Annotated in this window: 48 protein-coding genes and 2 tRNA genes; 17 read left to right on the forward strand and 33 right to left on the reverse strand. The window is 68.9% G+C overall.

From position 1 onward, the window contains the following. The 3 genes from UYS_RS0213390 to UYS_RS0213400 form a co-directional block, all read left to right on the forward strand. The coding region (locus UYS_RS0213390; protein WP_016856024.1) for a TIGR01620 family protein at positions 1 to 634 on the forward strand (634 nt) is incomplete at its 5' end. A 74-nt stretch (positions 635 to 708) separates the two neighbouring features. Further along, positions 709 to 1149, forward strand: coding sequence for a universal stress protein (locus UYS_RS0213395; RefSeq protein WP_016856025.1), 441 nt, complete (start codon positions 709 to 711; stop codon positions 1147 to 1149). A 79-nt stretch (positions 1150 to 1228) separates the two neighbouring features. Further along, positions 1229 to 1672, forward strand: coding sequence for a universal stress protein (locus UYS_RS0213400; RefSeq protein WP_016856026.1), 444 nt, complete (start codon positions 1229 to 1231; stop codon positions 1670 to 1672). Positions 1673 to 1717: 45 nt separating this feature from the next. On the opposite strand, the gene UYS_RS0213405 is transcribed toward UYS_RS0213400, so the two are convergent. Then, on the reverse strand, positions 1718 to 2905 hold the full coding sequence (locus UYS_RS0213405; RefSeq protein ID WP_016856027.1) for an AGE family epimerase/isomerase: 1188 nt from the start codon (positions 2903 to 2905) through the stop codon (positions 1718 to 1720). A 93-nt stretch (positions 2906 to 2998) separates the two neighbouring features. Beyond that, the gene (locus UYS_RS0213410; protein WP_016856028.1) at positions 2999 to 3796 is read right to left on the reverse strand and encodes a Cof-type HAD-IIB family hydrolase; all 798 of its coding nucleotides are present in this window, start codon (positions 3794 to 3796) and stop codon (positions 2999 to 3001) included. A gap of 162 nt (positions 3797 to 3958) precedes the next feature. On the opposite strand from UYS_RS0213410, the gene UYS_RS0213415 reads away from it, so the two are divergent. From UYS_RS0213415 to UYS_RS17445, 3 genes are all read left to right on the forward strand, one after another. Then, positions 3959 to 5899 carry an exoribonuclease II gene (locus UYS_RS0213415; protein WP_016856029.1) on the forward strand — a complete coding sequence of 647 codons (1941 nt, stop codon included), beginning with the start codon at positions 3959 to 3961 and terminating at the stop codon, positions 5897 to 5899. A gap of 151 nt (positions 5900 to 6050) precedes the next feature. Then, entirely contained in the window at positions 6051 to 7163 is a 1113-nt protein-coding gene (locus tag UYS_RS17440) for an N-acetylglucosaminyl phosphatidylglycerol synthase (RefSeq protein WP_016856030.1), read from the forward strand. Further along, a complete protein-coding gene (locus UYS_RS17445; RefSeq protein ID WP_016856031.1) occupies positions 7156 to 8148 on the forward strand; it encodes a glucosaminyl phosphatidylglycerol flippase in 993 nt (330 codons plus the stop codon). Before UYS_RS17440 ends, UYS_RS17445 begins: the two co-directional genes overlap by 8 nt. A gap of 39 nt (positions 8149 to 8187) precedes the next feature. Here the strand turns inward: UYS_RS17445 and UYS_RS0213430 are convergent, their stop codons facing one another. Beyond that, positions 8188 to 9501 carry an HlyD family type I secretion periplasmic adaptor subunit gene (locus tag UYS_RS0213430; protein WP_016856032.1) on the reverse strand — a complete coding sequence of 438 codons (1314 nt, stop codon included), beginning with the start codon at positions 9499 to 9501 and terminating at the stop codon, positions 8188 to 8190. After that, positions 9485 to 11266, reverse strand: a complete 1782-nt coding sequence (locus tag UYS_RS0213435; protein ID WP_202802783.1) for a type I secretion system permease/ATPase — start codon at positions 11264 to 11266, stop codon at positions 9485 to 9487. Before UYS_RS0213435 ends, UYS_RS0213430 begins: the two co-directional genes overlap by 17 nt. Before the next feature lie 263 nt (positions 11267 to 11529). Here UYS_RS0213435 and UYS_RS19000 point away from each other — a divergent pair, with 263 nt between their 5' ends. Further along, on the forward strand, positions 11530 to 13398 hold the full coding sequence (locus UYS_RS19000) for a cellulose binding domain-containing protein (RefSeq protein WP_016856034.1): 1869 nt from the start codon (positions 11530 to 11532) through the stop codon (positions 13396 to 13398). A gap of 117 nt (positions 13399 to 13515) precedes the next feature. Here the strand turns inward: UYS_RS19000 and sucD are convergent, their stop codons facing one another. The 9 genes from sucD to sdhC form a co-directional block, all read right to left on the reverse strand. Further along, positions 13516 to 14388 (reverse strand): succinate--CoA ligase subunit alpha, encoded by an 873-nt coding sequence (sucD, locus tag UYS_RS0213445; protein WP_016856035.1) that lies wholly within the window; start codon positions 14386 to 14388, stop codon positions 13516 to 13518. After that, positions 14388 to 15554: an ADP-forming succinate--CoA ligase subunit beta gene (gene sucC / locus UYS_RS0213450; protein ID WP_016856036.1), complete on the reverse strand. Its 1167-nt coding sequence runs from the start codon at positions 15552 to 15554 to the stop codon at positions 14388 to 14390. The genes sucD and sucC overlap by 1 nt, the downstream gene beginning before the upstream one ends. Positions 15555 to 15693: 139 nt before the next feature. After that, positions 15694 to 17133, reverse strand: coding sequence for a dihydrolipoyl dehydrogenase (lpdA, locus tag UYS_RS0213455; protein WP_016856037.1), 1440 nt, complete (start codon positions 17131 to 17133; stop codon positions 15694 to 15696). Positions 17134 to 17180: 47 nt separating this feature from the next. Continuing rightward, entirely contained in the window at positions 17181 to 18734 is a 1554-nt protein-coding gene (gene odhB / locus UYS_RS0213460; RefSeq protein ID WP_016856038.1) for a 2-oxoglutarate dehydrogenase complex dihydrolipoyllysine-residue succinyltransferase, read from the reverse strand. A 42-nt stretch (positions 18735 to 18776) separates the two neighbouring features. Then, positions 18777 to 21614 (reverse strand): 2-oxoglutarate dehydrogenase E1 component, encoded by a 2838-nt coding sequence (locus tag UYS_RS0213465; protein WP_026068552.1) that lies wholly within the window; start codon positions 21612 to 21614, stop codon positions 18777 to 18779. A 211-nt stretch (positions 21615 to 21825) separates the two neighbouring features. Further along, positions 21826 to 22536 (reverse strand): succinate dehydrogenase iron-sulfur subunit, encoded by a 711-nt coding sequence (locus UYS_RS0213470; RefSeq protein ID WP_016856040.1) that lies wholly within the window; start codon positions 22534 to 22536, stop codon positions 21826 to 21828. An 11-nt stretch (positions 22537 to 22547) separates the two neighbouring features. Next, entirely contained in the window at positions 22548 to 24320 is a 1773-nt protein-coding gene (sdhA, locus tag UYS_RS0213475) for a succinate dehydrogenase flavoprotein subunit (protein WP_016856041.1), read from the reverse strand. Between the two features lie 3 nt (positions 24321 to 24323). Beyond that, positions 24324 to 24671: a succinate dehydrogenase, hydrophobic membrane anchor protein gene (sdhD, locus tag UYS_RS0213480; protein ID WP_016856042.1), complete on the reverse strand. Its 348-nt coding sequence runs from the start codon at positions 24669 to 24671 to the stop codon at positions 24324 to 24326. After that, positions 24665 to 25042, reverse strand: a complete 378-nt coding sequence (gene sdhC / locus UYS_RS0213485; protein WP_026068553.1) for a succinate dehydrogenase, cytochrome b556 subunit — start codon at positions 25040 to 25042, stop codon at positions 24665 to 24667. The genes sdhD and sdhC overlap by 7 nt, the downstream gene beginning before the upstream one ends. 457 nt (positions 25043 to 25499) lie before the next feature. On the opposite strand from sdhC, the gene gltA reads away from it, so the two are divergent. Next, on the forward strand, positions 25500 to 26786 hold the full coding sequence (gene gltA / locus UYS_RS0213490; protein WP_026068554.1) for a citrate synthase: 1287 nt from the start codon (positions 25500 to 25502) through the stop codon (positions 26784 to 26786). A gap of 751 nt (positions 26787 to 27537) precedes the next feature. Here gltA and UYS_RS0213495 read toward each other — a convergent pair. The 3 genes from UYS_RS0213495 to gltX all read right to left on the reverse strand — a co-directional run bounded on the left by UYS_RS0213495 (position 27538) and on the right by gltX (position 29339). After that, a tRNA-Glu gene (locus UYS_RS0213495) sits at positions 27538 to 27613 on the reverse strand. A 22-nt stretch (positions 27614 to 27635) separates the two neighbouring features. Then, positions 27636 to 27711, reverse strand: a tRNA-Ala gene (locus UYS_RS0213500). A gap of 149 nt (positions 27712 to 27860) precedes the next feature. Beyond that, positions 27861 to 29339, reverse strand: coding sequence for a glutamate--tRNA ligase (gltX, locus tag UYS_RS0213505; RefSeq protein ID WP_016856045.1), 1479 nt, complete (start codon positions 29337 to 29339; stop codon positions 27861 to 27863). A gap of 179 nt (positions 29340 to 29518) precedes the next feature. Between gltX and UYS_RS0213510 the strand changes: the two genes are divergently transcribed. Both UYS_RS0213510 and UYS_RS17450 read left to right on the forward strand, forming a co-directional pair. After that, positions 29519 to 30259 carry an SDR family NAD(P)-dependent oxidoreductase gene (locus UYS_RS0213510; RefSeq protein WP_016856046.1) on the forward strand — a complete coding sequence of 247 codons (741 nt, stop codon included), beginning with the start codon at positions 29519 to 29521 and terminating at the stop codon, positions 30257 to 30259. 112 nt (positions 30260 to 30371) lie between these two features. Beyond that, on the forward strand, positions 30372 to 30965 hold the full coding sequence (locus UYS_RS17450) for a helix-turn-helix domain-containing protein (RefSeq protein ID WP_016856047.1): 594 nt from the start codon (positions 30372 to 30374) through the stop codon (positions 30963 to 30965). 10 nt (positions 30966 to 30975) lie between these two features. On the opposite strand, the gene UYS_RS0213520 is transcribed toward UYS_RS17450, so the two are convergent. Then, positions 30976 to 31581 (reverse strand): hypothetical protein, encoded by a 606-nt coding sequence (locus UYS_RS0213520; RefSeq protein ID WP_026068555.1) that lies wholly within the window; start codon positions 31579 to 31581, stop codon positions 30976 to 30978. 37 nt (positions 31582 to 31618) lie between these two features. After that, positions 31619 to 31939, reverse strand: coding sequence for a TraR/DksA family transcriptional regulator (locus tag UYS_RS0213525; protein ID WP_016856049.1), 321 nt, complete (start codon positions 31937 to 31939; stop codon positions 31619 to 31621). A 239-nt stretch (positions 31940 to 32178) separates the two neighbouring features. On the opposite strand from UYS_RS0213525, the gene dusA reads away from it, so the two are divergent. Continuing rightward, a complete protein-coding gene (gene dusA / locus UYS_RS0213530; protein WP_016856050.1) occupies positions 32179 to 33177 on the forward strand; it encodes a tRNA dihydrouridine(20/20a) synthase DusA in 999 nt (332 codons plus the stop codon). Positions 33178 to 33199: 22 nt separating this feature from the next. Here dusA and UYS_RS0213535 read toward each other — a convergent pair whose 3' ends face one another. Then, complete coding sequence (locus tag UYS_RS0213535; protein WP_016856051.1) at positions 33200 to 34231, reverse strand: succinylglutamate desuccinylase/aspartoacylase family protein; 1032 nt, start codon at positions 34229 to 34231, stop codon at positions 33200 to 33202. Between the two features lie 154 nt (positions 34232 to 34385). Between UYS_RS0213535 and UYS_RS0213540 the strand changes: the two genes are divergently transcribed. Beyond that, positions 34386 to 35009: a TetR family transcriptional regulator gene (locus UYS_RS0213540; protein ID WP_016856052.1), complete on the forward strand. Its 624-nt coding sequence runs from the start codon at positions 34386 to 34388 to the stop codon at positions 35007 to 35009. Here the strand turns inward: UYS_RS0213540 and UYS_RS0213545 are convergent. The 4 genes from UYS_RS0213545 to UYS_RS0213560 all read right to left on the reverse strand — a co-directional run bounded on the left by UYS_RS0213545 (position 35001) and on the right by UYS_RS0213560 (position 41864). Next, positions 35001 to 35702 carry a hypothetical protein gene (locus tag UYS_RS0213545; protein ID WP_016856053.1) on the reverse strand — a complete coding sequence of 234 codons (702 nt, stop codon included), beginning with the start codon at positions 35700 to 35702 and terminating at the stop codon, positions 35001 to 35003. The genes UYS_RS0213540 and UYS_RS0213545 overlap by 9 nt on opposite strands. Before the next feature lie 176 nt (positions 35703 to 35878). Then, a complete protein-coding gene (locus UYS_RS0213550; RefSeq protein ID WP_016856054.1) occupies positions 35879 to 39061 on the reverse strand; it encodes an efflux RND transporter permease subunit in 3183 nt (1060 codons plus the stop codon). Continuing rightward, positions 39058 to 40326: an efflux RND transporter periplasmic adaptor subunit gene (locus UYS_RS0213555; protein ID WP_026068556.1), complete on the reverse strand. Its 1269-nt coding sequence runs from the start codon at positions 40324 to 40326 to the stop codon at positions 39058 to 39060. Before UYS_RS0213555 ends, UYS_RS0213550 begins: the two co-directional genes overlap by 4 nt. Positions 40327 to 40418: 92 nt before the next feature. Further along, positions 40419 to 41864 carry a TolC family outer membrane protein gene (locus tag UYS_RS0213560; RefSeq protein WP_016856056.1) on the reverse strand — a complete coding sequence of 482 codons (1446 nt, stop codon included), beginning with the start codon at positions 41862 to 41864 and terminating at the stop codon, positions 40419 to 40421. 170 nt (positions 41865 to 42034) lie between these two features. Between UYS_RS0213560 and UYS_RS0213565 the strand changes: the two genes are divergently transcribed. After that, positions 42035 to 42934 carry an alpha/beta fold hydrolase gene (locus UYS_RS0213565; RefSeq protein ID WP_016856057.1) on the forward strand — a complete coding sequence of 300 codons (900 nt, stop codon included), beginning with the start codon at positions 42035 to 42037 and terminating at the stop codon, positions 42932 to 42934. Positions 42935 to 42962: 28 nt separating this feature from the next. On the opposite strand, the gene UYS_RS0213570 is transcribed toward UYS_RS0213565, so the two are convergent. Both UYS_RS0213570 and UYS_RS0213575 read right to left on the reverse strand, forming a co-directional pair. After that, positions 42963 to 43817 carry a fructosamine kinase family protein gene (locus tag UYS_RS0213570; protein WP_016856058.1) on the reverse strand — a complete coding sequence of 285 codons (855 nt, stop codon included), beginning with the start codon at positions 43815 to 43817 and terminating at the stop codon, positions 42963 to 42965. 165 nt (positions 43818 to 43982) lie between these two features. Then, positions 43983 to 44501, reverse strand: coding sequence for a fasciclin domain-containing protein (locus UYS_RS0213575; protein ID WP_016856059.1), 519 nt, complete (start codon positions 44499 to 44501; stop codon positions 43983 to 43985). A 185-nt stretch (positions 44502 to 44686) separates the two neighbouring features. Between UYS_RS0213575 and UYS_RS0213580 the strand changes: the two genes are divergently transcribed. Beyond that, positions 44687 to 44998 (forward strand): YqfO family protein, encoded by a 312-nt coding sequence (locus tag UYS_RS0213580; RefSeq protein ID WP_016856060.1) that lies wholly within the window; start codon positions 44687 to 44689, stop codon positions 44996 to 44998. Between the two features lie 81 nt (positions 44999 to 45079). On the opposite strand, the gene UYS_RS0213585 is transcribed toward UYS_RS0213580, so the two are convergent. Continuing rightward, positions 45080 to 45637: an NUDIX hydrolase gene (locus tag UYS_RS0213585; protein ID WP_016856061.1), complete on the reverse strand. Its 558-nt coding sequence runs from the start codon at positions 45635 to 45637 to the stop codon at positions 45080 to 45082. 92 nt (positions 45638 to 45729) lie between these two features. Between UYS_RS0213585 and UYS_RS0213590 the strand changes: the two genes are divergently transcribed. Together UYS_RS0213590 and UYS_RS0213595 are read left to right on the forward strand one after the other, a co-directional pair. Beyond that, on the forward strand, positions 45730 to 46350 hold the full coding sequence (locus UYS_RS0213590) for a CoA pyrophosphatase (protein WP_016856062.1): 621 nt from the start codon (positions 45730 to 45732) through the stop codon (positions 46348 to 46350). Continuing rightward, positions 46347 to 46997 carry a 2OG-Fe(II) oxygenase gene (locus UYS_RS0213595; protein ID WP_016856063.1) on the forward strand — a complete coding sequence of 217 codons (651 nt, stop codon included), beginning with the start codon at positions 46347 to 46349 and terminating at the stop codon, positions 46995 to 46997. Before UYS_RS0213590 ends, UYS_RS0213595 begins: the two co-directional genes overlap by 4 nt. A 77-nt stretch (positions 46998 to 47074) precedes the next feature. Here the strand turns inward: UYS_RS0213595 and UYS_RS0213600 are convergent, their stop codons facing one another. Together UYS_RS0213600 and UYS_RS0213605 are read right to left on the reverse strand one after the other, a co-directional pair. Next, a complete protein-coding gene (locus tag UYS_RS0213600; RefSeq protein ID WP_016856064.1) occupies positions 47075 to 47917 on the reverse strand; it encodes an MOSC domain-containing protein in 843 nt (280 codons plus the stop codon). 34 nt (positions 47918 to 47951) lie between these two features. After that, a complete protein-coding gene (locus tag UYS_RS0213605) occupies positions 47952 to 48668 on the reverse strand; it encodes an aspartate/glutamate racemase family protein (protein WP_016856065.1) in 717 nt (238 codons plus the stop codon). Positions 48669 to 49000: 332 nt separating this feature from the next. Here UYS_RS0213605 and UYS_RS17455 point away from each other — a divergent pair, with 332 nt between their 5' ends. Continuing rightward, on the forward strand, positions 49001 to 49909 hold the full coding sequence (locus tag UYS_RS17455; RefSeq protein WP_016856066.1) for a DMT family transporter: 909 nt from the start codon (positions 49001 to 49003) through the stop codon (positions 49907 to 49909). Between the two features lie 69 nt (positions 49910 to 49978). On the opposite strand, the gene UYS_RS0213615 is transcribed toward UYS_RS17455, so the two are convergent. The 5 genes from UYS_RS0213615 to UYS_RS0213635 form a co-directional block, all read right to left on the reverse strand. After that, the gene (locus tag UYS_RS0213615; protein WP_016856067.1) at positions 49979 to 50752 is read right to left on the reverse strand and encodes an enoyl-CoA hydratase-related protein; all 774 of its coding nucleotides are present in this window, start codon (positions 50750 to 50752) and stop codon (positions 49979 to 49981) included. Positions 50753 to 50843: 91 nt separating this feature from the next. Next, a complete protein-coding gene (locus UYS_RS0213620; RefSeq protein WP_016856068.1) occupies positions 50844 to 51698 on the reverse strand; it encodes a 3-hydroxyacyl-CoA dehydrogenase NAD-binding domain-containing protein in 855 nt (284 codons plus the stop codon). 145 nt (positions 51699 to 51843) lie between these two features. Further along, complete coding sequence (locus UYS_RS0213625; protein ID WP_016856069.1) at positions 51844 to 53637, reverse strand: acyl-CoA dehydrogenase; 1794 nt, start codon at positions 53635 to 53637, stop codon at positions 51844 to 51846. A 60-nt stretch (positions 53638 to 53697) separates the two neighbouring features. Beyond that, positions 53698 to 55128 (reverse strand): MFS transporter, encoded by a 1431-nt coding sequence (locus tag UYS_RS0213630; RefSeq protein ID WP_016856070.1) that lies wholly within the window; start codon positions 55126 to 55128, stop codon positions 53698 to 53700. A gap of 166 nt (positions 55129 to 55294) precedes the next feature. Continuing rightward, positions 55295 to 55936: a class I SAM-dependent methyltransferase gene (locus UYS_RS0213635; protein WP_016856071.1), complete on the reverse strand. Its 642-nt coding sequence runs from the start codon at positions 55934 to 55936 to the stop codon at positions 55295 to 55297. Positions 55937 to 55973: the final 37 nt, after the last annotated feature.

Here is a 55973-nt window from a genome sequence, read left to right on the forward strand (position 1 = left end):
GCTGCCGGAGGCCTCCGGCCGCCAGGCGCACGCCACCGCCGACCAGCTGCGCCGCCAGCTGGGCCTGGACGAGGACCATCCGCACTGGCAGGCCTTTCTCGCCGCCCATGAGCCACACCACGACGGCCGCGAGACCCAGGCCCTGCTGGCCCACCACCTGCTGGCCCCGCGCGACCGTGAGGCCCGGCGGCTGATCTCGCGGATGAGCGGCGAGACCGCGGTGATGGTGGCGCTGAGCCCGCTGACGCTGGTCGACATGGCGCTGGTCGCCTGGCGGCACCTGTCGCTGATCGACCGGCTGTGCCGGCTCTACGGCCTGGAGCTCGGCTATGTCGCGCGGCTGCGGCTGTTTCGCCAGGTGCTGCGCGACATGGCCTTCGCCGGCGCCAGCGAGCTGGCCAGCGAGGCCGGCATGGAATGGCTGTCGCTGAACCTGGCCGGACGCCTCTCGGCGCGGGCCGGCCAGGGCATGGCGGTGGGCCTGCTCGGGGCACGGCTGGGGCTGCGCGCCCAGCGGCTGACCCGCCCTCTGGCCTTCGACGAGGCCGAACGGCCCCGCGTCGCCGACCTGCGCCGCGAGCTGTGGGGCCGGCTTAAGCGCCTGGAGCGCCGCGAGGAAGACGACAAGGGTTGATGCGGATCATCCCAGGCGGCCCGATGGGGTCTAGGCTGTAGGGTATGCCCCCGGCCACGCCAAGGAGAGATCCCATGTTCCACACCATCCTCGTGCCCATCGACGGCTCCGAGCACTCGCGGGTGGCGCTGTGCGTCGCCTGCAAGCTGGCCCGCCAGGAGGACGGCCGGCTGATCCTGCTGCACATTCCCGAGGCCCTGCCCCACGAGCCGCTGCTGGTCTGGGGCATCGGCGCGGTGCCGCTGGAGTCGACCATGGAGAAGCGCGACGAGGTCGGCCAGACCCTGCTCGACCACGCCATCGAGGAGGCCAGGGCGCTGGGCATCGAGCAGGCCAAGCCGGTGCTCGCCCGCGGCGATCCCAGCCAGACCATCCTGGCCGCGGCCGAGGAGCACGGCGTCGACACCATCGTCATGGGCAGCCGCGGGCTCGGCGACCTCAAGGGCCTGGTGGTGGGCAGCGTGTCGCACAAGGTCAGCCACGGCGCCGAATGCCGGGTGATCACCGTCCATTGACCCGCGCCGGCGACGGGCCATCCGGCGGTCGGACGGCTAGGCTGAAGGGGCGGTATTCTCAGTCCCGGAGGTGCTGGCCATGTTTCGAACCATCCTGGTGCCCGTCGACGGCTCGTCCCACGCCCGCAAGGCGCTCTCCCTGGCCTGCCAGCTGCTGGCAGACCGCCAGGACGCCTGCCTGCTGCTGCTCCACGTGCCCGAAGCCGCGCCCCACGACCCGCCGATGATGTGGGGCGTGGGCAGCGAGGCCGCGGCCGACTCCCGCGGCGAGCGCGAACGACGCGCCCGGCAGCTGCTCGACACGGCCGCCGAGCAGGCCCGCGACCACGGCGTGCGCCACGTCGAACCCGAGCTGCGCTTCGGCGACCCCACCCGTACCATTCTCGAGCTGGCCGACGCCCGCGACGTGGATGCCATCCTGATGGGCAGCCGCGGCCTCAGCGACCTGCGTGGCCTGTTCACCGGCAGCGTGTCGCACAAGGTCAGCCATGCCGCCGAGTGCAGCGTGGTCACCGTGCACTAGATAGAGGCAGGCCCGTCGGGCGCTCCGGCAAGCCGGCCGGGGCGCTCAACGCGACCCCGCACGCCGTGCCAGGGCCTCGATCACGGCGTGACAGGACCCCATGGTGTGATAATCGACCTTGCCCGGCGGGCTCTTGAGGTCCGAGTAGCGCCGGTTGTCCGGCGTCAGCACGCGATACCAGCCGCCGTGGCGATGGTCGATCAGGTGGCGCCAGCCGTAGTCCCACAGCCGCTCGTACCAGCGCCAGTAGACCGCCCCGCCGGTACGCACGCCCAGCAGCGCCGCGGCCGCCAGGCCCTCGGCCTGCACCCAGTCATACTTGTCGCCGTCGCTGAGCCGCCCCGCCGGATCGAGGCCGGCGACCAGCCCCCCGTGGGTGCGATCCCAGCCCGCCGCCACGCTGGACAGGAACAGCCGCTCGGCGGCGGGCAGCAGCCAGGGCTCACAGCGATGACGCTCCAGCATCACCAGCAGCTTGGCCCACTCGGCCTGGTGGCCGACCTGATAGCCCCAGGGGCGGAACAGGTGGGCGGGATCGTCGCGGTGGTAGTCCCAGTCGGGCCGCCAGCGGGCGTCGTAATGCTCCCAGATCCAGCCGTCGCGGTGGTCGCGGCCGGCCAGCGTGACGGCCCGGGCGATGGCCAGCGCCTGGTCGAGGAAGGCCGCCTCTGCGGTGGCCTCGAAGGCGGCGAGCAGGGCCTCGCAGCCGTGCAGGTTGGCGCTCTGGCCGCGATAGGACGACAGCCGCCATTGACGGTCGGCCTCGTCGGCGAAGCGCCGCCAGCGCGGCTCCCAGAAGCGCCGCTGCAGCAGCCGATGGGTGGCCTCGAGCCCGTGCCGGGCCTCGTCGATGCCTGCCTTGAGCGCCTCGGCATAGGCCAGCAGCACGCAGACCAGCCCGTAACAGTGCTGGGTGTCGTCCTCCACGATCCCGCTGTCCAGCGTCCAGGCATAGCCCTGGGTCGCCGTCTGGAAGTGCGCCTTCTCCAGGTAGGCGAGCCCGTGGCGCGCCCAGTGGCGGTATTCGTCGCCGCCGCCGTGACGGGCGTGGCGGGCATAGGTCACCACATAGCGGGCGCTGGAGACCAGGTGGCGATGGTCGTGATCGAGGATGGCGCCGTCATCGAGCAGGTAGTGGTAGAAGCCGCCGTGGGGATCGATGGCGCGGGGATGGTAGAAGGCCATGGTGCGGCGGACCTGGGCCTGGAGGAAGGCCGGATCGTGGACGTTCATGGCGCCTCCCGATGACGTGTCCCTCGAGGATGGCCGCCCGGCGCGAGGCGGGCGATACCACCATGGTGGCAACGCCCACCCCCTGAGGCCGAACTAGAGGGCGAAACGCTCGGCCAGATGACGCGCCACGGCCGCCTCGTCGTGATGGCCGATGCGCCGCGCCTCGGGCAGTCGCGCATCCAGCTCGGGGTGACCGTTGGCCATGATGTGGGCCTCGCCGGCCAGCGCCAGCATCTCGGTGTCGTTGAGGTTGTCGCCGAAGGCCAGGCAGCGTTCGGCGGGGATCTCCAGTTGCGCCAGCAAGGCGGTCAGGGCCGTTCCCTTGTTGACCCCACCGGCCATGATCTCCAGCGAGTTGCCCATGGAATAGGTCACGTGCAGCCGCTCGCCGGTGCGGCGACGCACCTCGCCCTCGAGCTCGGCCAGGTGGCCGGGCTCGCCGATGTAGAGCACCTTGCCGACGCCCTCGGCGGCCAGCCGCTCCGGCGCCACCACCCGGTAGCCGAAGCCGGTGTGGGCATGCAGCGCCAGCAGCGTCGGGGCCTCGGCGTCGATCACCCACTCGTCGTCGTGATAGAGATTCAGACGCACGGCGTCGGGGCGCGGCAGGTCGATCAGCTCGCGGGCCAGCTCGGCCGGCACGTGGCGTGCCTCGAGCAGGGTGTCGTCGGGCGCGTGGGTGTAGGCGCCGTTGGTGCTGATGATATGGGCGTCCACGCCCAGGCGGTCGCGAAACGCCAGGATGTCGCGATAGTGGCGCCCCGAGGCCAGGGCGATGTGGTGGCCGCGCGCCGCCAGGGCGCGCAGGATGGCCACGGTATCGTCCGCCAGGGCGTGGTCCGCGCCGAGCAGGGTGCCGTCGAGATCGCTGACGATGAGATGGGCCGACATGGGCGGCGCCCTCCGCTGCAAAGAGTGTGCGCCCATTCTATCGGCTCCGCGCCGCGGGCTCATCCGGACTCGCCACGGCCCCGACGATTGCCCGCCGCCCGATTGGCGCCGGCTGGCGGAATCCGTATAGTGACCCCCCTATCCCGCCAATCGATCGTGACCATGCTGCAGAACAACTCGGCGCTTGCTCAGCTCAAGCAACAGATCCGCGACAACACGCCCCGCGTCGAAGGGGTCATCAAGGCCACCGACCGCGGTTTCGGTTTCCTCGAGACCGACGACGGCGACTCCTACTTCGTGCCGCCCCCCGCCATGAAGCAGGTGCTCCACGGCGACCGTGTCGAGGCTATCCTCCACGAGGAAGGCGAGAAGAAGTCCGTGGAGCCGGACACCCTGATCGAGAGCGGCATGGAACGCTTCATCGCCCGCGTGAAGAAGCGCGACGGGCGCCTGTCGGTGATTCCCGATCATCCGTCGATGAATGCCCCGCTGAAGGCCCGCGTCAAGCGCAGCCTCGACGAGGCGAGCCTGGGCGAGGGCGACTGGGTCGTGGTGCGCCTGGTGCGTCACCCGCTCAAGCCCGAGGACCGCGGCTTCTTCACCCAGATCGATGAGCTGGTGGCCAAGACCGACAACCCGGCGGTGCCCTGGCGGGTGACCCTGGCGCGCCACGCCCTCGAGCAGGAATGCCCGGACGCCGGCGACGACTGGCCGCTGCGCGACGAGGGCCTCGAGCGCGAGGACCTGACCGCCGAGCCGTTCTTCACCATCGACGGCGAGAAGACCCGCGACATGGACGACGCCCTGCGCGTCGAGCGGCGCGAGGGCGGCGGCTGGACCCTGAACGTGGCCATCGCCGACCCGACCGCCTACGTCGAGGAAGGCCACGCCGCCGACCTGGAGGCCCGCACCCGCGCCTTCACCGTCTACCTGCCGGGCCAGAACGTCACCATGCTGCCAGAGGCACTGGCCGACGACCTGTGCTCGCTGTGGGAAGACCGCGACCGCCCGGTGCTGGCCTGCGCGCTGAACATCGAGGCCGACGGCAGCCTGGGCGAGTACCGCTTCTTCGCCGCCACCGCGCGCTCCCACGCCAAGCTGGTCTACGACAACGTCTCCGACTGGCTCGAGGGCCAGGGCGACTGGGCGCCGTCCGAGGCTATCGGCGAGCAGCTCGAGGCGCTGCGCGAGCTGACCGAGGCCCGCGCCGGCTGGCGCGCCAGGCACGCCCTGGTGTTCAAGGACCGTCCGGACTACGTGTTCGACCTCGACGAGGCCGGCAACGTGCTGGGCATCCGCACCGAGGAGCGCCGCATCGCCAACCGCATGATCGAGGAATCGATGATCGCGGCCAACGCCTGCTGCGCCGACCTGCTCAGCCAGCACGTGGGCCACGGCATCTTCAACGTCCACCGCGCCTTCGAGGCCGACAAGGCCGAGGCGGCCCAGGAATTCCTGGCCGGCCAGGAGATCCAGGTCGAACTCGAGGCACTCACCGAGCTGCCCCGCTACAGGGAGCTCAAGCGCGAGCTCGAGGGTCGCGAGGACGCCTGGCTGGACGCGCGCCTGCGCCGCTTCCAGGGCTTCACCAGCATGTCCGCCCAGCCCGGCCCGCACTTCGGCCTGGGCCTCGACGCCTACGCCACCTGGACCTCGCCGATCCGCAAGTACGGCGACATGGTCAACCACCGCCTGATCAAGCGCGTGCTCAAGGGCGAGCAGGCCCCGGCCGAGGCCAGCCAGGAGCTCACCGAGCAGCTCACCGAGCGTCGCCGCCTCAACCGCCTGGCCGAGCGCGACGTCAAGGACTGGCTCTACGTGCGCTACCTGACGCCGTCCGCCGAGGCGGGCGAGAGCTTCGAGGCCGAGATCATCGCCATCAACCGCGGCGGCATGCGCGTGCGCCTGACCGCCAACGGCGCCACCGCCTTCATCCCGGCCCCGCTGATGCACAGCGACCGCGACAAGGTGGCCATCGACGACAAGGACGGCCGCATCCAGATCGAGGGCGTCGAGCGCTACAAGCTCGGCGACGTGATCCGCGTGGCCCTGACCGAGGCCCGCGAGGAGACCCGCTCGCTGGTCGGCCGCCCGGCCGAGTAGGCGCCCTCCCCGCGCGCTCCCTCGCACGTGAAACGGCGGCCCTCGGGCCGCCGTTTTGCGTTTCAGCTCGCGTTCCCGGCCCATGTCGTCGAACTGTCGCAAAGCCCGCGTAACGTGAGGGGGTACCATCGGCCCGCGCGGGAGGGACCCTTTGCATATCGCCGACGTCACCATGCTCCACGCCCCCTCGAGCGGCGGCGTGCGCACCTATCTCCAGGCCAAGCACCGCCGGATCGCCGAGACGCCCGGCCTGCGCTCGAGCCTGCTCGTGCCCGGCGCCGAACGCGACGCCCTCGACGACTGCCATACCCTGCCGGCACTGCGCCTGCCGCTGGGCCAGGGCTATCGCTTCCCGCTGCGTCGCGCCCCCTGGCGCGAGCGACTGCGGGAGCTCGCCCCCGACCTGATCGAGGCCGGCGACCCCTACGTCACGCCCTGGGCCGCGCTGGAGGCCGGCCAGCGGCTCGGCGTGCCGGTGGTCGGCTTCTACCACTCCGACCTGCCGCGGCTGATGGGGGATCGCTTCGGCGGCGCGGTGCGCCGTCGCCTGGAGCGCTACGTGCGCGACCTCTACGGCCGCTTCGACGGCGTGATGGCGCCCTGCCGGGCCATGGCCGAGCGGCTGGCGGACTGGGGCGTGGAGGACGTGCGCGTGCAGCCGTTGGGCGTCGACCTCACCACCTTCCACCCCGAGCGCGCCGATCCCGCCTGGCGGGCCTCGCTGGGGCTGCCCGCCGATACCCGGCTGCTGGTCTTCGCCGGGCGCCACTCACGCGAGAAGAACGTCGACGTGCTGCTGCGCACCCTCCGGCGCCTCGGGCGGCCCTACCACCTGCTGCTGATGGGCCCGGGGATGCCGACCCGGGTGCCCGACAACGTGACCGTCATCTCGCGCTACTGCGATCGCCGCGAGGTGGCCCGGGCGCTGGCCAGCGCCGACGCCATGCTGCACGCCGGCACCCGCGAGACCTTCGGCCTGGTGGCGCTGGAGGCCATGGCCTGCGGCCTGCCGGTGGTGGCCGCCCGGGCCGGGGCGCTGATCGAGAACGTGCCCCTGGGCGGCGGGCTCCTGTGCAGGCCCCACGACGCCGGGGCCATGGCCGAGGCGGTGGAGGCCCTGTTCGACCACGACGTCGCCGCCGGCGGCCGGCACGCCCGCCGCCAGGTGGAGCGTCGCTTCCACTGGAACCGGGTGATCGACGACCTGCTCGGCTACTACGCCACCCTCATACCCGGCGAGCCCGCGGCGCGGCGACATGGCTGAGCGTCGTCGGCATTACGGCTGGTGGCTGGCCGCGGCGCTGGTGCTGGCCCTGGCGGTACCGCTGATGATCGGCGGCCGCGACGCGCTGACGGCGCTGGGCGACTTCCCGCCGGGCAGGCTGTCGGGGATGCTGGCGCTGGTGGTGCTGTGCTGGAACCTCAACGCCCTGCGCCTGAGGCTGCTGCTGGCGGGACGCGCCGGCCCGCTCGGCCAGCGCGGCGCCCTGGGGATGGTGATGGCCACCGAGTTCGCCATCTGCGCCACCCCGGGCGGCAGCGGCGGGCTGCCGACCCTGCTCGCGCTGCTGGCCCGACGCGGGCTGCGCCCCGCCCGGGCCTCGGCGGTGTTCATGGTCGACCAGTGCTGCGACCTGCTGTTCTTCCTGGCCGCGCTGACCGCCCTGGTGCTGGTGTCGCTGGCCACGGCGGTGTCCTGGCCCCATCAGTGGCTGCTGGTCGTCGCCATCGTCGCCCTGCTGCTGGTGCTGGCGACGGGAACGATGCTGATCCGGCACCTGCCGGCGCTGCTGCGCCGTCGAGGCGCATCGCGCAAGCGGCGCCCTCGACTGGCTCGGCGACTGCTCGGCTTTCGCCAGGCGCTGGTCGCCACCCTGGCCCTGCCCCGCCCGGTGCTGATGCTGGCCATGGCCAGCTGCGCCGCCCACTGGCTGACGCGCTACAGCCTGCTCTACCTGGCGCTGGCCGGCCTGGGCGCCGACGTGGCCTGGAGCTGGGCCTTCCTGGTGCAGATGCTGTCGATGGCGGCCGGCCAGCTGAGCCTGCTGCCCGGCGGCACCGGCGCCGCCGAGCTCGGCACCGGCATGCTGCTGATCCCGCTGGTCGGCCAGGCCACCGCCGGCGCCGCCATCGTGATCTGGCGCTTCGTCACCTTCCACTGCTACCTGCTGGCCGGCGCCCCGGTGTTCCTGGCCATGATCGGCCTGCCTCGACGCCGCGGCACGACCGATGGCGAGCGGGCGGGCTGAGCCGAGCGAGCGGAGCGAGTCATACGGAACCGGCTCGGCTCAGTCCGCCCGCATGGCCCGCGCCAGCATGTCGCTCACCGGCTTGGCCAGGTAGCTGGCGAAGGTGCGACTTGCGGTCTGCAGCCGCACCTCGGCGGGCATGCCCGCCTGCAGTCGCATCGATTCCGGCATCGACTGACGCTCCGCCTCGCTGACCCGGATCCGCACCTCGTAGTAGCGCTGACCACTGCGCTCGTCGGTGAAGCTGTCGGCGGACACCCGCTGGACGGTGCCGTCGAGGAGCCTCGAGCGGCGACGGTTGAAGGCGCTGAAGCGGATCTCCGCCGACTGGCCGGGATAGACGCTGTCGATGTCGCGGTCGTCGACCCGGGCCTCGACCACGAAGTCTCCGCCGCCCGGGACGATCTCCAGCAGCGTGGTGCCGGGCTCGATCACCGCGCCGCGGGTATGCACGGCCAGGCCGACCACCGTGCCCGCGGCCGGCGCCTCGACCGTGGTGCGGCGCCGCTGGTCGCGCAGCGCGGTCATGCGCTCCTCGGCATCGGCGATCTGGCGCCGGGTCTCGCGCAGGCGCTCGCCCACCTCCTGGCGGAATTCCTCGACGCGCACCCGCTTCTTCAGGTCGTTCTCGCTGATCTGCGATCTCAGCCGCGCGATCTCGGTGCGATGCTGCTCGATCTCGCCCTGATACTGCAGCACCTCGCGCTCCAGCTCCCTCAGCCGTCGGTTGTCGCCCAGCCCGTCCTTGAACAGCGAACGATAGGCCTCGGCATCCTCGCGCAGCGAGGCGAGCTGGTCGCGGCTGACCCGGATCATCGCCTCGCGCCCCTCGATGCGCTGGCGCAGCTGCTCGCTCTGCTCCTCCAGCGACGCCAGCGCCCCCTCGAGGGCCTCGCGGCGCGAGAGGAAGAGCCCGCGCTGGACCGCCTTGAGCTGTGCGATGCGCGGCGACTCGGCGTCGTCGAGCTCATCGGGGAACGTCAGGCGCTCGTCGCCGGCCTGCTCGGCCATCAGCCGGGTCTCGGCGGCGCGATTGATCAGGAACTGCGAGCGTGCAATCTGCAGCCTCGACTCGACCTGGGTCGGGTCGAGCACCAGCAGCGTCTGTCCTTCCTCGACGCGATCGCCCTCCTCGACCGCGATGCGTCGCACGATGCCGCCTTCCAGGTGCTGCACCGTCTTCTTCAACGAGGCCACCTCGACCCGGCCGGAGGCGATGACCGACACGGCCAGCTCGGCCGAGACCGCCCAGCCGCCGAAGCCGAGCACGCAAACCAGCACCAGCGCCAGCCCCGCGAGGCGATGCCGCCGGTCGTCGACCGGTGGCCGGGGATCATCATGTGTCGGCTGCATGGGCGTCTCCCTGGGTGGTGGCTTCGCGTCGTTCCTGTCGCCGGGCCGCCATCCGCTCCAGCACCCGGTCCCGGGGGCCGAACAGCGACACCCGCCCGTCGTCCAGCACCAGCAAGCGGTCGACCCGCTTCAGCACGCCGCTGCGATGACTGATCACCAGCAGGGTCACGCCATCCTGCCGCAGGGCCTCCATGGCCTCGGCCAGGGCCTGTTCGCCGCGGTGGTCCAGGTTGGCATTCGGCTCGTCGAGCACCACCAGCACCGGATCGCCATGCAGCGCCCGCGCCAGGCCGATGCGCTGGCGCTGGCCGGCCGAGAGCAGGCCGCCGCCCGGCGCCAGCCAGGTGTCGTAGCCGTCTTGCAGCCGCAGGATCATGTCGTGGACCCCGGCGCGGCGCGCCGCCGCGATCACCCGTTCGCCATCGACCTCGGCGAAGCGGGCGATGTTCTCCGCGATGGTGCCGGCAAACAGCTCGACGTCCTGGGGCAGGTAGCCGAGGTGGGGGCCCAGGACGCCGCGGTCCCAGCGCGCGATATCGGCGCCATCCAGCCGCACGCAGCCTTCCTGGGCCGGCCATACGCCGAGCGCCAGGCGCGCCAGGGTCGACTTGCCGGCGGCGCTGGGGCCGATGATGCCGACCTGCTGCCCCGGGGCGATATCGAGATCGATGCCGGCCAGGATGGGCCGTCGTCCGCCCGGCGGCCCGGCGGTCACGCCCTCCAGCGTCAGCCGCCCCCGGGGGGCCGGCAGCGACATGGGAGGCGCGGGCGGCGGCGCCTCGCGGAAGATCGCCCGGAGCCGACGGTAGGCGGCCCGAGCCGCCACGATGCTGCGCCAGCCGCCGACCAGCTGATCGACCGGCGACAGCACGCGGCCCAGCAGGATGGAGCCGGCGATCATCATGCCGGCGGTGATGCGCTCCTCGAGCACCAGCCAGGCGCCGAGCCCCAGGATCATCGACTGCAGCAGCAGCCGCAGCGCCCGGGTGAGGCTCGACAGCATGGCCGCCCGGTCGCTCGCCTTCGACTGCTGCCACAGCCCGCGGCGATGGTGCGACAGCCAGCGCCCGGCGATGCTCGACAGCATGCCCATCGCCTCGAGCGCCTCGGCGTTGCGCAGGTTTTCCGCCGCCCGCTGGCGGGAGGCCGCCATCTCCTGCCCGGCGCCCTCCAGCCAGCCGCGGGTGGCCTTTTCGCTGATGACCACCAGCGCCAGCAGCAGCAGGCCGGCCACGGCGGCGAAGACGCCGAACCAGGGATCAAACAGGAACAGCAGTGCCAGATAGACCGGCACCCAGAGCACATCGAAGAAGGCCAGCAGCGCGCCTCCCGCCAGCGCCTGGCGCAGGCTTTCGAGATCGTCCAGCGGCCCGGCCCCCTGCCCGCCCGCCTGGCGCAGTCCGCGGCGGAACATCGCCGCGTGCAGGGGGCCGACGAGGCACTCGTCGAGGCGGTTGGCGAGGCGCACCAGCACGCCCGCTCGCACCCACTCCAGCCCGCCGATCACCACGAACAGGAACACCGCCAGCAGCGTCAGCATCAGCAGGGTCGCCTCGCTGCCCGAGGTGATCACCCGGTCGTACACCTGCAGCATGTACAGCGCGGGCGTCAGCAACAGCAGGTTGAGACACAGGCTGAAACCCGCCACCCACAGCAACGAGCCGCGGCACGCCTGGCGCGCGCTGTCCAGCGGCGCCTCGCCATCCCGCCGGACCCGGTCGCCGACGGCCGCTCGCCCGCGGCCTTTCCCTCGCCCGATCAACACCTCAGTGGCTCTCCCATACCATGCTACGCCCTCGTCTTACGGTCGAAATATTGACGCTATTTTTGGCTTATACAACACTAAAAATGGCGCACCCATGGCGCCAATGGATGGGAAAATACCCGTCTTAAAACCCTCTCTTCAACCCCCAGGAAATGTCTCAAAATGACGACAGAAAGATTCGAAAATTGCGGTATAAATCTATCGACAAACCAACCTATCAACATCCTCAATCGTCGCCACCTTATGACAACTGGAGTCAATAAATGAGTTCGACCATCGAGGTGGACACATCAACCTCCGCAGAGGAACTGGAGAGCCTGATACGGGAGGCCGACTCGGGCACGACCCTTCGGCTTGCCGCCGGCGATTTTCGCTTCGACGATTCGATCACCATCGAACGCTCCGACATCTCCCTGGTTGGCGCGGGCTCCGACGAGACGCGCCTGACCTTCACCGATGAGGCACTGTCGCGGGACAACGACCAGGCGATTCACCTGGACGGCAGCGAAAACACCGATATCGGCACCCTGTCGGCGGATGCCGACAGCGGTGATAGACGACTGACGCTGGAAGATCATTCCGACCTTTCCGTCGGCGATACGCTCCGCCTTTGGCAGGACAACGATGACGATTTCTTCGAAGACATCGGCGACAGTTCCTGGCGCAAGGTCGAGTACGCCGAACTGCGTACCAGCATGGCCAAGGTCACCGATATCGACGGCGACCAGATCACGCTTGATCGCGGCGTACGCTTCGATTTCGCGGCCGAAGAGACGCAGGTCGAGCGCCTGGAGAGCGTCGATGACGTCACCCTGGAAGGCTTCAGCCTGAACTTCGAACTGGGCGAGGCCGACCCGTCGCGCTTCGAGAACGTCCGCGATGACCTGAGCGACTATCATGCCGTGCATCTCGAGGGCACGGTGAACGCCCGGCTCGACGACCTTCAGGTCATCGAGGGCCCCTCCACCGCCTTTCGTCTCTCCCGCGCCCTGGACACCCGCGGCGAGGAGCTGGAGGCTCATGGCGCCCTCAACAAGGGCGGCAACGGCAACGGTTACGCCTTCGAGCTTCACGAGAGCTACGACGGCACCTTCTCCGGGCTCGAGGACAGCGGCATGCGCCACGGCCTGGTGTTCGCCTCCTGGCGCTCCTCGGCCGGCAACGAGGTCGAGATCGCCTCCACCGACCGCGACGTCAACTTCCACGGCGGCCGGGATCACGACAACAGCGTGCACGTGCTGCAGTCGATCCGCGACCCGGAGGCGGACGATCTGTCGCCGGCGCTGTACGTCAACGAGGACGGCGAGAGCTTCGGCGCCCCCACCGACCCCGACGCCAACGAGGTCGTCTTCGACTACCTGATCGGTACCCGGCGCGCGGACGAGGTGCAGGGCTCGGACGACGGCGTCTACCTGAACGGCGGCCTGGGCCATGACCACCTACAGGGTGGCAGCGGCAACGACCTGCTCCAGGGCGGACCGGGCGACGACTGGTACGACGGCGACGATCGGCTGGACGGCGGCGAGGGCGTCGACACCGCGCGCTACACCGGCAGCATCGACGAGCACGAGCTCACGATGTCCGACGACGGCGTGATCATCACCGGCAAGGGCAGCGAGGATACCCTCACCGACGTGGAATTCGCGGTCTTCGGCGATGGCACCACCCTGCACACGGCGTCGGGCAACCTGTTCCGCGGCGAGTCCATCGACGCGCCCGAGCCCGACCAGATCCTCGACGGCGACGGCGTCAAGCCCGCCATCCTGGAGGACGACGCGGAGCTGCTGGTGACCGGCAACGTCACCAGCCAGTGGTCCTCGGGCTACGTGGCGGAGGTCTTCGTCGAGAACGTCTCCGATGACGACATCGTCGATCCCGAGCTCGGCTTCGATCTGCCCGCCGATCTCGACACCCTGTGGAACGGCAACGTCAGCGAAGGCGATGGCGCCACGCGGGCGCAGGACAACAACGCCAACACCCTGGCCCCGGGCGAGAGCTGGCGCTTCAGCTTCAAGGCCTACGGCGACGACGAGCTGCCGGCCGAGATGAGCGCCGAGACCGGCTCGGGCCAGGCCCTCGAGGTTCAGGTGCTCGGCCTGGGCAACACCAGCGTGGAGGAGCTGGCCGGCTAGGCGCCGCCCTCGCCGCCCCGGCCCGGTGACGACACTCGCTGACGACCCCGGCAGGCGGGCACGAAAAAGGGCACCCCGAGGGGTGCCCTTTGCGCATCGCGTCCCGAAGGCAGCGGCTTACCAGCCGGTGGCTTCCTTCAGGGCGTCGCCGATCTCGGCCAGGGAGCGAACGGTCTTGACGCCCGCCGCCTCGAGGGCGCCGAACTTCTCGTCCGCGGTGCCCTTGCCGCCGGCGATGATCGCACCGGCATGGCCCATGCGCTTGCCCGGAGGGGCGGTGACGCCGGCGATGTAGGAGACGACCGGCTTGGAGACGTTCTCCTTGATGTAGGCAGCCGCCTCTTCCTCGGCGGTGCCGCCGATCTCGCCGATCATCACGATGGCTTCGGTGGCCGGATCCTTCTCGAACTTCTCGAGGATGTCAATGAAGGTGGAGCCCGGGATCGGGTCGCCGCCGATGCCCACGCAGGTGGACTGGCCGAAGCCGTGGTCGGTGGTCTGCTTGACCGCCTCGTAGGTCAGGGTGCCGGAGCGCGACACGATACCGACCTTGCCCGGCTGGTGGATGTGGCCCGGCATGATGCCGATCTTGGACTCGCCCGGGGTGATCACGCCGGGGCAGTTCGGGCCGATCAGGCGCACGCCCAGCTCGTCACACTTGACCTTGACGTCGAGCATGTCGAGGGTCGGGATGCCCTCGGTGATGCACACGATCAGCTTGATGCCGGCGTTGGCGGCCTCGAGGATGGAGTCCTTGCAGAAGGCGGCCGGCACGTAGATCACGCTGGCCTCGGCGCCGGTCTGCTCGACGGCTTCCGCCACGGTGTTGAACACCGGCAGGCCCAGGTGCTCCTGGCCGCCCTTGCCCGGGGTCACGCCGCCGACCATCTGGGTGCCGTAGGCGATCGCCTGCTCGGAGTGGAAGGTCCCCTGGCCGCCGGTGAAGCCCTGGCAGATGACCTTGGTGTTCTTGTCGATCAGGATGCTCATTACTTGCCCTCCGCTGCCTTGACGACCTGCTGAGCCGCGTCGGTGAGGCTCTTGGCAGCGATGATGTTCAGACCGCTGGAGGCCAGTTTCTCGGCACCCAGCTCGGCGTTGTTACCTTCCAGACGCACCACGACCGGCACGTTGACGCCCACCTGCTCGACGGCACCGATGATGCCCTCGGCGATCATGTCGCAGCGCACGATGCCGCCGAAGATGTTGACCAGCACGGCCTTGACGTTGTCGTCGGACAGGATGATCTTGAACGCTTCCGCGACGCGTTCCTTGGTGGCACCGCCGCCGACATCGAGGAAGTTGGCCGGGCTGCCGCCGTTCAGGTTGACGATGTCCATGGTGCCCATGGCCAGGCCGGCGCCGTTGACCATGCAGCCGATGTTGCCGTCCAGGGCCACGTAGTTCAGGTCCCATGCCGCGGCCTCGGCCTCGCGGGAATCCTCCTGGGAGGGATCGCGCATGGCCTGCAGGTCCGGGTGACGGTACAGGGCGTTGCCGTCCAGGTTGATCTTGGCGTCGAGGCAGTGCAGGTTGCCTTCCTCGGTGATCACCAGCGGGTTGATCTCGAGCAGCGCCAGGTCCTTGTCGTGGAACAGCTTGGACAGGCCCAGGAAGATCTTGGTGAACTGCTTGACCTGCGCGCCCTCGAGGCCCAGCTGGAAGGCCAGCTCACGGGCCTGGTACGGCTGGGCGCCGACCAGCGGATCGATCTCGGCCTTGAGGATCTTCTCGGGAGTTTCCTCGGCGACCTTCTCGATCTCGACGCCGCCCTCGGTAGAGGCCATGAAGACCACGCGGCGAGTGGCGCGATCGACCACGGCGCCGAGATAGAGCTCGCTGGCGATGTCGGTGCAGTTCTCGACCAGGATCTTGGCGACCGGCTGACCGTGCTCGTCGGTCTGGAAGGTCACCAGGTTCTTGCCCAGCCACTGCTCGGCGAAGGCCTTGGCCTCGTCGGCGCTCTTGACCAGCTTGACGCCGCCGGCCTTGCCGCGGCCACCGGCGTGGACCTGGGCCTTGACGACCCACATCTCGCCGCCGATCTTCTTGCAGGCTTCCGCCGCTTCCTCGGGGGTGTCGACGGCGAAGCCCTTGGAAACGGGCAGACCATAGTCGGCAAACAGCTGTTTGCTCTGATACTCGTGAAGGTTCATCGATTCATGCCATTGGTTGCATGTGACTCGAACGGTAGTCGCCCGGGCGCCGACTCGGCGCAGCGCGGCGGCTACCACCGCTCCCCTCCGGTACGACGCCGGAAGGGACGCGCCGCCCGAAGGCGGCGCTCTTGTTGTCTTACTTGCGCTTCTTGCGGTTCGCCATGTGGATGGCGTGACCTTCCACGGCCAGGGCTGCCTCGTGGACGGCCTCGGACATGGTCGGATGCGCATAGCAGGACAGCGCCAGATCCTCGGCGCTGGAGCCGAATTCCATGGCGATGACGCCCTGGGCAATCATCTCGCCGGCGTGCTGGCCGACGATGTGCAGGCCCAGGATACGATCGGTCTCGGCGTCGGCGATCACCTTGGCCTGACCCTCGGTGGCGTTGTTGGCCATGGCGCGACCGCTGGCGGCGAACGGGAAGGCGCCGGTCTTGACCTCGATGCCGGCCGCCTTGGCGTCCTGCTCGGTCATGCCGACCCAGGCCACCTCGGGGAAGGTGTAGATCACGCTCGGGATGGCGTCGTAGTTCATCTCGGCCTTATGGCCGGCGATGATGTCGGCGACCATGATGCCTTCCTCGGACGCCTTGTGGGCCAGCATCGGGCCGCGCACGCAGTCGCCGATGGCGTAGACGCCGGGCACGCTGGTGCGGCACTGGTCGTCGACGTGGATGAAGCCGCGCTCGTCGAGCTCGACGCTCACCCCTTCACCGATCACGCCCTTGGTGTACGGCTTGCGGCCGACGCAGACGATCAGCTTGTCGAAGGTGATCTCCTGCTCGCCCTTGGCGTCGGAGTACTTGACCACGACCTCGCCGTCCTTGACCTCGGAGCCGGTGACGCGGGCGCCCAGCTTGATGTCCAGGCCCTGCTTCTTGAGCAGCTTCTGGGTCTCCTTGGCGATCGCGCCGTCGACCATCGGCAGGAAGTCGTCCATGGCCTCGAGGACGGTGACCTCGGAGCCCAGACGGTTCCACACGCTGCCGAGCTCGAGACCGATGACGCCGGCGCCGATGACGCCCAGGCGCTTCGGCGTTTCCTGGAATTCCAGGGCGCCGGTGGAGTCGACGATCAGGTCGTCGGTCAGCGGGGTAGGCGGGATCTCGACCGGCACGGAACCGGCGGCGACCACGATGTTGTCGGCCTCGTAGGTGGCGGCGTTGCCGTCCTTGTCGGTGACCTCGACCTGCTGGCTGCCGGTCACCTTGCCGGTGCCCTCCAGCGCGGTCACGCCGTTGGCCTTGAACAGGCCGGCGATGCCGCCGGTCAGGTTCTTAACGATCTTGTCCTTGCGGGCCATCATCTTCTTGACGTCCATGGTGACGTCACCGGCCTCGATGCCCATGTCGTCGAAGTCGTGCTGCGCCTCGACGAACTTGTGGGAGGCCTCCAGCAGCGCCTTGGACGGGATGCAGCCCACGTTCAGGCAGGTCCCGCCGTGAACGACGTTGCCTTCCTTGCCGATCCACTTCTCGACACAGGCGGTCTTCAGGCCCATCTGGGCGGCACGGATGGCGGCCACGTAGCCGCCGGGGCCCGCGCCGATGACGATGACATCAAACTTGTCGGCCATGTTGGCTCCTTGAAAAGTGTTTCGCTGTGCTCGTTAACCCGCGCGGATCAGATATCCAGCAGCAGACGGGCCGGATCCTCGAGCAGTGCCTTGATGGTCACCAGGAACTGCACCGCGTCCTTGCCATCGATCATGCGGTGATCGTATGACAGCGCCAGGTACATCATCGGACGGATCTCGACCTTGCCGTTCACCGCCATCGGACGTTCCTGGATCTTGTGCATGCCCAGGATCGCGGTCTGCGGCGGGTTGAGGATCGGCGTGGACATCAGCGAGCCGAAGATGCCGCCGTTGGTGATGGTGAAGGTGCCGCCCTGCATCTCGTCGATGCCGAGCTTGCCATCACGGGCACGCTTGCCGAAGTCGACGATGCCCTTCTCGACGTCGGCGATCTTCATGCTGTCGGTATCGCGCAGCACCGGCACCACCAGGCCACGGTCGGTGGACACGGCCACGCCGATGTCCTGATAGCCGTGGTAGACGATGTCGTCGCCGTCGATGGAGGCGTTGACGTCCGGGAAGCGCTTGAGCGCCTCGGAGGCCGCCTTGACGAAGAAGCCCATGAAGCCGAGCTTGGTGTCGTGGGCCTTGAGGAAGGTGTCCTTGTACTGCGCGCGCAGGTCCATGACTGCGCCCATGTCCACCTCGTTGTAGGTGGTCAGCATGGCGGCGGTCTGCTGGGCCTCGACCAGACGCTTGGCGATGGTCTTGCGCAGGCGGGTCATCGGCACGCGCTTCTCGGGACGCTCGCCCTCGACGGCCGGGGCCGGCGCCGCGGCGGCCTTGGCGCCTGACGGCTGGGCGGACTTGGCGGCCTTCTTGGCGCTGCCGTCCTTGATCGCCTTCTGCACGTCTTCCTTGAGCACGCGACCGCCCTTGCCGGTGCCTTCGAGCTTGCCGACGTCGAGGTCGTGCTCGGCGACCAGCTTGCGTGCGGCCGGGGCGAGGATCTTGTCGCCGACCTTCTCGTCGCTGGCGCCGTCATCGGCGGACGCGGCGGCCTTGCCCTCGCTGGAAGCCGGCGTGGCATCGCCGCCGGCGCCGGCGGTGAAGATCGCCAGCACCTCTTCGGAGGCCACCTGGCTGCCTTCCTCGGCCTTGATCTCGGACAGCGCGCCGTCGGCCGGCGCGACCACCTCGAGCACGACCTTGTCGGTCTCGATCTCGGCCAGCACCTCGTCGCGCTTGACGGCTTCGCCGACCTGCTTGTTCCAGCTGGCCACGGTGCCTTCCTGGACGGACTCGGGGAAGGTCGGGGCCTTCACCTCGTGCGCCTCGCCGCCGGCGGCCGGAGCGGCCTCCGGCTCGGCATCGCTCTTCTCTTCGCTGGCGGCCTCGGCCTTGTCGCCGCCGCCGCTGGCCGCGCCTTCGCCGATGCGGCCGAGCACCTGCTCGGACTGCACGGTGTCGCCCTCTTCCGCCAGCACCTCGGCCAGGGTACCGGCCTCGGGTGCCACGACCTCGAGCACCACCTTGTCGGTCTCGATCTCGACGATCAGCTCGTCACGCTCGACGCTGTCACCCGGCTTCTTGTGCCAGGCGGCCACGCTGCCCTCGGCAACGGATTCCGGAAAGGTGGGTGCCTTGATCTCGGTAGCCATGTCGTTTCCCTTGTGTGTTCTCTCTCGTCCCGGTGGGCTGCCTTAGAGGTTGAAGGCGTCTTCCACCAGCTTGCGCTGCTGTTCGGTGTGCACGGACATGTAGCCCGCCGCGGGGGCGGCCGATGCCGGACGTCCGGCGAACTTGAGCTTGCCGCCCAGGCCCGTCTTGAGCTGCTCCGCCACGCTGCGCATGTGGTGCTGACTGGGGTACCAGGCGCCCTGGTTGAGCGGCTCTTCCTGGCACCACACCATTTCGCTGGCGTTGGTGTAGGCCTTGATCGCCTCGAAGAGCTCGGCTTCGGGGAACGGGTAGAGCTGTTCGAGACGCAGGATGGCCACGTCGTCGCGGGCGTTCTCCTCGCGCCAGTTGGCCAGATCGTAGTAGACCTTGCCGGCACACAGGATGATGCGCTCGACCTTCTCGGCGTCGCGCTTGCCCTGGTCGGGGATCACCATCTGGAAGCTGCCGCCGGCCAGCTCGTCGAGGCTGGAGGTGGCATCCTTGTGGCGCAGCAGGCTCTTCGGCGACATCACCACCAGCGGCTTGCGCAGCTTGCGGATCACCTGGCGGCGCAGCAGATGGAAGATCTGCGCCGGGGTGGTCGGCACGCAGACCTGCATGTTGTGCTCGGCACACAGCTGCAGGAAGCGCTCCAGACGCGCGGAGGAGTGCTCGGGGCCCTGGCCCTCGTAGCCATGCGGCAGCAGCATGGTCAGGCCGCACAGGCGCTCCCACTTGGTCTCGCCGGAGGAGATGAACTGATCGACCACCACCTGGGCGCCGTTGAAGAAGTCGCCGAACTGCGCTTCCCAGATCACCAGGTCGTTGGGCGCCGTGGTGGAGTAGCCGTACTCGAACGCCAGCACGGCTTCTTCCGACAGGAACGAGTCGTGGATGGTGAAGCGCGGCTGGCCGTCGCTCAGGTGCTGGAGCGGCACGAAGGTGCTGCCGTCCTTCTGGTTGTGCACCACCGCATGGCGGTGGGAGAAGGTGCCGCGACCCACGTCCTGGCCGGTCAGGCGAATCGGGTGGCCCTGGTCGAGCAGCGTGGCGTAGGCCAGGGTCTCGGCGAAGCCCCAGTTGCAGGCCATGCCGCCGGCCTGCATCTTGCGGCGGTCGTCATAGATCTTGGCGACCTGACGCTGCACGCTGACGCCGTCCGGCACCTCGCACATGCGCGCCGCCAGATGCTGCAGGCGCTTCATGTCGAAGCTGGTGTCGGTGTGGCCGCTCCACTCGTGGCCGAGATAGGGCTTCCAGTCGACGAACAGCGCGGTGTTCGGCTTCTGCACCAGGGCGTTGGCCACGTGGTTACCGGCGACCAGGTCGTCGCGGTAGCCTTCCATGGTGGCCTTGGCCTCGTCTTCGCTGATCAACCCTTCCTTGACCAGGCGCTCGGCGAACAGCGCGCGCGAGGACGGATGGTTCTTGATCTTGCTGTACATCATCGGCTGGGTGCCGGACGGCTCGTCGGCCTCGTTGTGGCCGCGGCGGCGGTAGCACACCAGGTCGATGACCACGTCCTTCTTGAACTGCTGGCGGTAGTCCAGCGCCACCTGGGTGGCATGCAGCACGGCGTCGGGATCGTCGCCGTTGACGTGGAAGATCGGCGCCTGAACCATCTTGGCGATGTCGGTGCAGTACTCGGTGGAGCGCGAGTCTTCCGGGTGGGACGTGGTGAAGCCCACCTGGTTGTTGATCACGATGTGCACCGTGCCGCCGGTCCGGTAAGCACGGGTCTGGGACATCTGGAACGTCTCCATGACCACGCCCTGGCCGGCGAAGGCCGCGTCGCCGTGGACGTTGATCGGCAGCACCTTGCCGCCGTCGCTGTCGTTGCGGCGATCCTGACGGGCCCGCACCGACCCCTCGACCACCGGCGCGACGATTTCCAGGTGGGAGGGGTTGAACGACATGGCCAGGTGGACTTCGCCACCCGGTGTCATGACGTTGGAACTGAAGCCCTGGTGATACTTGACGTCGCCGGAGCCGCGCTCGACCAGCTTCTTGCCGTCGAACTCGTCGATCAGCTCGGAGGGGTTCTTGCCCAGGATGTTGACCAGCACGTTGAGGCGGCCACGGTGGGCCATGCCGATCACGACTTCCTTGGTGCCGTAGCCACCGGCGCGCTGGATCAGCTCGTCCATCATCGGGATGAAGGACTCGCCGCCTTCCAGGCCGAAGCGCTTGGTGCCCGGGTACTTGGAGGCCAGATAGCTCTCCAGGCCCTCGGCGGCACTGAGCCGCTCGAAGACGTGCTTGCGGACGTCCTCGCTGAACTTGGGCGCCGAGCGCACCGACTCGAAACGCTGCTGCAGCCAGCGCTTCTCTTCGGTATCGACGATGTGCATGAACTCGCAGCCGATGCTGCGGCAGTAGGTCTGCTCCAGCGCCTCGACGATCTGCTTCAGCGGCGCCTTGTCCAGCCCCATGAAGAAGGAGCCGGTCTGGAATTCGGTATCCAGGTCGGCCTTGGAGAGCTGGTGGAAGGACAGATCCAGATCGGGCACCGGGGTCGGGCTGCGCAGATCGAGGGGATCGATATCGGCCTTCTGGTGCCCGCGGAAGCGGTAGGCGTTGATCAGCTGCAGCACCTTGACCTGCTTGCGGTTCGCGTCGCTCTCGGGAGCGGCGGCAGCGGTCTGGGCGGTGCGGCGCTGACGGCCTAGCTGATAGAACTGTTCGCGGGTAGGGGCAAGCGGAACGTCTTGAGTGGCGCTGCCATCGGGTCTCGGCAGTTGATCGAAGTACTGACGCCATTCATCGGGAACGGCAGAGGGGTCATCGAGGTACTGCTCGTAGAGCGCTTCCACGTAGTGGACATTGCTGCCACTGACATGGGAGGAGCGCCACATCAACTCCATTATGCCTTGTTGCATCTCTCGGTCACCCTGCACTGATGGGGTGGTGTCGGCCGTCACGGCTCACCCGTGGCGACATCAGTTAGGTAGCCAGCCGGCGGGGCAGACACCTTGTTTCTATGGTCAAAAGCCGGTGCACGAGGCACCGGCTTCGGACGTCTCACCGGGGGCCAGGCTGCGACAGCACGTCGCAGCCTGGGGCGTATGATAACAAGCCCCGGCCCACGATTTAAGTGGCATCCGCCAGCAGCATCTCGCGAATCTTGCCGATCGCGCGAGTGGGGTTGAGCCCCTTCGGGCACACCGCCACACAGTTCATGATGCCGCGGCAGCGGAACACGCTGAACGGATCCTGGAGCTCTTCCAGACGCTCGCGGGTGGCCTCGTCGCGGGAATCGGCCAGGAAGCGGTAGGCCTGCAGCAGGCCGGCCGGGCCGACGAACTTGTCCGGGTTCCACCAGAACGACGGGCAGGAGGTCGAGCAGCAGGCGCACAGGATGCACTCGTAGAGGCCGTCGAGCTTGTCGCGATCCTCCGGCGACTGCAGACGCTCGATGGCCGGCGCCGGCGTGTCGTTCTGCAGGTACGGCTGGATGCGCTCGTACTGCTGGTAGAACAGGCTCATGTCGACCACCAGGTCACGGATGACCGGCAGGCCGGGCAGCGGACGCAGGGTCAGCTTGCCCTTCTTGACCACGTCGGACAGCGGCGTGATGCAGGCCAGGCCGTTCTTGCCGTTCATGTTCATGCCGTCGGAGCCGCACACGCCCTCGCGGCAGCTGCGACGATAGGCCAGGCCGTTGTCCTGCTCCTTCACCAGGTGCAGGACGTCGAGCACCATCAGGTCGCGGCCCTGGGTGTCGACCTGGAACTCCTCCATGTAGGGGGCGGAGTCCGTCTCGGGATTGTAGCGGTACAGGGATACCTGAAGCGTGGACATCGTGACTCCCCTCAGTAGGTACGGACTTTCGGTTCGAACATATCGACGGTCTTGGGCGCGAAGTTCACATCACGCTGCCCCAGGCGCTTCTCGGCCGGGAAATACATGGAGTGCTTCAGCCAGTTGACGTCGTCGCGATCCGGGTAGTCGTAGCGTGAGTGGGCACCACGGCTCTCCTTGCGCTCGAGGGCCGCGATGGCGGTGGCCTCGGCGACTTCCATCAGGTTGTCGAGCTCGAGAGCCTCGACCCGGGCGGTGTTGAAGGTGTTGGACTTGTCCGGCAGGTAAGCGTTGTTGATGCGCTCACGCAGCTCGGCCAGCTGCTGGACGCCCTTCTGCATGTTCTCTTCCTGACGGAAGACGCCGAAGGCGTTCTGCATGATGTCCTGCAGCGCACGCTTGAGCTCGGGCACGGTCTCGCCGTCCTCGGACTCGTTCCAGCGGTTGATGCGCTTCATGGCCGACTCGACGTCGGAATCGCTGGCCGCCAGGTACTCGACGCCCTCGTTGAGCGCGCTCTCGATGAACATGCCGGCCGCGCGGCCGAACACCACCAGGTCGAGCAGCGAGTTGCCGCCCAGGCGGTTGGCGCCGTGGACCGACACGCAGGCCGCCTCGCCGACGGCGTAGAGGCCGTTGACGATCTGATCGTTGCCGTCGCCGTCCTGCATGATGGCCTGGCCGTGCACGTTGGTCGGCACGCCGCCCATCATGTAGTGACAGGTCGGCACGACCGGGATCGGCTCCTTGGCCGGATCCACATGGGCGAAGGTCTTGGACAGCTCGACGATGCCCGGCAGACGTTTGCCGAGGACTTCCTCGCCGAGGTGGTCGAGCTTGAGGTAGACGTGGTCGCCGTTCTCGCCGCAGCCACGACCCTCGAGGATCTCCATGACCATGGAGCGCGCGACCACGTCGCGGCCGGCCAGGTCCTTGGCGTTGGGGGCATAACGCTCCATGAAGCGCTCGCCGTCCTTGTTGACCAGGTAGCCACCCTCGCCGCGACACCCCTCGGTGACCAGGGTGCCGGCGCCGTAGATGCCGGTCGGGTGGAACTGCCACATCTCCATGTCCTGCATCGGGAAGCCGGCGCGCAGCGCCATGCCGATGCCGTCACCGGTGTTGATCAGGGCATTGGTGGTGGAGGCATAGATGCGGCCGGAACCGCCGGTGGCCAGCACGGTGGCCTTGGACTTGATGTGCACCACTTCGCCGGACTCGATGTCCATGGCGATGCAGCCGACGACGTCGCCGTTGGCGTTCTTGACCAGGTCGACGGCGTACCACTCGTTGAGGAAGGTGGTATTGTTCTTCAGGTTGTTCTGGTAAAGGGTATGCAGCAGGGCATGACCGGTACGGTCCGCCGCGGCACAGGTACGGGCCGCCTGGCCGCCTTCACCGAAGTTCTTGGACTGGCCGCCGAACGGGCGCTGATAGATGCGGCCGTTGTCGAAGCGGGAGAACGGCAGGCCCATGTGCTCGAGCTCGAAGACCGCCTTGGGACCCTCGGAGCACATGTACTCGGCCGCGTCCTGGTCGGCGATGTAGTCGCCGCCCTTGACGGTGTCGTACATGTGCCAGCGCCAGTCGTCGTTGGGGTCGGCGGAGGCGATGGCACAGGTGATGCCGCCCTGGGCGGACACGGTGTGCGAGCGGGTCGGGAAGACCTTGGACAGCACGGCGGTCTTCTTGCCGGACTTGGCCAGCTCGAGGGCGGCCCGCAGGCCGGAACCGCCACCGCCGATGATGATGGCGTCGAAGGTCAGGCTACGCATGTTGGACATGGATCAGGCTCCCCACAGGACTTGAATACCCCAGACCAGGAACACGAAGATGGCCAGGATGATGACGGTCTGGACGGCAAGACGAATGCCGGTCGGCTTGAGATAGTCGGTGGTCACGGTCCACAGCCCCACCCAGGCGTGGGCGGACAGGGACACGAAGGCCAGCAGCGAGAAGATGCGCATCCAGGTCTGGTCGAAGAGCCCGCTCCAGGTCGCGTAGTCGAGCCCGGGGTGGAGCAGCAGGTAGCCGACGATGAAGAGTGTGTAGAGGGCCAGAATAACGGCCGAGACGCGCTGAACGAGCCAGTCGGACAGCCCGCTGCGCCCGAAGTTCGTGATGTTGGTTACCATACCCAGACTCCAGCCAGAATGATCAGGACCGCGCTTGCCACGACGGTGATCTGCGCCTTCTTGACGCCACCTTCGAGGGTCACGCCGATGTCGGCGTCCATCAGCAGGTGCTTGACGCCGGCCACGAAGTGGAACGCCAGGGCGGACAGCAGCCCCCAGGCAATCAGCTTGGCCAACACATTGTGAGCCAGGGCATCGCTGACCGCGGCGAAGCCTTCCGGAGAAGACAGCGAGGCATCCAGCGCCCAGAAGCCGAAGATCAGGCCGATGAAGAGGATGACGCCGGTGATGCGGTGGGCGATCGACGTCAAGGCGGGGAGGGGGAACTGTATCGTGGACAGATCCAGATTTACGGGTCGTTTGCTATTCACGGCTCTCTACACACTCTCTTGGCCCGTTCCTGGGCACTCGTGGAGAGCCCGACACGGGCGGTGGTTTCGGGAAGGAGAACGATCATGCCTTGCGGGTCACGATCTCCCTTTTCCTGCCAGTCGCGGGACTGGATTATAGGGCCATGCCCACATCGATGACAAATCACTAGCTTGCCAACCAGACCATGGCGGGAGGCGCATGATGGCGAAAAAAACTCCGCCTCTCGGCCGCTTGGCAGTGTCATGAGCCTGCCATGCGACCGATCGCCCCAGCATGGTGCAAGGCACCATATCCGATACAAAAGCTATACAAAAAACGCCTCCCGAACAACAGACCAGCATCGATGGATGAATTGACAATCGAAAAGACGCTTCTATAGTGGGCGAACCTTTTCGCCGGCAAGTTCCGCGAAATCACGACTTATCGCGCCACCAAGAACTCGAGAGGAGGCCAGTTATGGCTGACAGGAAAGCAACGTTGACGGTAGAAGGCCTGGAGAAATCGATCGAGCTGCCGGTCTACTCGGGCGCCGCGGGGCCGGATGTCATCGACGTTCGCGGCCTGGGCGCCGAGGGCCTGTTCACCTATGACCCCGGCTTCATGGCGACCTCCTCCTGCCAGTCCGCCATCACCTACATCGATGGCGGCAAGGGCGTGCTGCTGCACCGCGGCTACCCGATCGACCAGCTGGCCAAGCAGTCCGACTTCGTCGAACTGTGCTATCTGCTGCTGTTCGGCGAGCTGCCCAACGACGCGCAGTACGCCGAGTTCGCGGAGCGCGTGACCCACCACACCATGGTGCACGAGCAGCTGGCCAACTTCTTCAAGGGCTTCCGTCGCGACGCCCACCCGATGTCGATCCTGTGCGGCGTGGTCGGCGGCCTGGCGGCCTTCTATCACGATCATCTCGACATCACCAAGCAGGAAGACCGCGAGATCAGCGCCATCCGCCTGATCGCCAAGATGCCGACCATCGCGGCCATGTCCCACAAGTACAACGTGGGCCAGCCGTTCGTCTATCCGCGCAACGACCTGAACTATGCAGAGAACTTCCTCTACATGATGTTCAGCAACCCGTGCGAGGACTACGAGATCAACCCGGTGTTCGCCAAGGCGATGGATCGCATCTTCATGCTCCACGCCGACCACGAGCAGAACGCCTCCACCTCCACGGTGCGCCTGGCCGGCTCCACCGGCGCCAATCCGTTTGCCTGCATCAGCGCCGGCATCGCGGCCCTCTGGGGCCCGGCCCACGGCGGCGCCAACGAGGCGGTGCTGAACATGCTCGACGAGATCGGCGACGATTCCGAAGAGAACATCCAGCGCTTCATCGACAAGGCCAAGGACAAGAACGACCCGTTCAAGCTGATGGGCTTCGGTCACCGCGTCTATCGCAACTTCGACCCGCGCGCCAAGGTCATGAAGGAGACCTGCGACGAGGTCCTGGAGCAGCTGGGCAAGGCCGACGACCCGCAGCTCAAGATCGCCAAGCGCCTCGAACAGATCGCCCTGGAAGACGAGTACTTCGTCGAGCGCAAGCTCTACCCGAACGTCGACTTCTACTCCGGCATCATCCTCAAGGCCATGGGCATCCCGACCAACATGTTCACCGTGATCTTCGCGGTGTCCCGCACCATCGGCTGGATCTCCCACTGGCACGAGATGCTCAGCGACAGCTACAAGATCAGCCGTCCGCGCCAGCTCTACACCGGCCACACCCAGCGCGACTACCCCGCCAAGTAATCGGCGAACGACTCGCCCGGACGAAGAAGGCCGCCCCTCGGGGCGGCCTTCTTGCGCTTGTGGCCCGCGCTGCACTTCCGGTGTGTGACGGTCCTCGGCGACGAACCGCCACCTCCCCGCTCGGCGCCCCTCGATACCGCATCGGCGGACCTCCCCAGGCCCGCCCCTCGCCCAGCTGCCGCAGGAGCGCCACAGAGGGTGACGCCGCCCCGCCCCACCCAGATACCGACGCCTCACACCGACGTCCTCTGCGGGCCATTCCGAGGCCCTGACGGCATCGTCGGGTGACGATGCCGCGAGCACCACCCCGCCCCTCTCACTTCCACCCCTCTCACATCCGCGCCGAGCGCAACCGAGCAGGGTGCCAGCCCGGCTTTTCCACCGCTGTCATCGTACTGACGCCGTTTCGCAGCGTTTTCCACACAATCTGTGGATAAACCTGTTCAAAACCGTTGGGGAATCGCTCAGAATCGCCATGGGCAGCGGGTCGCGCTCAGATTGATCAAAATTTGATCGTACCCAAGCCTTTGATTTTAAAGCACTAACTTAAAAACCCCATAACCACGGGCTTTTGCCGCGATGCTGTGAACAAGCATTGCGTCAGGAACCGCTCAAGTGGACAAGTCAAGGCCAGGAACGGCCTTTTCTAGGGGAAAAGCATGAGTCCCGCACGGCATGGCACCCCAGGGCGCCAACGGCGGAGACAAAAAAAGACGCCTGAAGCGTCCGGGAAGGTATAAGCAGAATGTAGTGGCGTCCCATAGGGGGTTCGAACCCCTGTTACCGCCGTGAAAGGGCGGTGTCCTGGACCACTAGACGAATGGGACGCATCATCTTCGATGACGTTGATGGTGGAGCCTAGCGGGATCGAACCGCTGACCTCAACACTGCCAGTGTTGCGCTCTCCCAGCTGAGCTAAGGCCCCACATGCCGTGAAGACGAGGCGTATAATACTGATTCCCTTCGCCTTCGTCAACGGGGAAGTGCGAATTTTCTGCTCCGCTCCCCCCCTGCCCCTTGGCGCGCGAAGTGCCAGGCGCGCCGACGGCACCGCCTGGCACTGTGAACGCCGCGTCAGATTTCGCGGTATTCCTTCTCGAAGCGCTTGGCCTGCTTCTTGGACACGCCGCCCAGCACCGCGATGGCGTGGCGCAGGCGCGCCCGGGTCATGTCCGAGCCGAGGATCGCCATGGCGTCCATCACCGAGGTGCTAGCGGCGGAGCCGGTGATGGCGATGAAGACCGGCGCGAGGAAGTCCTTCATCTTGAGCTCGAAGTGCGCGGCCAGCGCCTTGACCTCGGCCAGCAGGGCGTCCTTTTGCCAGGCCGGCACGGTCTCGAGGCGCCAGGTCAGGAACTGCAGCAGCTTCACCAGGTCCTCGCGGCCGAGCTTGACGCCGTCGAAGTCGCCCTCTTCGATCGCCGGCACGCCGGAGAAGAAGTGGCCGGCCAGCGGCATCACGTCGGACAGCGTCTCCACCCGCGGGCGCACCTGCGGCAGGATCTGGCGCACGTACGCCTCGTTGAAGGCCCAGTCACGCAACGCCTTGAGGAAGGCGTCGTCGTCCAGGTCCTCGCGGATGTAGAGGCCGTTGAGCCAGCTCAGCTTCTGCAGGTCGAACACCGGCCCGCCCAGCGAGACCCGCTGCACGTCGAAGTGGCTCATCATCTCGTCGAGGGTGAACTTCTCACGCTCGTCCGGCATCGACCAACCCATGCGACCGAGATAGTTGGTCACCGCCTGGGGCAGGAACCCCATGCGCCGGTAGTAGTTGATCGAGGTCGGGTTCTTGCGCTTGGAGAGCTTCGACTTGTCCGGGTTGCGCAGCAGCGGCATGTGGCACAGCGTCGGCATCGGCCAGCCGAAGTACTCGTACAGCAGCTGGTGCTTGGGCGCGGAGTTGATCCACTCCTCGCCGCGCAGCACGTGGGTGATGCCCATCAGGTGGTCGTCGACCACGTTGGCCAGGTGGTAGGTCGGCATGCCGTCGGACTTGAGCAGGATCTGAGCGTCCACCTGGGCCCAGTCGACCTCGATGGTACCGCGAAGCATGTCGTCGACCACGCAGGTGCCGCTGGCCGGCACGTGCATGCGCACCACATGGGGCCAGCCCTCGCGCTCGCGGCGGGCGACCTCTTCCTCGGGCAGCGCCAGATCGGCCGGCTTCAGCGCCAGGTGCAGGCCGGCGGCCTTGCGCGTCTCGCGCAGCTCGTCGAGCTCCTCGCTGGTGCGGTAGCACTTGAAGGCATGACCGGACTCGATCAGCTTGCGCGCATGCTCGGCGTAGATGTCGCCGCGCTCGCTCTGCCGATAGGGGCCATGCGGTCCGCCCACATCGGGGCCCTCGTCCCACTCCAGCCCCAGCCAGCGCAGGGAATCGAGGATCATCTGCTCCGACTCGGCGGTCGAGCGCACCCGGTCGGTATCCTCGATGCGCAGGATGAACTCGCCGCCGTGCTGACGGGCGAAGCACAGGTTGAACAGGGCGATGTAGGCGGTTCCCACGTGGGGATCGCCGGTGGGAGACGGCGCGATACGGGTACGTACGGTCATGTCGTCCTTGGTCCGGTCGGGGGAATGGAGCCCTGGCACCCCACTGAGCCGATGGCATGCCGGCGGGCGGCCAGGAATGCGCGCATTATACGCGCCTCGCGTGACGCCGGCAGCCGCGCCGTGGAATCATTGGCGGGCAAGAGGGTCCATCCATAACGCCACCGCCAGCAAGGAGCGCCATGTTTCCCCAACTGCCCGACGGCTTCACCGCCCTGGTCACCGGCGCCTCCGGCGGCATCGGCTCGGCCCTGATCGACGCCCTGCTGGCCGAGCCGCGCCTGGCCCGCCTGCACGCCGTCAGCCGCCAGGCGGTGAACCGCGACGACCCGCGACTGACCGGCCACGCTCTGGACCTCGGCACCGAACCGGGACTGACGTCACTGGGCGAGGCCCTCGACGGCCAACGACTGCACCTGGTGATCAATGCCATGGGCATGTTGCACGACGAGGCGGACGGCATCACGCCGGAGAAGAAGCTCGAGGACCTCGACGCCGACGCCCTGGGCCGGCTGTTCCACGTCAATGCCGCCACTCCGGCGCTGCTGCTCAAGACACTCGCACCCTCGCTCAAGGGGCGCCACCCCGTGCTGATCGGCAGCCTCTCGGCCCGGGTCGGCTCCATCGACGACAACCGGATGGGCGGCTGGTACGCCTATCGCGCCAGCAAGGCGGCTCACAACATGCTGATGAAGACCGCCTCGGTGGAGCTGCGTCGCCTCAATCCCCACGCCTGCGTCACCTGCCTGCACCCCGGCACCACCGACACCGAGCTGTCGGCGCCCTTCCAGGCACGCGTGCCCGAAGGCAAGCTGTTCACCCCGAACTTCGTGGCCGAACGCCTGCTCACGGTGCTGAGCAGACGCTCACCGTCGGACACCGGCGGCTTCAGGGACTGGGACGACCAGCCCATCGCATGGTGACATTCGGACGCGTCGGTGGTCATAACGTTGATGCTCGCTATTGCACAGTCACAGGCAATCGCAGACCATGCCATGCCCCCCTTCGTAGATGACCTCAGACAGGACGACGTTCATGGAAACACTCGGCCCACGGATCAAACAACTTCGCCTGGAGGCCAATCTCAACAAGGCGGCCCTGGCCCGCCGAGTCGGCGTCTCGGACGTCACCATCTCCTATTGGGAATCCGGGGCCATCAAGCAGATCGGCCACGAGCGCCTGGTGGCACTGGCCGGCGCCCTCGGCTGCCCGCTGTCCGCGCTGCTCGACAACGACGCCAGCCGGCCTGCCCCGCTGTTCCTGCGGGCCGACGGCCCGCCGCCCTGGGCCCGGGAAGGCACCGAGGCCAAGGGCATCGAGCTGCCCATCGAGCTCACCCCCGGACAGCGCTGGGACGGCGACTGCCACCTGGTGACACCGGCCCCCGACGAGGCGCTCGACTACCTGAACCCGAACGACCTGGCCGCCATCGCCCCCACCGACATCTTTCGTCAGCCGGGCCTCTACCTGATCGAGGAAGCCGGCAGGCTGGCGCTGCGCCGTGTCCAGCAGGACGCCAGGGGCGAGCTCACCTTCCAGCGCCGGGACGACGCCGAGCCGACGCCCTACACCCCCGACTGCCGACTGCTGGGCAAGGTCGTCGCCCTGTGGCGCTTCGAGGCGCTCTGAGCCGGCACGCTCACTCCACTTCCATGACCTCCACCTGGTCGGTGGTATGCCGTGGCTCGCTGCCGACCAGGAAGCGCTGACTGGCGCTGATCACCTGCCCCAGTCCGTGACGCGAGGGCTGCACCAGCGGACCGCGCAGATGCTCCCCCTCCTCGCCCAGCCGTGCCCGCACCTCGGACGGCTGCACCGAGGCGGGCGGCATGTTGACGGTGATGCGATACCCGCCGTCCGGCAACCCGCTGCCCGGACCGAAGGGACCGGCCGCAAAGCCGCCTCCCGCCTCGACCACGGTGCGCTCCTGCCAGCGCACACCGCTGAGCTCGCGCTCCACCAGCACCTGCAGGCGCGTCGCCTCGGGCAGATTGGTGGTGCCCTCGACCATCAGGCGGCGATCGCTGCGCAGCCGCGCATCGATGCCGACGCTCACCGCCTCGTCGAACGGCGCGACCTCGGGTGCCGGTTCGGAGGACGCCGCCTCGATCTCGGTGTCGGGCTGCGCCACGCCGCCCAGCCGCTCATCGGCCGGCGATTCGCCGTCCTCGCTGCCGCCGCAGCCGGCCAGGGCCAACCCCAGCACCAGGCCCGTCACCCGAGCGCTTCGCTGCCATGCTGTCATGCCCGTCCTCCCTGTGCGGAAATGTCCGACTCGCGCCTCACGCCCCCTGACACGCTCGACACAGGGTCGCATGCGGCACCGCCGCCAGGCGACCCGCCTCGATCGGCTCGCCACAGCACTCGCACGCCTCGCCCCGACCCTCGCGGATCCGGGCCAGGGCATGGCGGACCTGGGACAGCTCGTCCTCGGCTTCCGCCTCCAGCGACGCCACCACCTCGTCGTCCCGTGTCTCCAGCGGCTGGTCCTCCATGTCCTTGTCCAGCGGACCGGCGCGACGCTCCCGGTGCTGACGGTATCGAGCCAGACGCGCCTCGAGCTCTTCCTTCAGCCGCTCCAGCGCGACTCTGCGATCGTTCATCGTCTCCCCCCTCCTTCCTCCGCCCCCGGCCAGCCGGTCCCAGACGCGATAGCCGCTCGCCTCGGGATTCGCCGAGATCATGACGCCCCATTCACCCTTCCTTCAGCAGCCGTTTCACACCTCCGTCCTGGCGAGTATGGACGATATCGTCGCCGAGGCCTTTCACGCTCGCCTGCAGCACTCGCACCCCGCGCCATGACTGGTAGAATACGCGCTTCTCGACCGACCCCGTGACGCCGATGACCGATCTTGACCGCACCTTCTCCGTGGCCCCGATGATGGACTGGACGACCCGCGACTACCGCGCATTCGCCCGGACCCTGACGCGCCGCACCCTGCTCTACACCGAGATGGTGACCACCGGCGCCATCCTGCACGGCAGCCCCCGAGAGCGCTTCCTCGGCTACGACGACGTGGAGCATCCGCTGGCCCTGCAGCTCGGCGGCAGCGACGCCGGCGCACTGGCCGAGTGCGCGGCGATCGCCGAGGCCTGGGGCTATGACGAGGTCAATCTCAACGTCGGCTGCCCCAGCGACCGGGTACAGAACAACCTGATCGGCGCCTGCCTGATGGCCCATCCCGAGAAGGTGGCGGCGGCGGTGGCCGCGATGCGCGAGGCGGTGTCGATCCCGGTCACCGTGAAGTGTCGCATCGGCATCGACGACCAGGACGAGGACGCCGACCTGGCGCACTTCATCGAGCAGGTCGCCGACGCCGGCTGCGAGGTGTTCACCGTGCATGCCCGCAAGGCCTGGCTGGAGGGGCTGTCGCCGAAGGAGAACCGCGACGTGCCGCCGCTCAACTACGGCCGCGTGCATCGCCTCAAGCAGCAGCGCCCCGACCTGCACATCGGCATCAACGGCGGCATCAAGACGCTCGACGAGTGCCAGGCCCAGCTCGAGCACGTGGACAGCGTGATGGTCGGCCGCGAGGCCTACCAGAACCCCTGGCTGCTGGCCGACGTCGACCGTCGCCTCTACGGCGAGGACGGCCCCGCGGCGGATCGCCATGCCGCCGCCGAGGCCTTGCGCCCCTACATCGCCCGCCGGCTCGAGGAAGGCGCGAGGCTCAACCACATGACCCGCCACCTGCTCGGCCTGTTCCAGGGCTGCCCGGGCGGGCGCAAGTTCCGCCGCCATCTCTCGGAGCATGCCCACCGCGAGGGCGCCGGCCTCGCGGTGTTCGACGACGCCCTGGGCCTGGTGCCCCGGCCGCAGGAGACCAGCCTGGCCGGCTGAGCCGTCCGTCGGCGGTAACGCGTCAGTACAGGGCGTCGGGGGGCGGCTCGAGGCTCGACTGGAAGCTCTCGACGGCGCTCTCGGCCTCCTCGATCGCATCGAAGCGGGCGATGTGGAACAGCGCCTCGCCCTCGTTGGCCAGCGGCAGGCGGCTCATGCCGATCACGATGCCGTCGGCCACGGCCCGCACCTCGCCCTCGGCGTTGCCGAAGGGATCGGCCACCCGCCCCAGCAGCTCCCCCGCCGCCACCCGGGCACCGAGGCGCACCTGCGGTCGCAGGATGCCGTCGATCGGCGCCCGCGCCCAGCTCGAGCCACCCGCCACCTCGGCGGCGGGCGGCGGACGGCGGCGCTTCTCTCCCCCGAGCATGCCGAGCCGGCGCATCACCCGCAGCACGCCGCGCACGCCCGGCGTGATCGCCCACTCGTCGAAGCGCAGCGCCTCGCCGGCCTCGTAGGTCAGCACCGGAATGTCGCGGCTCTCGGCGTAGTGGCGCAGGCTGCCGTCGCGCAGCTCGGCGTTGAGGATCACCGGCGCACCGAAGGCATCGGCCATGCGTTCGGTCTCGCTGCCGGGCGTCAGCCGGGCGCGAATCTGTGGCAGGTTGGTGCGATGCAGGGCACCGGTATGCAGATCGATGATATGGGTGGCCTGGTCGACGATCTGCTCGCGGAACAGCGCCGCGATCCGGCTGCCCAGCGACCCCGACTCGCTGCCCGGGAAGCAGCGGTTGAGGTCGCGACGGTCGGGCAGGTAGCGGCTGTGCTGGACGAAGCCGAAGACGTTGACGATCGGCACGCCGATCAGGGTCCCGCGCAGCCCCTTCAGCTGCCGCGAGCGCAGCAGCCGGCGCACGATCTCCACGCCGTTGATCTCGTCGCCGTGAATGCCGCCGCAGACCAGCATCACCGGCCCCGGCTGGCGGCCGTGGACCACCTCCACCGGAATGTACAAGGGCGCATGGGTATAGAGCCGGGCTGCCGGCACGTCGATCTGCTGGCGCGTGCCCGGCGCCACCCGGACGTCGGCGAGCTCGAAGGGAGCGCGAGCCATGAGGCGATCTCCTGAAATAAGCGCCGTCTCATATTCACGCATCCCGGCGGGCGCCTCAAGCGATCCCGGACCAACGTAGCATTCACCGATGAATGTAAACCGACCCCCTCATTGGGTAGAATGGCGGCCTACCCACTCGGAGTCGATCAACACCATGGCCAGACGCACCAAGGCCGAAGCCGAAGCCACCCGCGTGGCCCTGCTCGATGCCGCCGAGGAAGTGTTCTTCGAGAAAGGGGTGGCGCGCACCTCGCTGGAGCAGATCGCCCGCCACGCCGGCATGACCCGCGGCGCCGTCTACTGGCACTTCCGCAACAAGGCCGACCTGTTCCATGCCATGCTCGACCGGGTGCGCATGCCGTTCGAGGAGCTGGTGGCGGAGAGCGAGGCCGATGTCGCCCAGCCGCTGGAAGCCATTCGCCTGGGCTACCAGCAGGGCGTTCGGCGCCTGGAACAGCCGCGGCACCGCCGGGTTCACGCCATCCTGCTGCACCGCTGCGAGTTCTTCAGCGATATCGACCCCCAGGCCATGCAGGCCGAGATGGCCAGCGAATGCCTGGACGCCCTGCTCGGCTACTTCCGCGCCGCCCGCGAACTCGGCCAGCTGCGCGACGACATCAGCCCCGAGCTCGCCACCCGCCTGCTGCAGGCCACCCTGAGCGGGCTCTACCACGACTGGCTGCGCGACACCGAAGCCTTCTCGCTGTTCGAACGCAGCACCGAGCTGGTCGACACCCAGCTGGCCCTGATCAGCCAGCCGGCCGACGCCTCACGCTGAAGGATGCGAGCCGTTGTGGCCGCTCCCGCCGTGCATCGGCCCCTCGTGACGCTCCAGCAGATGCAGCCGCACCAGCCGCGTCCGCGCATCCAGGTAGTGCTCCTCCCGCACTGAACGATAGGCCTCCTGCCCCGCCAGATACTTGACCAGCACGCGCACCTCGCCGACCCGCGGCCGGTTGTCGGCCTTGCCCCGCAGACGCACCTCACGGGCGGGATCGTCGTCCATCACCGCGGTGGCCCCCTCGCCATCGACCGAGGTGACGCGGACCCGCTCGCCCAGCAGGCAGCGCTTCGACAGCGCCGGATGACGATGCAGGCGGCGATGCAGCCGACGACACAGCGCCGCGGCCAACGGCGAGGCCAGCGCGAACGCCGCCCAGATCACCGCCAGGCCGAGCGGCACGCGGAAGAAGCCCAGCGGCAGCGGCCCCAGTAGCGCCAGTTCGGCGGCCAGCGCCAGCGCCGCGGCCAGCACGATCAGCGCACTGAGCGCCATCGAGGCCGGCACGCCGGCGAAGCCCAGCGACACCAGGGCACTGGCCAGGGTGTCGTTGCGCAGGCTGTCGTGCTCGAACAGCTCCACCGGCGCCAGGCGCAGCAGCACCAGCAGCCAGTAGACGACCGTCAGCGCCAGCAGCGCCGTGAAGAAGATGAGCGGAAAGCTCAAGGCAAGCGAGACGATGGCATCCATGGCGGCTCCTCCATCCGGCCGATTAGCCGGCAAAGCGTTCTGATGCCTTCAGCGTAGCGCCCCCTCGTGGGGCACAGTGCACCACTTTGGTCGCAGATCGACGTTTCCCTGACCCAACGCAAACGGGCACCGCCTCCCGAAGGAGACGGTGCCCGTGTCGGGGCGAGACGCAACCGTTAGCGGGTCGCGCCCTGCTCCTGCGCCGAATGCTCGGCGCGCTCGCCGCCCGTCTTGCGCCTCAGCCAGTCGGTGACGCCGGCGATCATGGCGTAGAAGGTCGGCACGAACAGGCTGCCGAGGATCGCCACCGAGGCCATGCCCATCGCCACCGTGGTACCGATGTGCTGGCTGCTGGTGTCACTCGCCCCGGTCGCCATGGCCAGCGGCAGGGTGCCGAAGATGAACGCCAGCGAGGTCATCACGATCGGCCGGAAACGCAGCTCCGCGGCGGTGATGGCCGCCTCGCGAAGGGTCTTGCCCATCTCGCGGCGCTGCAGCTCGGCGAACTCGACGATCAGGATGGCGTTCTTGGCCGCCAGGCCGACCACCACCAGCATGCCGATCTGCACATAGACGCTGGTATCCAGCGAGCGCAGCGCGATGCCGCCGATGCCCCCCAGGAAGGCGAAGGGCGTGGCCGTGAGTACCGCCAGCGGCAGCGACCAGCTCTCGTACTGGGCGGCGAGGATCAAGAACACCATCAGCAGGCCGAAGACGATGGCCAGGGTCGCCGCGCTGCCCGCCTCGCTCTCCTGATAGGCGGTGCCGGTCCAGCCCATGCCCCAGCCGTCGCCGAGCTCCTCGTCGACGATCTGCTCCATGGCATCGATCGCCTGGCCGGAGCTGTAGCCCGGCGCCGGACCGCCCTGGAACTGGGCCCCGGGATAGACGCCGAAGCGTGTCACCACCGCCGGCGCCACCTGGCGCTCCAGGGTCACGAACTCGGACAGCGGGATCCGCTCGCCGTCGCCGCCGCGCACGAAGATGTTGTTGATGTCGTCCGGCGTGTCGCGATACTCGTCCTCGTTCTGCAGGTAGACCTGGAAGTTGCGGCCCTTGTAGCTGAAGTAGTTGACGAAACCGTTGCCGAAGGTATTACCCAGGGTCGAGTTCAGCGCCTCCAGCGACACGCCGTAGCTCAGCGCCTTCTGCTGATCGATCTCGGCGCTGAAGGACGGCACATTGACGTTGAAGGTGGTGAACACCCGGTTCAGCACGGGGTTCTGGCCGGCCGCCTGCATGACCTTGAGCGAGGCCTGGTAGAGCTCCTCGGGCGTCGCGCCGTCATAGGACTGCAGGTAGCCGGTGAAGCCGCCGGTGGTCGACAGGCCGATGATCGGCGGCATGTTGAAGGCCATCGCCGAGCCGCCCGGCGTCTTCGCACCGAGCCCCATGATCTGGCCGATCAGGTCGGTGGCCGTGATGTCACGCTCTTCCCAGGGCTCCATGGTGACGAAGATCACCCCGCGGGCGGTGTTCACCGAGCTGGTCAGCATGTCGTAGCCCGCCACCGAGGTGGCGTACTTCACGCCCGGAATCTCCTGGATGGACGCGCTGAGCTCGCTCATGTAGGTCCGGGTCCGCTCCAGCGAGGCCGAGTCCGGCAGCTGCACGGAGGTGATCACGATGCCCTGATCGGTCTCGGGGACCAGCGTCGAGGGCGTGCTCTGGTAGAGCCACCAGGAACCGGCACCCACCAGGGCGGTCAGCAGCAGCGCCAGTCCCCAGAACCGCACCAGCTTCTTCACCACCCACATGTAGACGGCGGTGGTGCCGGCGAAGAAGCGGTCGAACAGGCGCAGCGGCGTGCGCACCGCGCGGCGGAAGGCCGTTTCCCTGGTGTGCAGGTCGTGCTTGATGAAGATCGCGGACAGCGCCGGGGTGAAGGTCAGCGCCATCAGCGCCGAGAAGGCGACCGAGACGGCCACGGTCAGCGCGAACTGCTGGTAGATCTGGCCGCTGAAGCCGCCCAGGAAGGCCACCGGCACGAACACCGCCGCCATGATCAGCGAGGTGGCGATGACCGGGCCACCGACCTCACGCATGGCCTGGACGGTGGCCTGCAGGACGGTGGTGTCCTCGTCCTCGCCGAGCACCCGCTCGACGTTCTCCACCACCAGGATGGCGTCGTCGACCACGATGCCGATGGAGAGCACCAGGGCGAATAGCGTCAGCAGGTTGATGGAGAAGCCGAAGATGTAGAAGCCGGCGAAGGTCGCCAGCACCGAGACCGGCACCACCGACATGGCGATCACCGTGAAGCGCCAGTTCTGCAGGAAGATGAACAGGATCACGCCGACGATCAGGAACGCCTCGATGAAGGTGTGAAACACGGTCTCCACCGAGGCGTCGATGAACAGCGTCGTGTCGTAGGGCGTGGCGTACTCGAGCCCCGGCGGGAAGCGGCCGGACAGCTCTTCCATCTTCGCCTTGACCGCGTTGGCCGTCTCCAGGGCATTGGCCCCGGGCTGCTGGGTGATCATGATCGGCGCCATGGTGCCGCCGTTGAGCTGCGCATCGACGCCGTAGGACGAGGCCCCCAGCTCGATGCGGGCCACGTCGTCCAGCCGCAGGGCCGAACCGTCGGGATTGGTGCGCAGGAAGATGTCGCGGAAGTCGTCGACGCTGCTCAGGCGGCCGCCGGCGGTGATGGTGTAGGTGAAGGCCCGCGCCTCGTCCTGGGGGGTCGACGCCAGGCTACCGGCCGACACCTCGGTGTTCTGGGCGCGGATCGCGCTGGCCACCTCGGACGGGGTCAGGTCGTACTGCGCCAGCTTGTCGGGATTCATCCAGACCCGCATGGCAAAGTCGCCGCCCCCCAGCACCTCGGCACCGCCGACGCCGGGCACCTGGCGCAGCTCGTCGAGGATGTTGAGGGAGGCGTAGTTCTGCATGTAGATCTTGCCGTAGTCGTCCTCCGGGGAGAGCAACGACACCACCATCAGGATCGAGCTGGACTCCAGCTCCACCGTCACGCCCTGTTCCTGCACCGCCTCGGGCAGCTGCGAGAGCGCGCCCTGCACCCGGTTGTTGACGTTGATGGTGTTGATGTCGCCATCGGAGCCGATGTCGAACGACACGCTCAGGCTCATCGTGCCGTTGTCGGCACTGGTCGAGGTCATGTACAGCATGTCCTCGACGCCATTGATGGCCTCCGCCAGGGGCGCGGCCACGGTCTGGGCCACGGTCTCGGCGTCGGCCCCCGGGAAGGTGGCGTTGACCGAGACCGTGGGCGGCACCACGCTGGGGTACTGCTCGATCGGCAGCACCCGCATGCTCATCAGGCCGACCACCGTGAGGATGATCGCCAACACCGACGCGAAGATCGGTCGCTTGATGAAGAAGTTGGAGAAATTCATTCCGCCGCGTCCTCTTCGGCCGGCGAGGCGCGTTCGGCGGCGGGCGCGCTATCGCTGCCCTGTGCCGAGCCCTGCCCCTGGCCGGATGGCTGGCCCTGGGTCTGCCCGGTGGCCTTTGCGATCAGCGCCTGGGCATCGCCGTCGAACGGCTGCGGTGCGATCGGCGTGCCGGGCTCGACGCCGGCCGGATCGCCGACCATCACCCGATCACCCGGCTCCACGCCGCCTTTCAGGATCTGCCAGGGGCCGGCCAGCTCGCCGAGCTCCACGGTGCGGGCACGCGCCACGTCGTCCTCGTCGAGCACGAACACCTGGGGCCCCATCAGGCCCTGGCCCACCGCGATTTCCGGCACCGCCAGCACCTCGAAGCGCTTCAGGCCCGCCAGACGAACGCGCACGAACTGCCCCGGCAGCACCTTGCCTTCGGGATTGTCGAAGGAGGCCTTGGCCTGCACGGTGCTGGTCTGCTCGTCGACCCGCGAGCCGAGGAATTCCAGGTGCCCTTCGAGGGTGTCGTTGGCGCCCGGCAGCGTCAGGCGGGCCGCGATCTGGCCGGGCTCTTGGTCGCCGAGCTGGCGACGCAGCGTGAAGGCGTCCTGCTGGGGCAGCTGGAAGCGCACCTCGAGCGGGTCCACCGGCGTGATGGTGGCAAGCTCGGTACCGGAGCTGACCAGGTTGCCCACGTTGACCTCGCTGAGGCTGATCGCGCCGCCGACCGGGGCCGTGACGTCGGCGTAGTCCAGATCGATACGCGCGCTGGCCAGCGCGGCCTCGGCCTGGGCCACGCTGGCACGCGCGACGTTGAGGTCGGCCTGGGCCTGGTCGGCCTGCTGGCGGCTCACGGAGTTCTGGTTGAGCAGCCGCTGATAGCGGCTGGCATCGCGCTGGGCGCGGGCCTCTTCCGCCTGGGCGCTGGCCAGGTCGGCCTCGCGCTGGGACACCGTGGCCTGATAGACGTCCGGTTCGATGGCGAAGAGGCTGTCGCCCTTCTCCACGATGTCGCCGGGCTCGAAGAGACGCTCCTCGAGCACGCCGGTGACACGGGCCACCAGCGTCACCTCGGTATCGCTGCGCAGCTGGGCTGGATAGGACTTGTCCAGCGGAATGTCCTGGGGCGCCAGCGTCGTCACCGGCTTCGGCTGCGGCGGGGTCTCGCCGCCACCGGCCTGCTGCTGGGCCGCCTCGTCCTGACCGCAGGCGGACAGCAACAGCCCAGCCGCCAGTGCCAACAGCCCTGCACGACTGCGTCGAAGTGTTGTATTCATGCCTGATTCTCGTTAAGGGATCGAACGTCGAAGGGGGTTCGCACGACAGGCGTGAATATAAACATACATTCACGCCTGTACGTAAGTGGATCTCACGATTCGGGACGGGGCGGCGCGCCGATATCCATCGCCTCGTCGTAGCGACTGGCCTCGCCGGCCTCCGGCAGCGCCAGCGACACGCTCTGCTCCGTGGACAGCCAGTCGTTGAGCGCCTCGATGGCCTCGACGTTCAGGGTGCCCGACTGCTGACGCAGGCTGAGCAGGTCGATCACGTAGCTGAAGCGCGCATCGGCGTGGTCGGCGATGGCGTCGTAGAGGCTCTGCTCGGCGTCGAGCACGTCGACGATGTTGCGGGTGCCGACCTCGTAACCGGCACGCGTGGCATCCAGCGCGCTCTGGTTGGAGACGATGGCCTGGGCCCGCGCCTCGACGGTGGCCACGTCGTTGGTAACCTGGGTGTACAGCGAGCGTACCTGCTGGATGGTGTCGCGACGCTGGTCCTCGAAGTCGTACTGGCTGGACTCCAGGTCGTAGGTGGACTGGCGGATGCTGGCGCTGGTCCGGCCGCCGGTGTAGATCGGCAGGCTGACCCGGGCACCGACCTGGCTCTGGGAGCTATGCCCTTCCATGTAGTCCTGGTCGGTGTCGGAGTAGTCGTAGCTGGCGAAGGCCTCGACCACCGGCAGACGCTGGGCCCGGGCGATGTCCACGGCGTCCTCGGAAACCTCGACGCCGGCCTGGCTGGCCAGCACCAGCGGGCTGTTGTCCATCGCCAGGTCGACCCAGGCGTCGCGGCCGGTGGGCTCAGGCGGGTTCACCGGCATCGCGTCCTGCAAGGCGTCGATGCTGTCGTAGCGCTGGCCGGTGAGCCGCTCCAGGGTCTCGAAGCTGACCTGCAGGTCGTTCTCGGCGGCGATGCGGTCGGCGCGGGACTGGTCGAAGCTTGCCCGGGCCTCTTCCACCTCGGTGATGGCAATCAGGCCGACGTCGAACTGCTCCTGGGCCTGCTCGAGCTGGCGACCGATGGCCCGCTCCTGGGCGCGGCGCGCCTCGAGGATGGCGTGGGCGCGCAGGATGTCGAAATAGGCCGAGGAGACGTCGATCAGCACCTGCTGCTCGGTGGCGGCCAGCTGGTAGGTCTGCTGGTCGATCAGGCTCTCGGCCTGATTGACCTCGGCGCTGTTGGCGGCATCGAACAGCGCCTGGGTCGCCTCCAGGGTCAGGCTGGCGCTGTTGTAGCTGTCATCCACGTTGCCGGTGCTGACCGACTGGGTCGAGGCAATGCTGTCGTACAGGCGGTTGTGGGCGACATCGCCCGTGGCCGAGACCTGGGGCAGCAGGTCACCACGCTCGACGTTGCGCCCCTCCTCCACGCTGCTGCGCTGGGCGCGCGCCGAGGCCAGGCTGGCGTTGTTGTCGATGGCATCCCGGGTGATGGTCAGCAGGTCGGCGGCCTGGGCCTGACCGGCCAGGGAAGCGGCCAGCAGGCAGGGCAACAGCACACGCCGTCCCGACAACACCGGACGATACGGCTTCATCGGCAGGTTCCTTCTACATAGAGTGGCTAGGGGATATACATTCATTGTCGCATGTTTACCACGTCAATCCATCAACGTTCGTGTAATTAGCAAGGAAATTATCTTCCTGCCAGCTGCCCTCCCGGAATCGTCTATGCTGCAAAGCCACATACGCCGACCGAGCCCTCATCATGGACGATCTGACCTTCGTGCGCGTCAGGGAGCTGGACGTGGCCGTCCGCATCTGGCATCCCGATGCGCCCCGCACCCTGGTCGCCTGGCATGGCCTGGCCCGCCACGGCGGCGACTTCGCCGACTTCGCCCGGCGCCTGGGGCCGGGCTGGCGGGTCCTGGCCCCGGACACCCCGGGACGCGGCCTGTCGAGCTGGTCGCTCTATCCCGCCCACGACTATTTGTATTCGCACTATATGACCATAGCAGTCGCGCTGCTCGATCACTTCCGCCTCGAGCGCGTGCCCTGGGTCGGCACGTCCATGGGCGGCCTGCTGGGGATGCTGCTGGCGGCCGAGACCGACACCGCCGCGCGCATCGAGCGCCTGGTGCTCAACGACGTGGGGCCGGAGCTGGACCCCGACGGCCTGGCCGCGCTGGGCACCTACTTCGGCGTGCCCCACCGCTTCGGCCGGTTCCGCGACCTGGCCGCGGAGCTGCGCCGGCACTATGAAGGCTTCGGCCCGCGCAGCGACGACGCCTGGCGTCGCCTGGCCCTGGACAGCGCCCGCCGACTGCCGGACGGCGGCTGGACCTACCACTACGATCCACGCATCGGCGAGCAATTCATCCACGACACGCCGCGCGACACCTGGGCCGACTGGCGCGCGATCCGCTGCCCGCTGATGGTGGTGCGCGGCGCCGCCTCGCCGCTGCTCAAGGCCGAGAGCGTCGAGCGCATGCGCGAGGCCCAGCCCGGGCTGATCACCCTCGAGGCGGCCGACTGCGGCCATGCGCCGATGCTCGACCGCCCCGAGCAGGCGGGGCCGGTCGCCGACTTCCTGACCCGGGACTTCCCCGCCGTCGGGCAGCGCTCGCCCTGGTGGCGACGCGCCCTGGCCCGGCTGCGACAGGGCTGAGAGCAACCAGACGCGGCGTGGAAACGCCTCATCCGCCCCGCTCGACCCGCGTCAGCGCCCGCGCCACGGCGTCGCGATAGGCGCCGCCGAACAGCAGCAGGTGATTGAGTAGCGGATAGAGCTGGAACAGCGCCTCGCGACGCGGCCAGTCCGCCGGCGCCGCGCCGTTCCAGTAGGCCTCGAAGAAGGCCTCCGACGGGGCGCCGAACAGCGTCAGCATGGCCAGGTCGACCTCCGGGTAGTGACGATAGACCGCCGGATCGATAAGCGCCGGCCCGCGGGTGGTGTACAGCACGTTGCCCGACCACAGGTCGCCGTGCACCCGCCGCCCCGAGGCGTCCGGCAGCCAGTCCTCGAGCGCCTGGGCCACCGCCTCAAGTCGCTCTCGAAGACGCGCGTCCAGGAGCCCCCGGTCATGGCAGGCCCGCGCCAGCGGCAGCAGCCGGCGCTCGCGCTGGAAGGCGCGACCGTCGTCGAGCGGGGCATTGGGCTGGGGCGTGGCGCCGCAGGCGTTGTCCCGCGCCCAGCCGTGGGAGGCCTCGCCCGACGCCGGCACTCCATGCAGCTCGCGAAGCCCCTCGCCCAGGGCGCGCTCGCCGGCGGCCGTGCGCCGGGCCGGCGTCAGCGCCTCCATCACCAGCCAGCCATCGCCCTCGCCCCAGACCTCGGGCACCGCGAGTCGTGTCGTCGCCGCCTTCAGGGCACGCAGCCCCTCGGCCTCGCCGGCCAGCCGCTCGGGGTCGTCGCGTTTGAGCACCACCTCGCCGCGGTCGGTCGCCAGCCGGTAGACGGCGGCGATGTCACCGCCGGAGAGCGGCTCGAGCGAGTCGCGGGGCCCCAGGTCGAGGCGATCCAGCAGCGCCATCAGGGCATCATCGAACATCCGTTTCCCTCCGTGCATCGTGGTTCCGACGAGGCTCGCCCCGCACGCGCTCGCTGTCAAAGCGCCCTGCCCTGCCGATCACGGCACGGGCAGCAAAAAAAGCCGCCCGGGGGAGGGGCGGCAAACAGGAGATTGCATGAGGCAATCGCGGGAGGACTATCGGCGTCATTCGGGCATGAGCACGCCGTCGATGACGTGGATCACGCCGTTGCTGGCCTCGATGTCGGGCTGAATCACGGTGGCGTCGTTCACCATCACCTGGCCGTCCATGGTGGTGATGCTGATGTCCTGCCCCTGGACGGTGGTGGCGCTATCGGCGGCCATGGCGTCTTCGGCCATGACCTTGCCCGGCACCACATGGTAGGTCAGAACGGCGGTCAGGGTGTCGCGATTCTCCGGCTTGAGCAGGTCGTCGACCGTGCCCTCCGGCAGCGCCGCGAAGGCCTCGTCGGTGGGCGCGAAGACCGTGAACGGTCCCTCGCCCTTGAGGGTCTCGACCAGATTGGCGGCCTTGACCGCGGCCACCAGGGTCTCGAACTGGCCGGCCTCGACGGCGGTATCGACGATGTCCGCCTTCATGCCGTGATGATCGGCCTGAACGGCGCCGCTCAGGCCGAAGCTCAGGCCCAGGCCGACCAGGCCGGCGCCGATGAACTGGGGAATGCGTGATGTCATGACCTTCATGAGATGGCTCCTCCGGGGATACCGGTTGGCACTCGGTGCGAGGGATGTCTGGAAGAGATTCCTTTACTCGACCTATACAAAATGTAATTCACGTACAGGAAAGCGACAAGTTTTTTCTCGCGCCGGCTGACGGCCGCGCGCCGCTGTGGCACAACGAGGAAGCATCCTCGACATCGGAGACCATCATGTACAAGCTCGCCTTCTTCGTTCCCGTGGAAGACGCCGAGGCCGTCAAGGAAGCCGTGTTCGCCACCGGCGCCGGGCGCATCGGCGACTACGAGGCCTGCTGTTTCCAGACGCCGGGCACCGGCCAGTTCCGCCCGCTGGCCGGCGCCGACCCGCATATCGGCCGCGTCGGCGACCTGGAACACGTGGAGGAGCTCAAGGTGGAGCTGGTGTGCGAGGATGCGCTGATCCGCGAGGCCCTGGCCGCGCTCCGGCGTGCCCACCCCTACGAGGAGCCGGCCTACGACGCCTGGAAGCTGGCCGATCTCTAGCGGTCCGCAACGAAAACGCCACGGGCATGGCCCGTGGCGTCGTCTGGTCGGAGAATCGCGACGGTCGGGGCGGCCTCGGTGTCAGGCGGAGCCGAAGTAGCGCTCGCGATCCTCGGGCGTGATGTCGCTGACGTGCAGCGCGAAGTCACCGCCGCGGCGGTCGGCGAAGAAATGATGCAGGGTGCGCTCGATGGTGGGGAAGGCCAGCTCGCCCCAGGGAATCTCGTGCTCCTCGAACAGCGCCACCTCGAGGCTCTCCGGCCCCGCGCCGAAGTCGCCGTCCAGCTCGGCGCGGAAGATCATGAACACCTGGTCGATATGCGGCAGGTTGATCAGCGTGTAGAGGCCGTGAAGCGCGACCTCGGCCATGGCCTCCTCGCGGGTCTCGCGGGCGGCTGCCTCGGGCGTGGTCTCGCCGTTCTCCATGAAGCCGGCCGGCAGCGTCCAGTAGCCCTTGCGCGGGGCGATGGCGCGGCGGCACAGCAACACCCGCGAGCCCGACACCGGCAGGGTCCCGGCCACGATGCGCGGATTCTGGTAGTGGATGGTGCCGCAGGCGTCGCACAGGAAGCGCGGACGATCGTCGCCCTCGGGAATCGCGAAACGGACCGGCTGCCCACAGTGACTGCAAAAATTCATGGCGCTCCCTGACTGGCTGGCACCGGGAGTGCCCCGGGCTTGACGCCGCGTGCGGCGACTGGGTAAAAGAGGTGAAACTCGATGGAATCATCATGTTAGAGAAACTTCGCGAGCGCCTGCAAGCGCATGCGCCGCGCCGCGTGACGCTCGACCTGCCCCAGGCGGCGGTGCTCCTTCCCTTGGTGGCACGCCCCGAGCCGACGCTGCTGTTCACCCGCCGCGCCGCCCATCTCTCCACCCACAGCGGCCAGGTCGCCTTTCCCGGCGGCAAGCGCGAGGAAGCCGACGCCGACCTGCTGACCACCGCCCTGCGCGAGGCCGAGGAGGAGATCGCCCTGCCGCCCGGGCGGGTCGAGGTGCTCGGCCGGCTGTCGGACGTCATCTCGCTGCACGGCCTCCGCGTCACGCCGTACGTCGGCGTGATTCCCGCGGACCTGCCGCTCGTGCCCGACCCCGGCGAGCTCGATGCCATCTTCGAGGTGCCGCTGGCGGCGTTCCTGGCCGACCGGCGCACCCACACCGACGTGATCCGCGTCGACGGCCGCGACTACTACGTGCCGAGCTATCGCCACGACGACCACGTGATCTGGGGGCTGTCCTCGATGATGCTGGTGGAGCTGCTGGCCGAGGGGTTCGCCATGCCGATCGATCTCTTCCAGCGCCCCGAGGGCGAGCTGCACTTTCACCCCGAACGCCGACTGACGCCATCATGACCCGACCGCATCTGCCCCCCGCCCGCCTGACCGAGCTGGTCGACGCCCTGGTCGAACAGGGCTGGTATCTGGGCGAGCACTTCCTGCCCGAGGCCCTGCACGCCCCGCTGCTCGCCGAGCTCGAGACGATGGCCTCGCGCGAGGCGCTGGACGCCGCCGGCGTCGGCCGCGGGCGCGAGCATCACCTGCGCCGCGACATCCGCGGCGACGCCATCCGCTGGCTGGACCGCGAGAGCCTGGCCCAGCGCCGCTATCTCGAGGCCATGGGCGAACTGCAAAAGGCGCTCAACCAGGCGCTGTTTCTGGGCCTGTTCGAGTACGAGGCGCACTTCGCCCAGTACCCGCCCGGCGCCTTCTACCGCCGCCATCTCGACAGCTTCCGCGGCCGCGCCAACCGGGTGATCTCCACCGTGGGTTACCTCAACCCCGACTGGCCCGCCGACGGCGAGGGCGAGATGGTCATCTTCGACGAGCACGACCCCGACCGCGAGCTGACCCGGGTCCGGCCCGAGGCCGGCACCTTCGTCTGCTTCCTCTCCGACCGCGTGCCCCACGAGGTGCTGCCGACCCGCTATCCCCGCGCCAGCATCGCCGGCTGGTTCCGTCGCAACGCCTCGCTGGGCGGCCTGGTCGACCCGTCGCACTGACGGCTGCCCCCATGCTCGAGGCGAGCTCAGCTGGCCTCGGCCAGGCGGCATTCCATGCCGATCAGAGGCGGCGCGCCTCAGGCCCTGATCGTTGCCGCCGCGTCATCGCCGACGCGCAGCGTCCGGCCGATGCCGTCGAGGGGAACGGCGTTCTGACCGAAGTAGGCGCCCTTCCAGCCCGGCTGGGCATCCATCTCCACCAGCGTCTTCAGCGGCTCCTTGGGCTCAGGCGCCTCGCCGGTGCGCTGATCCTGGGTGATGATCTTGCAGCGCTTGCACGGCTTGCGCAGCCCCAGCCGGATGCCCGAGCCGAGCGTCAGCTCGTCCCAGTCGACCTCGGCGAAGGGTCCTTCCCCCTCGACCACGACGTTGGGCCGGAAGCGGCTCATCGGCACGGCGTCCAGGCCCTTCTCGGCGAGGCGCTCGTTCAACCGCTCGAGGGAGGCCCGATGGGCCACCAGCAGCGGATAGCCATCGGCAAAGGCGGTGTGGGCCGATTCGCCGCGCAGATAGTCGGCCTCGACCTCGCGACGGCGCTCCTCGGGGAAGCGCACCAGGCGCAGTCCGCCGTCCCGATCGCCCAGCACGGCGGTCAGCCACTCGGCCGCCTCGGCGCCCTCGTCCAGCGCCTCGCCGCTGTCCTTCCAGAGGCTGACCTCGAGGCGCTCGAGCCCGTGACGCGCCAGCGGCACCGCCAGGGGCGCGGCCGCGGGGTGCTCCAGCACCAGGCGGTTCGGCTCGAGGCGCACCGTCACCATGGCCATGGCCGGGCATTCGCGCTGGGTGACGAAACGGCCGCGGGCGTCCACGACCATCCAGTGGCGGTCGAAGGCCAGGCCGCGCTCGGTGAGCGTGGCCTCGTCGAGGGCGATGCCGCGCAGCGACTTGACCGGATAGATGTTGAGCTGGGTGATGCGCATCCCTGCCTCCCTGGCGTTGATGGAAGCCGTCACTCTACCAAGCCCGCTCGCCCTTTTCCTCGGCCAGGGCGGCCGTCACCGCGGCCTCGGCGTGCAGCGCCGTGGTGTCGTAGAGCGGCACCGGCGTGTCGCCCTGGCCGACCAGCAGCGCGATCTCGGTGCAGCCGAGGATCACCGCCTCGGCGCCGCGGGCGTGCAGGTCCGCGATGACCTCGAGATACGCCGCCTTCGAGGCCGGCTCGATGCGGCCCTGGCACAGCTCCTCGAAGATCACCCGATGCACCCGCTCGCGCTGCTCGGCCTGCGGCACCAGCACCTCGATGCCGAAGCGCTCGCCGAGCCGGTCCCTGTAGAAGGCCTGCTCCATGGTGAAGCGCGTGCCGAGCAGCCCCACGCGACGCACCCCGTCGTCGCGCAGCCGCTCGGCGGTGGCATCGGCAATATGCAGAAGCGGGATCTCGATGGCGGCCTCGATCGCCGGCGCCACCTTGTGCATGGTGTTGGTGGCCAGCAGCAGGAAGTCGGCTCCCGCCGCCTGCACCCGCCGCGCCGCCTCGGCGAGCCGCTCGCCCGCCTCGCCCCAGCGATCCGCCTGCTGCAGCGTCTCGATCTCGGCGAAGTCGACGCTGTAGAGCGCCACCTTCGCCGAGTGGAAGCCGCCCAGCTCGCGCTTCACGCCCTCGTTGAGGGCCCGGTAGTAGCTCTGGGTGGACTCCCAGCTCATGCCGCCGAGCACGCCGATGGTCTTCATGGTCGCCTCCGTGTGGAATCATCGCCCCCACAGCGATATCACGGCCACCGCCTGCGCGCCAGCGCCGCCCCCGGCCCGCATTCGGGGCGGCCGGGGGCGACGAGGATGGCGGCTTGCATCATGACAGGCATGGCCGCCCCCCCGAGCCAAGGAACCTCCTGCCATCGCGGTACGCCTCGCACAACCGGGACTGCGCTGGAGCACACCGCCGGCAGCCGCGCCCCCCTTCATGGCCGAGGATACGATGCGAACCTCCACGCCCTTCCCCGCCGGCCGACGGGCGATTACCCTGCCATGGCACCCTCCCTCCCGCTCGCCACCTGGACACCGCCATGAGCCCGGCCGATACCCTCCGCCTGATCCTGCTTTCCTCGCTGTGGGGGATGTCGTTCATCTTCATGCGGGTGGCGGTGCCCGAGTTCGGCCCGGTGCCGCTGATCCTGGTGCGCATGGGCGTGGGCGCGCTGCTGATGCTGCCGCTGCTGCTCGGCGTGCGCTACCTGCGCCTGGTGCGGGACAACGCCGGCCGGCTGATGCTGCTGGGGTTGGTCAACCACGTGCTGCCGTTCTCGCTGCTGGCGCTGGCCACCACCCGGCTGGAGGCCGGCTTCACCTCGCTGATCAACGCCACCACGCCGCTGTTCACCGCCCTGCTCGGCGCGCTGTTCTTCGCCACGCCGGTGTCGAGGCGCCAGTACCTGGGCCTGGCGCTGGCCTTCCTCGGCGTCTATGTGCTGTCCGCGGACCGGCTGGACTTCGCCCTGGGCGGCGACGGCTGGTTCATCCTCGCGGTGCTCGGCGCCACCTTCTGCTACGGCATCGCCACCAACTACTCCAAGACCTACCTGTCTCACCTGCCGGTGCGCGTGCTGGCCGCCGGCAGCTGCGCCATGTCCGGGCTGATCCTGCTGCTGCCGGGCCTGTGGCTGTGGCCCGAGGCCCCGATCAGCGGCCTCGGCTGGGCCAATGGCCTGGCGCTGGCGGCCTTCAGCACCACCCTGGCCTTCCTGCTCTACTTCGGACTGATCGCCAGCGCCGGGGCCACCGCCACCTCCACCGTGACCTTCCTGGTACCGGTCAGCGCCCTGCTGTGGGGCTACGTGCTGCTCGACGAGACGCTGAGCCTGCAGATCCTGGCCGGCATGGCCATCACCCTCGCGGGCACCGCCATCGCCACCGGCGTGCTGCGCCTCGGCCGGCCGGCGCGACTGGCCGGGCGAGGCGACCGGGGCCTGGACTGACGCCACAGACACAGGACGGCCGTGGCGTCGCCGCCACGGCCGTCGATGCCGGGAGGGGGCGAGCGGCGCTCAGAAGTTCGGCTTGCGCTTCTCGACGAAGGCGCTCATGCCCTCGCGCTGCTCGTCGCCGGCGAAGCACAGCGCGAACAGGCTGGTCTCCAGCGCCAGGGCGCTGTCCAGGTCCTGGTCCAGCCCGTCGTGGACCGCCTGCTTGGCGCCGCGCACCGCCTGGGGGCCGTTGCCGCCGAGCTGCTGGGTCAGCTCGGCGGCGTAGTCCTCGAGCTCGGCCTGGGGCATCACCCGGTTGACCAGGCCGATGCGCAGGGCCTCGCCGGCGTCGATCTTGCGCCCGGTGGTGACCAGGTCCAGGGCCATGGCCGGGCCGACGCGGCGCGGCAGGCGCTGGGTGCCGCCGAAGCCCGGAATCACCCCGAGCAGCACCTCCGGCTGGCCGAACACGGCGTTGTCGCTGGCCACCGCCCAGTCACAGGCCAGCGCCAGCTCGCAGCCGCCGCCCAGGCAGAAGCCGTTGACCAGCGCCACCACCGGCACCGGCAGCGCCTCGAGCCGCTTGAGGGTGGCCTGGGCCTGGCCGGCGAAGTCGCGGGCCTCGACGGCGTTCATGTCGCGCATCTCGGTGATGTCGGCGCCGGCCACGAAGGCCTTCTCGCCGGCGCCGGTGATCAGCACCGCGCGCAGGTCGCCGCGGGTCTCGAGATCGTCGAGCACCGCCGCCAGGGCGGCGAGCACCTCGCTGTTCAGGGCGTTGAGCGCCTTGGGACGGTTGACGGTCAGACGGACCACGCCGCCATCGTCCTGCACCTCGATCGCCTGCTCGCTCATGATGGCTCCTCGTCTCGTGATATCGGGAAAGACGCAACGACCTCACCCTAGCGAACGCTAGGGTGAGCGACAATCGCGGCTTTGGTCGGGGTCAGGCCGCGTCGTAGACGTGGAAGCCGCGCCCGCTCTTGCGGCCCAGATAGCCGGCATCGACCATGCGCTTGAGCAGCGGACAGGGCCGGTACTTGGGATCGCCGAAGCCCTCCTGCAGCACCTCCATGATCGCCAGGCACACGTCCAGACCGATCAGGTCGGCCAGCGCCAGCGGCCCCATGGGATGGGCGGCGCCGAGCCGCATGGCCTGGTCCACCGCCTCCGGCGTCGCCGCGCCCTCCTGCACCAGGAAGGCCGCCTCGTTGATCATCGGCACCAGCAGGCGATTGACGGCGAAGCCCGGCGAATCCCCCACCCGCACCGCGGTCTTGCCCAGCGCCTCGGCCAGCGCCTCGACGCGGGCCACGGTGGCGTCAGCGGTCTGCTCGGCGCGGATCACCTCGACCAGCGCCAGCACCGGCACCGGGTTGAAGAAGTGCATGCCCACCACCCGCTCGGGGCGCTCGCAGACCCCGGCCAGCCGGGTCAGCGACAGCGAGGAGGTGTTGGAGGCGAGGATGATGTCGTCGCCGAGCGCGCCGAGGTCGCGGAACAGCCGCTCCTTGAGCTCGGGGTTCTCGGGCGCGGCCTCGATGATCACCTCGCAGTCGGCCAGGGTCGCAAGCTCGGTGGTGCCGTGGAGCCGCGCCAGGGCGTCGGCGCGCGCGCCCTCGCTCAGCCTCTCCTTGGCCACCAGCTTGCCGAGCCCCTTGTCGATGCCGGCCCGGGCGCGCTCGAGCGCCTCCCCGGCCACGTCGAACAGGCGGACCGTGAAACCGCCGGTCGCCAGCACCTGGGCGATGCCCTGGCCCATGGTGCCGGCGCCCACGACGCCGATCGGTGATTGACTCATCGCTGCCTCTCCTTCGCTTGGGTGGACTCGCCCGCCGATCACGCCCGGCGGGCACTCGGATCAGCATGCACCGCTGGCGTGTCGCGGTCGAGTCACGCCCGCCTGCGCTGACATCACGCTGGCCGGCTCGCCCCCCTTGCCGGGCTCAGAGATGCTCGGGCTTCAGCGCCGCCAGGCCGCCCAGGCCGGCCTCGATCGCCGCCAGCCGGGCGCGGCCCTCCGGCAGCCACTGGCGCAGGCCGAACTCCGCCTCGGCGAGCTTGGTGCGATAGAAGTCGGCGTCATGCGTGCCGTCGGCCAGCGCCGCCTCGGCGCGCAGGGCCGAGCGGCCCAGCTGCCAGGCGCACAGCACGTGGCCGGCCAGGCCGAGGAAGGGCGTGGCACAGGCCTGAACGGCGTCAGCGCCGCGCTCGGGATCGGCGCCCTGGGACAGCACCAGGCCCATGGCGGTGCGCAGGTCGGCCACGCCGCCGGCCAGGCTCTCGCCCAGCGGGCGCAGCTCGGGGCTGGCGGCGAGCGCCTCGGCGGTGGCCTCGACCTCGTCGGCCAGCCGGCTCAGCGCCGCGCCGCCGTCGCGGGCCAGCTTGCGGCCGGCCAGGTCCAGCGCCTGGATGCCGTTGGTGCCCTCGTAGATGGGCGCGATGCGCGCGTCGCGCAAGAGCTGGGCGGCGCCGGTCTCCTCGATGTAGCCCATGCCGCCGTGGACCTGCAGGCCCAGCGAGGCGATCTCCACCGCCTGATCGGTGGAGAACGCCTTGACCACCGGGATCAGCACCTCGACCCGCGCCTGGGCGGCCTGGCGCTCGGACTCATCCCGGGCGTGGCGGGCCCGGTCCATCTGCGCCGCACAGGTCAGCGCCAGGGCACGCAGCGCATCGGTGCGGGCGCGCATCGAGAGCAGCATGCGCCTGACGTCGAGATGCTCGGCGATGGCGCAGGGCGCGCCGTCGCGGCGGCCCTGCACCCGCTCCAGGGCGTAGCCGCGCGCCTGCTGGCAGGCGCGTTCGGCGACGCCGATGCCCTGGATGCCGACCTTGTGGCGGGCCTCGTTCATCATGGTGAACATGTGATTGAGCCCGCGGCCGAGCTCGCCGACCCGATAGCCGATGGCCCCCTCCTGCTCGCCGAAACTCAGCGAGCAGGTCGGCGAGCCGTGAATGCCGAGCTTGTGCTCGAGCCCGGTGCAGGTCACGTCGTTGCGCGCGCCGAGCGAGCCGTCCTCCTCCACCAGATACTTGGGCACCAGGAACAGCGAGATGCCCCGGTTGCCCTCGGGGGCGTCCGGGGTGCGCGCCAGCACCAGGTGCAGGATGTTCTCGGCGGCCTCGTGCTCGCCCCAGGTGATGTAGATCTTCTGGCCCCTGAGGCGATAACGACCGGACGCGTCGTCCGCGGGCTCGGCCAGGGTCCTCACTTGGGAGAGATCGGAGCCGGCCTGGGGCTCGGTGAGGTTCATGGTGCCGGTCCAGCGGCCTTCCACCAGCGGCGGCAGGTAGCGCGCCTGCAGCGTCTCGCTGCCATGGCGGGCCAGCGCCTCGATGGCGCCGGCGGTGAGCATGGGGCACAGCCCCAGCGCCATGTTGGCGCCGTGCAGCATTTCCTGCACGGCGCTGGCCACGGTCTCCGGCAGGCCCTGGCCGCCGTGGGCGGCGGAGACACCGATGCCGTTCCAGCCGCCCTCGGCGTAGGCCCGGTAGGCCTCGGCGAAGCCCTCGGGCAGCGTGACGGCGCCGTCCTCCCGGCGCCGGCAGCCCTGGCGGTCGCCGACGGCGTTGAGTGGCGCCCACACCTCGCTGGCCAGCCGGCCGGCCTCCTCCAGCACGGCGTCGGCCAGCTCGGGGCCGATCTCCTCGAAGCCGGGCAGGGAGAGTGAGCCGTGCTCGAGCAGTTCCTCGAGCACGAAGCGAACATCGCGAAGCGGCGGCGAATAGGGCGTCATCGGGGCACCTCGAAAACAGGACGTTCCGGCGAGCCTAGATTCACGACGGCCGATGAACCATTAGCCGTAGGTCGCCCTTCGATCCTGGCCGGCGTCCTCGGCGGCCCTCTCATCGGCATCGGCGTCGGACGCAGCCCCCGCCGGCGCCGCGTCATCGTAGTAGACGATATGCGGCTCGTCGGGCGGCGGCGGGCCGACCAGCGGCTCGGCCACCTCGACGTCCGGCACCGCCTCGGACAGATCCTCGACGTGCTCGTGCTCCAGCGCGCCCTGCACCCACTCCTCGGTGACCGCCAGCTCGGCGGCGCTGAGCGGCGTGGCCGGCGAGAACGGCGCCACCGGCACCGGCGCCGGGCGCACGCTGCGCCGCCAGGCGAAGAAGGCCACCAGCCCGACGCCCAGCGCGCCCAGCGACCAGAACAGCCCGCCGTCGCCCACCAGCGTCATCACCGGGCCGATCGCCGAGGGGCTCAGGGTCGCGCCGATGGCGTTGATCAGCAGCAGGCCCTGGCTCATGCGCACCAGCGCGCCCGCCGGGGCGCGGTCGGCGGCGTGCCCCACCGCCACCGGATACAGCGAGAAGACCCCGCCGCCGAGCAGGAACAGCAGCGCGGCGAGCCCCCAGGGCGGCAGCGGCAACAGCAGGATGCCGGCGCAGATCAGCGCGCAGAAACCGCCGAGCCCGATCAGCACCAGCTGGCGGTCGTGGCGGTCCGACCAGCGGCCCACCGGGTACTGCAGGCACATGGCGCCGAGCACCACCAGCGCCATCAGCTGGCCGACGCGGTCGCCGCCGATGCCGCTGCGCTGCAGGTAGAGCGGCAGCAGCGTATAGACCGCCGCCACCGCGATGCCGGAGCCGAAGCTGCCCATCACGCCGGTGGGCGTCAGGGTGATCAGGCGCAGCGGCGACAGCGGCTCGGCCTTCTCCAGCAGCGGCGTGACCCGCGGGATGATCGCCATGGGCAGTACCGACAGCGAGGCCAGCAGGCCGACCAGCATGAAGGGCTCGGTGGGCGCCATGCCGCGGGTCAGGCCGAACAGCAGCTGGCCGATCGCCCCGGCGGCGAACACCACGATCATGTACATCGCCAGCAGGCGCCCGCGCACCCGGTCGTCCCCGGCGGTCAAGAGCCAGCTCTCGATCACCAGGAACACGCCCACCGTGGCCCAGCCGGCGATCAGGCGCAGGGCGAACCAGGCCAGGGGATCGGCGAACATGCCCTGCAGCAGTACCGACACCGCCAGCAGCGAGGCGAAGCTGCCGTAGGCGCGGATATGGCCGATCGCCAGCAGCAGGCGGTCGTTGACCATCGCCCCCACGCCCAGGCCGATGAAGTAGGCCGAGGAGACCCAGCCGATCACCTGCGACGAGGCCCCGGCGGCGTCCAGCCTAAGGGTGGTGAGCGTGGTCAGGAAACCGTTGCCGATGCCCAGGATGAAGAGTCCGAGCAGCGGCCCCAGGGCCATGAGCAACAGCTGGCGTGACATGCGCGAAGGCCTCCGACGAGCCGCGAGACAACGCCGCCGCCGAGGCGGCGGTGACGGGAATTCGCGCACGAATATACGCCCGGTCACGGGCGCCGCCAATCCTCCCGGGAAGGCTTTTTCGCGACACTTCGATGACGATAACGGCGCGTTATCGAACGAAGCGTCCTCATGCCTTCTGCAGCAATACGACGTCGCCCGCCGGGAAGCTCACCGTCAGCTGCCAGCGCTCGGCGAGCCAGCGAAAGCTCGCCTCGTCGAAGAAGCAGACGTGGGTCGGATCGAGGATGTAGTGCCAGCCGGCGAAGGCCTCCACGCCTGGCGGCACCCGCTTGGTCATCAGCCCCAGCCAGCCACCGGGCGCCAGCAGACCGAGCAGGCGCTCGAGCTCGGCCCCGGGCGCGAACAGGTGCTCGACCACCTCGGTGGAGGTGATGAAATCGTAGCTGCGCTCGAGCGCCGCCGCGTCCGGCGCGTAGAAGGCGTCATAGATCGCCATCGGGTGGCCGGCCTCCTCGAACATCACCGACAGCGTCGGCCCCGGGCCGGCGCCGAAGTCGAGCCCGCGGGCGCCGGGCGAGAGCTTCGCCGCCAGCGGCTCGAACAGCCGCGACAGGAAGCGACGATAGCCGGGGTCGTCGGGGGAGTTCTGGTGCTGGTCGTAGACCGCCTTCTCCTCCGCCGGCCCGAGGCGCTGATGGGCCGGCACGAACACCAGGGCGCAACGTCGGCAGCGGCGATAGTCGCGCCGCGCATCGCGATGGTAGGGCGCGTGGTCGGTGGATGCGCATAGCGGACAGGTCGGCATCATCGTATTCTCTGTGGCAGGACTCACTTTCAGGAGGCAT

It is taken from the genome of Halomonas smyrnensis AAD6 (assembly GCF_000265245.1).
Classification (GTDB): Bacteria; Pseudomonadota; Gammaproteobacteria; order Pseudomonadales; family Halomonadaceae; genus Halomonas; species Halomonas smyrnensis.

What these genes read in the sequence shown, in the direction of transcription:
- UYS_RS0213520 (WP_026068555.1), bottom strand. Translation starts at nt 31,581, where the DNA reads ATGACAGCATGGCAGCGAAGCGCTCGGGTGACGGGCCTGGTGCTGGGG.
- UYS_RS0213510 (WP_016856046.1), top strand. Translation starts at nt 29,519, where the DNA reads ATGTTTCCCCAACTGCCCGACGGCTTCACCGCCCTGGTCACCGGCGCC.
- UYS_RS0213625 (WP_016856069.1), bottom strand. Translation starts at nt 53,637, where the DNA reads ATGACGCCCTATTCGCCGCCGCTTCGCGATGTTCGCTTCGTGCTCGAG.
- UYS_RS0213400 (WP_016856026.1), top strand. Translation starts at nt 1,229, where the DNA reads ATGTTTCGAACCATCCTGGTGCCCGTCGACGGCTCGTCCCACGCCCGC.
- UYS_RS0213595 (WP_016856063.1), top strand. Translation starts at nt 46,347, where the DNA reads ATGACCCGACCGCATCTGCCCCCCGCCCGCCTGACCGAGCTGGTCGAC.
- gltA (WP_026068554.1), top strand. Translation starts at nt 25,500, where the DNA reads ATGGCTGACAGGAAAGCAACGTTGACGGTAGAAGGCCTGGAGAAATCG.
- UYS_RS17450 (WP_016856047.1), top strand. Translation starts at nt 30,372, where the DNA reads ATGGAAACACTCGGCCCACGGATCAAACAACTTCGCCTGGAGGCCAAT.
- odhB (WP_016856038.1), bottom strand. Translation starts at nt 18,734, where the DNA reads ATGGCTACCGAGATCAAGGCACCCACCTTTCCGGAATCCGTTGCCGAG.
- UYS_RS17455 (WP_016856066.1), top strand. Translation starts at nt 49,001, where the DNA reads ATGAGCCCGGCCGATACCCTCCGCCTGATCCTGCTTTCCTCGCTGTGG.
- UYS_RS0213615 (WP_016856067.1), bottom strand. Translation starts at nt 50,752, where the DNA reads ATGAGCGAGCAGGCGATCGAGGTGCAGGACGATGGCGGCGTGGTCCGT.
- UYS_RS0213570 (WP_016856058.1), bottom strand. Translation starts at nt 43,817, where the DNA reads ATGTTCGATGATGCCCTGATGGCGCTGCTGGATCGCCTCGACCTGGGG.
- UYS_RS0213605 (WP_016856065.1), bottom strand. Translation starts at nt 48,668, where the DNA reads ATGAAGACCATCGGCGTGCTCGGCGGCATGAGCTGGGAGTCCACCCAG.
- UYS_RS0213550 (WP_016856054.1), bottom strand. Translation starts at nt 39,061, where the DNA reads ATGAATTTCTCCAACTTCTTCATCAAGCGACCGATCTTCGCGTCGGTG.
- UYS_RS0213590 (WP_016856062.1), top strand. Translation starts at nt 45,730, where the DNA reads ATGTTAGAGAAACTTCGCGAGCGCCTGCAAGCGCATGCGCCGCGCCGC.
- UYS_RS0213560 (WP_016856056.1), bottom strand. Translation starts at nt 41,864, where the DNA reads ATGAAGCCGTATCGTCCGGTGTTGTCGGGACGGCGTGTGCTGTTGCCC.
- UYS_RS0213410 (WP_016856028.1), bottom strand. Translation starts at nt 3,796, where the DNA reads ATGTCGGCCCATCTCATCGTCAGCGATCTCGACGGCACCCTGCTCGGC.
- gltX (WP_016856045.1), bottom strand. Translation starts at nt 29,339, where the DNA reads ATGACCGTACGTACCCGTATCGCGCCGTCTCCCACCGGCGATCCCCAC.
- UYS_RS0213415 (WP_016856029.1), top strand. Translation starts at nt 3,959, where the DNA reads ATGCTGCAGAACAACTCGGCGCTTGCTCAGCTCAAGCAACAGATCCGC.
- UYS_RS0213535 (WP_016856051.1), bottom strand. Translation starts at nt 34,231, where the DNA reads ATGGCTCGCGCTCCCTTCGAGCTCGCCGACGTCCGGGTGGCGCCGGGC.
- lpdA (WP_016856037.1), bottom strand. Translation starts at nt 17,133, where the DNA reads ATGGCCGACAAGTTTGATGTCATCGTCATCGGCGCGGGCCCCGGCGGC.
- sucC (WP_016856036.1), bottom strand. Translation starts at nt 15,554, where the DNA reads ATGAACCTTCACGAGTATCAGAGCAAACAGCTGTTTGCCGACTATGGT.
- dusA (WP_016856050.1), top strand. Translation starts at nt 32,179, where the DNA reads ATGACCGATCTTGACCGCACCTTCTCCGTGGCCCCGATGATGGACTGG.
- UYS_RS0213465 (WP_026068552.1), bottom strand. Translation starts at nt 21,614, where the DNA reads ATGCAACAAGGCATAATGGAGTTGATGTGGCGCTCCTCCCATGTCAGT.
- UYS_RS0213575 (WP_016856059.1), bottom strand. Translation starts at nt 44,501, where the DNA reads ATGAAGGTCATGACATCACGCATTCCCCAGTTCATCGGCGCCGGCCTG.
- UYS_RS0213620 (WP_016856068.1), bottom strand. Translation starts at nt 51,698, where the DNA reads ATGAGTCAATCACCGATCGGCGTCGTGGGCGCCGGCACCATGGGCCAG.
- UYS_RS0213470 (WP_016856040.1), bottom strand. Translation starts at nt 22,536, where the DNA reads ATGTCCACGCTTCAGGTATCCCTGTACCGCTACAATCCCGAGACGGAC.
- UYS_RS0213405 (WP_016856027.1), bottom strand. Translation starts at nt 2,905, where the DNA reads ATGAACGTCCACGATCCGGCCTTCCTCCAGGCCCAGGTCCGCCGCACC.
- UYS_RS0213585 (WP_016856061.1), bottom strand. Translation starts at nt 45,637, where the DNA reads ATGAATTTTTGCAGTCACTGTGGGCAGCCGGTCCGTTTCGCGATTCCC.
- UYS_RS0213580 (WP_016856060.1), top strand. Translation starts at nt 44,687, where the DNA reads ATGTACAAGCTCGCCTTCTTCGTTCCCGTGGAAGACGCCGAGGCCGTC.
- sdhD (WP_016856042.1), bottom strand. Translation starts at nt 24,671, where the DNA reads ATGGTAACCAACATCACGAACTTCGGGCGCAGCGGGCTGTCCGACTGG.
- UYS_RS0213630 (WP_016856070.1), bottom strand. Translation starts at nt 55,128, where the DNA reads ATGTCACGCCAGCTGTTGCTCATGGCCCTGGGGCCGCTGCTCGGACTC.
- UYS_RS0213395 (WP_016856025.1), top strand. Translation starts at nt 709, where the DNA reads ATGTTCCACACCATCCTCGTGCCCATCGACGGCTCCGAGCACTCGCGG.
- sucD (WP_016856035.1), bottom strand. Translation starts at nt 14,388, where the DNA reads ATGAGCATCCTGATCGACAAGAACACCAAGGTCATCTGCCAGGGCTTC.
- UYS_RS0213555 (WP_026068556.1), bottom strand. Translation starts at nt 40,326, where the DNA reads ATGAATACAACACTTCGACGCAGTCGTGCAGGGCTGTTGGCACTGGCG.
- UYS_RS19000 (WP_016856034.1), top strand. Translation starts at nt 11,530, where the DNA reads ATGAGTTCGACCATCGAGGTGGACACATCAACCTCCGCAGAGGAACTG.
- UYS_RS0213525 (WP_016856049.1), bottom strand. Translation starts at nt 31,939, where the DNA reads ATGAACGATCGCAGAGTCGCGCTGGAGCGGCTGAAGGAAGAGCTCGAG.
- UYS_RS0213430 (WP_016856032.1), bottom strand. Translation starts at nt 9,501, where the DNA reads ATGCAGCCGACACATGATGATCCCCGGCCACCGGTCGACGACCGGCGG.
- UYS_RS0213600 (WP_016856064.1), bottom strand. Translation starts at nt 47,917, where the DNA reads ATGCGCATCACCCAGCTCAACATCTATCCGGTCAAGTCGCTGCGCGGC.
- UYS_RS0213540 (WP_016856052.1), top strand. Translation starts at nt 34,386, where the DNA reads ATGGCCAGACGCACCAAGGCCGAAGCCGAAGCCACCCGCGTGGCCCTG.
- UYS_RS0213545 (WP_016856053.1), bottom strand. Translation starts at nt 35,702, where the DNA reads ATGGATGCCATCGTCTCGCTTGCCTTGAGCTTTCCGCTCATCTTCTTC.
- UYS_RS17445 (WP_016856031.1), top strand. Translation starts at nt 7,156, where the DNA reads ATGGCTGAGCGTCGTCGGCATTACGGCTGGTGGCTGGCCGCGGCGCTG.
- UYS_RS0213635 (WP_016856071.1), bottom strand. Translation starts at nt 55,936, where the DNA reads ATGATGCCGACCTGTCCGCTATGCGCATCCACCGACCACGCGCCCTAC.
- sdhA (WP_016856041.1), bottom strand. Translation starts at nt 24,320, where the DNA reads ATGTCCAACATGCGTAGCCTGACCTTCGACGCCATCATCATCGGCGGT.
- UYS_RS0213565 (WP_016856057.1), top strand. Translation starts at nt 42,035, where the DNA reads ATGGACGATCTGACCTTCGTGCGCGTCAGGGAGCTGGACGTGGCCGTC.